Source organism: Streptomyces sp. NPDC002324 (genome assembly GCF_053593335.1).
This window is the reverse complement of the sequence record NZ_JBSFCF010000023.1, coordinates 112579-154940: the sequence shown is the minus strand read 5'-3', so window position 1 is coordinate 154940 and position 42362 is coordinate 112579. Positions and strand designations below refer to the sequence as shown.

General features: G+C 73.1%; 39 protein-coding genes and 2 pseudogenes (1 of these 41 running past the window's edge). 21 read left to right on the top strand and 20 right to left on the bottom strand.

All coding sequences use genetic code 11. The features are described from left to right. Positions 1–65: 65 nt before the first annotated feature. Both ACWCRJ_RS27555 and ACWCRJ_RS27550 read right to left on the bottom strand, forming a co-directional pair. Complete coding sequence (locus tag ACWCRJ_RS27555) at positions 66–596, bottom strand: DUF4232 domain-containing protein (RefSeq protein WP_450941823.1); 531 nt, start codon at positions 594–596, stop codon at positions 66–68. A gap of 124 nt (positions 597–720) precedes the next feature. Further along, positions 721–2373, bottom strand: a complete 1653-nt coding sequence (locus tag ACWCRJ_RS27550; protein ID WP_450941822.1) for an alpha/beta hydrolase — start codon at positions 2371–2373, stop codon at positions 721–723. 325 nt (positions 2374–2698) lie between these two features. On the opposite strand from ACWCRJ_RS27550, the gene ACWCRJ_RS27545 reads away from it, so the two are divergent. After that, positions 2699–3550, top strand: a complete 852-nt coding sequence (locus tag ACWCRJ_RS27545) for a GNAT family N-acetyltransferase (RefSeq protein WP_450941821.1) — start codon at positions 2699–2701, stop codon at positions 3548–3550. Here ACWCRJ_RS27545 and ACWCRJ_RS27540 read toward each other — a convergent pair. Beyond that, positions 3528–4700 (bottom strand): acyltransferase family protein, encoded by a 1173-nt coding sequence (locus ACWCRJ_RS27540; RefSeq protein WP_450941820.1) that lies wholly within the window; start codon positions 4698–4700, stop codon positions 3528–3530. The two genes, ACWCRJ_RS27545 and ACWCRJ_RS27540, sit on opposite strands and share 23 nt — an antisense overlap. 79 nt (positions 4701–4779) lie before the next feature. Continuing rightward, complete coding sequence (locus ACWCRJ_RS27535; protein WP_450941819.1) at positions 4780–5337, bottom strand: nucleoside deaminase; 558 nt, start codon at positions 5335–5337, stop codon at positions 4780–4782. Between the two features lie 216 nt (positions 5338–5553). Between ACWCRJ_RS27535 and ACWCRJ_RS27530 the strand changes: the two genes are divergently transcribed. After that, positions 5554–6348 (top strand): GNAT family N-acetyltransferase, encoded by a 795-nt coding sequence (locus tag ACWCRJ_RS27530; RefSeq protein ID WP_450941818.1) that lies wholly within the window; start codon positions 5554–5556, stop codon positions 6346–6348. Between the two features lie 30 nt (positions 6349–6378). Here the strand turns inward: ACWCRJ_RS27530 and ACWCRJ_RS27525 are convergent, their stop codons facing one another. The 4 genes and pseudogenes from ACWCRJ_RS27525 to ACWCRJ_RS27510 form a co-directional block, all read right to left on the bottom strand. After that, positions 6379–7257 (bottom strand): GNAT family N-acetyltransferase, encoded by an 879-nt coding sequence (locus ACWCRJ_RS27525; RefSeq protein ID WP_450941817.1) that lies wholly within the window; start codon positions 7255–7257, stop codon positions 6379–6381. 247 nt (positions 7258–7504) lie between these two features. Then, positions 7505–8755: an aminoglycoside phosphotransferase family protein gene (locus ACWCRJ_RS27520; RefSeq protein ID WP_450941816.1), complete on the bottom strand. Its 1251-nt coding sequence runs from the start codon at positions 8753–8755 to the stop codon at positions 7505–7507. Between the two features lie 144 nt (positions 8756–8899). Further along, entirely contained in the window at positions 8900–9355 is a 456-nt protein-coding gene (locus tag ACWCRJ_RS27515; protein WP_450941815.1) for an SPW repeat protein, read from the bottom strand. 412 nt (positions 9356–9767) lie between these two features. Beyond that, positions 9768–10031, bottom strand: a pseudogene (locus tag ACWCRJ_RS27510) (sigma factor); the annotation flags it as partial. A gap of 148 nt (positions 10032–10179) precedes the next feature. Here ACWCRJ_RS27510 and ACWCRJ_RS27505 point away from each other — a divergent pair. After that, entirely contained in the window at positions 10180–11262 is a 1083-nt protein-coding gene (locus ACWCRJ_RS27505; protein WP_450941814.1) for a MerR family transcriptional regulator, read from the top strand. Here the strand turns inward: ACWCRJ_RS27505 and ACWCRJ_RS27500 are convergent. Beyond that, positions 11196–12557: a cryptochrome/photolyase family protein gene (locus ACWCRJ_RS27500; protein WP_450941813.1), complete on the bottom strand. Its 1362-nt coding sequence runs from the start codon at positions 12555–12557 to the stop codon at positions 11196–11198. The genes ACWCRJ_RS27505 and ACWCRJ_RS27500 overlap by 67 nt on opposite strands. 108 nt (positions 12558–12665) lie before the next feature. Continuing rightward, positions 12666–14195, bottom strand: coding sequence for an SDR family oxidoreductase (locus ACWCRJ_RS27495; RefSeq protein ID WP_450941812.1), 1530 nt, complete (start codon positions 14193–14195; stop codon positions 12666–12668). A gap of 124 nt (positions 14196–14319) precedes the next feature. On the opposite strand from ACWCRJ_RS27495, the gene ACWCRJ_RS27490 reads away from it, so the two are divergent. The 5 genes from ACWCRJ_RS27490 to ACWCRJ_RS27470 all read left to right on the top strand — a co-directional run bounded on the left by ACWCRJ_RS27490 (position 14320) and on the right by ACWCRJ_RS27470 (position 19546). Beyond that, on the top strand, positions 14320–14826 hold the full coding sequence (locus ACWCRJ_RS27490) for a MarR family winged helix-turn-helix transcriptional regulator (protein ID WP_450941811.1): 507 nt from the start codon (positions 14320–14322) through the stop codon (positions 14824–14826). Positions 14827–14986: 160 nt separating this feature from the next. After that, entirely contained in the window at positions 14987–17077 is a 2091-nt protein-coding gene (locus ACWCRJ_RS27485) for an MMPL family transporter (RefSeq protein ID WP_450941810.1), read from the top strand. Between the two features lie 269 nt (positions 17078–17346). Beyond that, complete coding sequence (locus tag ACWCRJ_RS27480; RefSeq protein ID WP_351096744.1) at positions 17347–17430, top strand: putative leader peptide; 84 nt, start codon at positions 17347–17349, stop codon at positions 17428–17430. Positions 17431–17754: 324 nt separating this feature from the next. Continuing rightward, positions 17755–18309 (top strand): NADPH-dependent FMN reductase, encoded by a 555-nt coding sequence (gene ssuE / locus ACWCRJ_RS27475; protein ID WP_450941809.1) that lies wholly within the window; start codon positions 17755–17757, stop codon positions 18307–18309. Between the two features lie 85 nt (positions 18310–18394). Beyond that, positions 18395–19546, top strand: a complete 1152-nt coding sequence (locus ACWCRJ_RS27470; protein ID WP_450941808.1) for an LLM class flavin-dependent oxidoreductase — start codon at positions 18395–18397, stop codon at positions 19544–19546. A gap of 10 nt (positions 19547–19556) precedes the next feature. Here ACWCRJ_RS27470 and ACWCRJ_RS27465 read toward each other — a convergent pair whose 3' ends face one another. Together ACWCRJ_RS27465 and ACWCRJ_RS27460 are read right to left on the bottom strand one after the other, a co-directional pair. Further along, complete coding sequence (locus tag ACWCRJ_RS27465; RefSeq protein WP_450941807.1) at positions 19557–20057, bottom strand: GNAT family N-acetyltransferase; 501 nt, start codon at positions 20055–20057, stop codon at positions 19557–19559. 56 nt (positions 20058–20113) lie between these two features. Beyond that, complete coding sequence (locus ACWCRJ_RS27460) at positions 20114–21157, bottom strand: acyl-CoA dehydrogenase family protein (protein WP_450941806.1); 1044 nt, start codon at positions 21155–21157, stop codon at positions 20114–20116. Positions 21158–21447: 290 nt separating this feature from the next. Here ACWCRJ_RS27460 and ACWCRJ_RS27455 point away from each other — a divergent pair, with 290 nt between their 5' ends. The 4 genes from ACWCRJ_RS27455 to ACWCRJ_RS27440 all read left to right on the top strand — a co-directional run bounded on the left by ACWCRJ_RS27455 (position 21448) and on the right by ACWCRJ_RS27440 (position 25484). Continuing rightward, entirely contained in the window at positions 21448–22335 is an 888-nt protein-coding gene (locus tag ACWCRJ_RS27455) for a glycoside hydrolase family 19 protein (protein WP_450941805.1), read from the top strand. Between the two features lie 193 nt (positions 22336–22528). After that, positions 22529–23737: a hypothetical protein gene (locus ACWCRJ_RS27450; protein ID WP_450941804.1), complete on the top strand. Its 1209-nt coding sequence runs from the start codon at positions 22529–22531 to the stop codon at positions 23735–23737. 198 nt (positions 23738–23935) lie between these two features. Further along, on the top strand, positions 23936–24331 hold the full coding sequence (locus ACWCRJ_RS27445) for a VOC family protein (RefSeq protein ID WP_450941803.1): 396 nt from the start codon (positions 23936–23938) through the stop codon (positions 24329–24331). Between the two features lie 88 nt (positions 24332–24419). Next, positions 24420–25484, top strand: coding sequence for an adenosine deaminase (locus ACWCRJ_RS27440; RefSeq protein ID WP_450941802.1), 1065 nt, complete (start codon positions 24420–24422; stop codon positions 25482–25484). Between the two features lie 49 nt (positions 25485–25533). On the opposite strand, the gene ACWCRJ_RS27435 is transcribed toward ACWCRJ_RS27440, so the two are convergent. Continuing rightward, entirely contained in the window at positions 25534–26049 is a 516-nt protein-coding gene (locus tag ACWCRJ_RS27435; RefSeq protein ID WP_450941801.1) for a mycothiol transferase, read from the bottom strand. Between the two features lie 105 nt (positions 26050–26154). Continuing rightward, positions 26155–26775 (bottom strand): hypothetical protein, encoded by a 621-nt coding sequence (locus ACWCRJ_RS27430; protein WP_450941800.1) that lies wholly within the window; start codon positions 26773–26775, stop codon positions 26155–26157. A 245-nt stretch (positions 26776–27020) separates the two neighbouring features. Here ACWCRJ_RS27430 and ACWCRJ_RS27425 point away from each other — a divergent pair, with 245 nt between their 5' ends. Further along, on the top strand, positions 27021–28715 hold the full coding sequence (locus tag ACWCRJ_RS27425; protein WP_450941799.1) for a helix-turn-helix domain-containing protein: 1695 nt from the start codon (positions 27021–27023) through the stop codon (positions 28713–28715). Here the strand turns inward: ACWCRJ_RS27425 and ACWCRJ_RS27420 are convergent. Next, positions 28705–29610, bottom strand: coding sequence for a LysR family transcriptional regulator (locus ACWCRJ_RS27420; RefSeq protein ID WP_450941798.1), 906 nt, complete (start codon positions 29608–29610; stop codon positions 28705–28707). The two genes, ACWCRJ_RS27425 and ACWCRJ_RS27420, sit on opposite strands and share 11 nt — an antisense overlap. Before the next feature lie 125 nt (positions 29611–29735). Here ACWCRJ_RS27420 and mgrA point away from each other — a divergent pair, with 125 nt between their 5' ends. Continuing rightward, on the top strand, positions 29736–30734 hold the full coding sequence (gene mgrA / locus ACWCRJ_RS27415) for an L-glyceraldehyde 3-phosphate reductase (RefSeq protein WP_450941833.1): 999 nt from the start codon (positions 29736–29738) through the stop codon (positions 30732–30734). A 66-nt stretch (positions 30735–30800) separates the two neighbouring features. Here mgrA and ACWCRJ_RS27410 read toward each other — a convergent pair. Together ACWCRJ_RS27410 and ACWCRJ_RS27405 are read right to left on the bottom strand one after the other, a co-directional pair. Continuing rightward, positions 30801–30968, bottom strand: a pseudogene (locus ACWCRJ_RS27410) (DUF1905 domain-containing protein); the annotation flags it as partial. Between the two features lie 119 nt (positions 30969–31087). Then, positions 31088–31477: a nuclear transport factor 2 family protein gene (locus tag ACWCRJ_RS27405; RefSeq protein WP_450941797.1), complete on the bottom strand. Its 390-nt coding sequence runs from the start codon at positions 31475–31477 to the stop codon at positions 31088–31090. A 425-nt stretch (positions 31478–31902) separates the two neighbouring features. Between ACWCRJ_RS27405 and ACWCRJ_RS27400 the strand changes: the two genes are divergently transcribed. The 4 genes from ACWCRJ_RS27400 to ACWCRJ_RS27385 all read left to right on the top strand — a co-directional run bounded on the left by ACWCRJ_RS27400 (position 31903) and on the right by ACWCRJ_RS27385 (position 36401). Continuing rightward, complete coding sequence (locus ACWCRJ_RS27400; RefSeq protein WP_450941796.1) at positions 31903–32313, top strand: hypothetical protein; 411 nt, start codon at positions 31903–31905, stop codon at positions 32311–32313. A gap of 107 nt (positions 32314–32420) precedes the next feature. Next, positions 32421–34748, top strand: a complete 2328-nt coding sequence (locus tag ACWCRJ_RS27395) for an FHA domain-containing protein (protein WP_450941795.1) — start codon at positions 32421–32423, stop codon at positions 34746–34748. 5 nt (positions 34749–34753) lie between these two features. Beyond that, complete coding sequence (locus ACWCRJ_RS27390; RefSeq protein ID WP_450941794.1) at positions 34754–35404, top strand: hypothetical protein; 651 nt, start codon at positions 34754–34756, stop codon at positions 35402–35404. After that, a complete protein-coding gene (locus ACWCRJ_RS27385; RefSeq protein WP_450941793.1) occupies positions 35397–36401 on the top strand; it encodes a serine/threonine-protein kinase in 1005 nt (334 codons plus the stop codon). The genes ACWCRJ_RS27390 and ACWCRJ_RS27385 overlap by 8 nt, the downstream gene beginning before the upstream one ends. Here the strand turns inward: ACWCRJ_RS27385 and ACWCRJ_RS27380 are convergent. Beyond that, positions 36373–36837 carry an RpiB/LacA/LacB family sugar-phosphate isomerase gene (locus ACWCRJ_RS27380; RefSeq protein WP_450941792.1) on the bottom strand — a complete coding sequence of 155 codons (465 nt, stop codon included), beginning with the start codon at positions 36835–36837 and terminating at the stop codon, positions 36373–36375. The genes ACWCRJ_RS27385 and ACWCRJ_RS27380 overlap by 29 nt on opposite strands. A gap of 49 nt (positions 36838–36886) precedes the next feature. Here ACWCRJ_RS27380 and ACWCRJ_RS27375 point away from each other — a divergent pair, with 49 nt between their 5' ends. Next, complete coding sequence (locus ACWCRJ_RS27375; protein ID WP_450941791.1) at positions 36887–37378, top strand: SRPBCC family protein; 492 nt, start codon at positions 36887–36889, stop codon at positions 37376–37378. A gap of 13 nt (positions 37379–37391) precedes the next feature. On the opposite strand, the gene ACWCRJ_RS27370 is transcribed toward ACWCRJ_RS27375, so the two are convergent. Then, positions 37392–38066, bottom strand: coding sequence for a hypothetical protein (locus ACWCRJ_RS27370; protein WP_450941790.1), 675 nt, complete (start codon positions 38064–38066; stop codon positions 37392–37394). Between the two features lie 182 nt (positions 38067–38248). On the opposite strand from ACWCRJ_RS27370, the gene ACWCRJ_RS27365 reads away from it, so the two are divergent. Next, positions 38249–38740 (top strand): hypothetical protein, encoded by a 492-nt coding sequence (locus ACWCRJ_RS27365; protein ID WP_450941832.1) that lies wholly within the window; start codon positions 38249–38251, stop codon positions 38738–38740. A 196-nt stretch (positions 38741–38936) separates the two neighbouring features. On the opposite strand, the gene ACWCRJ_RS27360 is transcribed toward ACWCRJ_RS27365, so the two are convergent. Continuing rightward, positions 38937–40499, bottom strand: coding sequence for an amidohydrolase (locus ACWCRJ_RS27360; protein ID WP_450941789.1), 1563 nt, complete (start codon positions 40497–40499; stop codon positions 38937–38939). 230 nt (positions 40500–40729) lie between these two features. On the opposite strand from ACWCRJ_RS27360, the gene ACWCRJ_RS27355 reads away from it, so the two are divergent. After that, positions 40730–42362, top strand: the 5' portion of a protein-coding gene (locus ACWCRJ_RS27355; protein WP_450941788.1) for an ABC transporter transmembrane domain-containing protein. 137 nt of this gene lie beyond the right edge of the window; only the first 1633 of its 1770 coding nucleotides appear in the window; its start codon is at positions 40730–40732; its stop codon lies off the right edge, out of view.

Here is a 42362-nt window from a genome sequence, read left to right as displayed (position 1 = left end):
GGGCGGCGCCCCCGCCCCGGGCCCCCCCCGACGGGCTCGTCGGTGCGGTGCGGCAGTCGCGTGGGTCAGCCGACTTCCTTCTCCAGTGCCTTGTCGGCGGCGGCCTTGGACGGCTTCCACCAGGTGGTCACCGGCTCCCAGACCCTGACCTTCTTGGTCGCGCCCAGCTGCTTCAGGGTGAACGTACGGCCGTTGAGGTTGGGGTTGGCCGACACCGTGATCGTGTCGACGCGACGCGCCTCCGGGTCCTTGAGATCGGCGATCGTGCGGACGGCCGCGTAGACCGTCTTGCCCGCGCCGACCTTGTACGGGCCGCTCTCGCCCGACGGCACCGGCTGGGCCGCCCCGTCGAGGTCGCCGAAGGTGACCACGGGCAGGCGGTCGATGGTGCAGGTGCGGGTGCCGGTGTTCTTGACGCTGATGTGCACGATCCGCGCGTCCTTCGACTGCTTGGCTGCCAGCTTGAGGACCTTCGACTTGCAGGCCGGGGTCTTCGCGGCGGGCTGGGCGGCCAGCCCCTGCGGAGCGGCGGCGATGAGCAGCGCGGCGCCGGCGGTCGCCACGGTGGAGACGGTGAGCAAGGAACGAATACGCATCGGTGGAATCCCCCAGTTTTGGTCACGTACGGGTACGGCACGCGCAAACGTGACGTCTGCCCAGTGTGACGTCCGGGGTGGGCGCTCGGTTGTACCGGACCGGCGCGTGTTACACGCCCGATGCTCAATCGTCGGCTCCGCATGAACCTGCGTCGTCCGGCAGCGTCCCGTACAGCAGGAAGTCGTCGACCTTCTCGTGCACGCACTTCGACGATCCGTACCCGGTGTGCCCCTTGCCCTTGTTGTCGAGCACGACGGCCGAGGAGCCGAGCCGCTTCGCCGTCTCGACGGTCCAGCGGTAGGGGGTGGCCGGGTCCCCCCGGGTGCCGACGAGCAGGATCTTCGGGGTGTCGACGTCCCGTACCTTCTCGCGGATGAAGTCGGTCCCCGCGGGGCGGCCGTAGCACATCAGCACCTGGGTCAGCCGGTACGCGCCGAAGACGGGGGAGGCGTCCTCGTAGGCCGCCCGCAGTTCCGCCAGGTTGTCGGTGATCTCCCTGGCGGTGGGTCGGTCGGGGTCGTCGGCGCAGTTGATCGCCATGAGCGCGGCCGGGTAGTTGTCCAGCGGCACCTTCTCGGCGTCGACGAGTCCGGCGTGCGGTGCCGGTGTGCCGGACGCGGTGGGTTCGGTGGGCTCGTGCGGGCGGGCCGGTACCGCCGCGGAGGACGGCGCCGACCGGTACGGGGTGGTGTGCGGGGCGAAACCGCCGCCCGAGAGGGCGATGACACCCCGGGTGTCGCCGTCGTGGACGAGCATGTTGAGCGCCTGAGTGAGCAGGGGCCACAGCTGTTCGCTGTAGAGGGCGTGACCGATGGCGCCCACCAGGTCCTGGCCCGTGAAGTCCGCCCCGAAGTCCGACGGGACCGGGGACTCGTCCAGTGATTCGACCAGTGCGACGACCTGCTCACGGGCCGAGCGGGAATCCTGCCCGAACGGGCACGTCAGCTGCTCGGTGCACGCGTCGAGGTAGTCCTCCAGCGCGGTCTGCTGGCCCGCCGCGCCCACCAGCCCCTGCTCGGTCAGCGGCTCGGTGAGGGTGTCCACCCCGTCGAGGACCATGCGGCCCACCTTGTCGGGGAACCGCGCCGCGTAGACCGCGCCCAGCCGGGTCCCGTAGGAGAAGCCGAGGTAGTTGAGCTTCTCGTCGCCGAGGGCGGCGCGCATCACGTCCAGGTCGCGGGAGGCGTCGACGGTGCCGATGTGCGGCAGCACGGGGCCGGAGTTCTTCCGGCACGCGGCGGCGGCCCGCCGCAGCCGCGTGAGCGCGGCCTGCGGGTGGTCGGCGTCGCTCCCGTCGTCGGTCGCCTCCAGCGCCTCCTCGGTGCCGTCGCCGCAGCTGACGGGGGAGGAGCGGCCCACCCCGCGCGGGTCGAAGGAGACGAGGTCGTAGCCGTTGGTGAGATCCATGAAGTCCGCGCCGCTGTAGGCGAGTTCGGGAACGCCCGGGCCGCCGGGTCCGCCGAAGTTCAGCAGCAGGGAGCCGCGCGGGTCGCCGGTGCCCCGGTAGCGGGCCACCGCCAGGTCGAGGGTGCCGGCCGTGGGCCGGGCGTAGTCGAGCGGCACGGTGATCTTGCCGCACCGCAGATCCCTGGGCACCTCCATGCCCTCGCACTTCGACCACTTGATCTTCTGGCGGTAGAAGCGGGTCAGGTCGGCCCGCTCGTCGTCCTGCTTCTTCTCGGCGCTCGCCACCGTGGCCGGCAGCGCGGCCCCCAGCAGGGCCAGCACCGCGACCGCGGCTCCGGCGAGCGGGCGCCGTCTGTGCGTGGACCGCATGCGTGCCTCCAGGGACACCCGGCCGGGCGGCCGGGGACAACCCCCGGATCACCATAGGCGGCCCCTCGCGGGCACGCCTCCCAGCGGGCGGGGCGGCCGCGAGCGCCGTATCCTGCGCCGCTCCCGGCCCCGTACGGCGGCCGGGGGCGGGTCGCTCGTCCGTGTGAAGGGGGCCGCCGGGCGGGCCCGTCGCCCGGCGGGATCGGCCGTTTCCGGCGTCGCGGGCGTGCTCGGGCTTCGGCGAGGATGCTGTGCGGGGCGGGCCGACCACCGCACCCCCGGCCGCCCGGCGGCCGGGCGTCCGCGTCAGCGAAGGAGCGCAGAGATGACCTCCGCGGGGCATCAGGACCTCGTCGTCACCCGGGCCACGCTCGACGACTGGGCGGTGGTCGCCCGATGGGCGGGCGAGGAGGGCTGGAACCCGGGGCTCTCCGACCCCGCGTGCTTCTTCGCGCAGGACCCCGAGGGCTTCTTCATCGGCCGGATCGACGGCGAACCCGTCTCGTCCGTCTCCGTCGTCACCTACGGCGACCACCACGCCTTCCTCGGCTTCTACCTGGTCCGCCCGGACCTGCGCGGCCGGGGCCACGGCCTCACCACCTGGAAGGCCGCACTCGCCCACGCCGGCGACCGCACGGTCGGCCTCGACGGAGTGGTCGCGCAGCAGGACAACTACCGCCTGTCCGGCTTCGAGCCCGCCCACCGCACCTTCCGGTACGCGGGCGTGATCCCCGGGGCGGCCGGCCTGCCCGACGGCATGCGGCCGGTCCGGGACGCCGCGTCGCTGGCCGCCTACGACAGTGCCTGCCACCCGGCCGACCGCCCCCGCTTCCTTCAGCGGTGGCTGACCGCCGACGGACACCGCGCCCTCGCGCGGGTCGTCGACGGGCGGCTCGCCGGCTACGGCGTCATCCGCCCGGGCCGGGACGCCCTGCGGATCGGCCCCCTGTTCGCCGACACCGCCGCCGACGCCCGCGCGCTCCTGACCGGGCTCGCCACCGAGGCGGCGGGCCGTGAACTGGCCATCGACGTGCCGGAGCCGCACACGGCCGCCGTCGCGCTGGTGGAGGAGTACGGGCTGACACCGTCCTTCGAGACGGCCCGTATGTACACCGGCCCGATCCGGCCGTACGCGGCGGAGCGCGTCTTCGGGGTCACGACTCTCGAACTCGGCTAGGCGACGTGGGGGACGGGGCGGCGTCCCCCGCTCCGGCCCGGGCCGGAGCGTTCTCGGCCCGGGCCGGCGGGGCGGCGTCGCCCTTCTTGAACGCCCACTCCATGCGTGGCTCGACGACACAGCGGAACACGGCGCGTACGGGCGCGATGCACAGCAGGGTGATGCCGCCGACCGCGAGGGCCGTCACGGCCAGCTGCCCGAGCGGGGTGTGCGGCCACTCCACGGCGTACCAGTCCCGGAACCGCGCCCACTTGATCACGAAGCCGTGCAGCAGGTAGCCGTACATCGTGCCGGCGCCCAGCGTCGTGAACCACAGGTGCCGGCGCGGCACCCAGGCCAGGAAGCAGGCCGTCAGCAGCACCGCCAGAGCGAACAGGGCGGGCGTGGTCAGCAGGCCCGTCCAGCGGGACACCCCCTGGCCGGTGACACTGCCCCGGTGATAGAACCAGCCCGCGTCGAACCACGGCGCCACCCGGTACGCGGCCGCGAACGCCCCGAGGCCCACCGGGAGCAGACACAGCCGCACCCGGCGGGTGCGCAGCAGCTCGAAGTGCTCGGCCCGCAGCGTCAGCCCGAGGACGAAGAACGGCAGGAACCCCAGCACACGCTGGATGGAGACGTCACCGCCGAGATCCGGTGAGACCGCCGCCAGCATCGCCAGACCCAGCGCGACGGGCAGCGGATGGCGCAGCATCAGCCACAGGGGCGTGGTCAGCCGCCAGATGAACAGGGCGACCAGGAACCACATCACGTACCAGGGATCCAGCAGGCTCAGCGGATAGCCCGGATCGTCCTGCGCCCACCGGTAGAACAGGGTGTACGCCGTCTCGAACACGACGTACGGCAGCACCACCCCCGTCATCAGCCGCTTCAGCCGGCCCGGCGCCATGTCGAAGCTCCGCGAGAAGTACCCGGAGATCAGGGCGAAGGCCGGCATGTGGAACGCGTAGACGGTCAGATACGCGGCCGTCACGGTCCGGCTGCCGTACGTCAGCGGCTCCCACGCGTGCCCGCAGGCCACCAGGACGATGGTCAGGTACTTCGCGTTGTCGAAGTACGGGTCCCGCGAAGCCTGCCTCGGCCGTGACCTCGCGCCCTCGGGCTGGGCCGACGGGCCCGGGGCGGTGTGCGGCACCACGTCTTCGGACATCGGTGAAGGTCTCCGGGCGACGACGACGGAACCCGGACCGCCTGCCCCGTCCCGCCCGTCCCAGTCCTCCTTCCGTCTTTCAGTCCCCGTTCGGCCCGTCCCCGTCCGGCCTCTCGTCCCCGTCCCGCCCGTCCCCGTCCTCCGCGGCGACCGCGCCGCCCGTCCCTGCGTGGAACCGGCGGTGCAGGGCCCGCACCTCCCCGGCCAGCTCCGGCACCGGCCCCTCGACCGTCACCCCGGGCGCGATCTCCCGCACCGGCAGCGTCCGCACCGGTGGCGCGGGCACCCCCAACTCGTCCATCCAGATGCCGAGTTGCTCGGACGAGGCGACGTACACGATGCGGCCGAGGCCCACCCAGGCGTGGGCGGCGGCGCACATCGGGCAGTGCTCGCCCGAGGTGTACACGGTCGCCGCCGCGCGCTCCTCGACGGTGAGCCGTGCCGCCGACCAGCGGGCCAGCTCGAACTCCGGGTGACGGGTGCGGTCGCCACCGGCCACCCGGTTGTGGTCCTCGGCCAGCACGGTGCCGTCACCGCCGACCAGGACCGAACCGAACGGTTCGTCACCGCTCTCCAGTGCCTCGGCCGCGAGCGCGACACAGCGTCGCAGGTACACCAGTTCGGATTCCTTCACCATGGTCGTCCACGCCCTCCTCGAACCGCTCGGCCACCCGTCGGGACGTGCACCTTACGTCGTGTGCCCGATCCCCGACCGCTCGCGCGCGAGCGGCACCCGTGCGGCCGCGCCGGGCGCCCCGGCAGGTGGCGCGGGCACGGGTCCGTATCGCTCCCGATGCGAAGAAGCGGGTGAATTCCGTTGCCAGGGCGAACGACTGGTGATGGAGTGAGCGGTATGGATCACGCTGCTGTGCTGGCACTGTTCGACCGGGACATGCGGGAGGGCGCCCGCCCCGACGGGCCCGGAGCCCGGATCGAGCGCGTGGGCGGGGTGGTGCGCCAGGTCGGGTTCGAGAACGGCTGGAGCGGTGTCGTCTGGTCCGACCTCGACGAGGCGCGGGCGGACGCGGCGATCACCGAACAGATCCGGTACTTCTCCAGCCTCGGCCGCGACTTCGAATGGAAGCTGTACGGCCACGATCTCCCGGTCGACCTGGGCCGGCGCCTGCGCGACGCCGGGTTCACGGCCGCTCCGGAGGAGACGCTGATGATCGCGGAGATCGCCGACCTGAGCCTCGACATCGAGCCGCCCGAGGGCGTACGGCTGCTCCCGGTCACCGACAGCGCGGGGGTGGACCTGGTGGCCGACGTCCACGAGAGGGCGTTCGGCACGGACAGCACCCGGATGCGCCACCAGCTGCTGGCCCAGCTCACCGGGGACCCCGAGTCGGTCGTGGCCGTCGTGGCCCTCGTCGGCGACGAACCCGTGAGCGCCGCGCGGATGGAACTGGTCCCCGGCACGCGCTTCGCCGGCCTGTGGGGCGGCGGTACCGTAGAGGGCTGGCGGGGCCGCGGTGTCTACCGGGCCCTGGTCGCCCACCGCGCCCGCGTCGCCGCCGACCGCGGCTACCGCTACGTGCAGGTCGACGCGCTCGCCACCAGCCGTCCGATCCTGGCCCGCCTGGGCTTCGAGCCGCTCACGACCACCACGCCGTACGAGTACGCGGTCGGGAGCACGGCAGCCGCCTGACCCTCCGGGAGGCGGTCGGCGCCGACCACGTCACAGGTCGAGCTGGTACTCGATGGACGTGTGCGTGGGCCGGTAGCCGAGCGCGTCGTTGACCCGGCGCATCGGGGCGTTCTCCTCGGCGGTGTCGGTGAGCAGCGCCAGGTCGGGGGCCAGGCGGTGGGCATGGAGGACGGCCTGCGCCTTCATCCGGAGCCCCAGCGCGTGACCCCGGTGCCCGGGCAGCACGGCCGTGCCGTAGTGCTGCCCCTCGCGCTCGCCGCCGCCCGGCAGGACGAGTTCCGAGAAGCCCACGACGGTGCCGCTCGACGTGTGCACCGCGGCCACGGTGTACAGCGAGTCGCCGCGCTTCGCGATCGCCTCGGCGGCGGCGACCACGCGCTCCACGTCCCAGACCACCGTCCCGTAGTCGGTGTCGCCCATCGGCATGTCGTCCATCGCGCGGCGTGACGCGGCGTAGCTCAGCGCGAGGTTCTCCGGTACGACGCCCGTCCAGCTGGTCAAGTGGTAGCCGGGACAGGGACGTTCGAGGATCCGCGTGACGTGGTCGGGGTCGATCGCGGCGAGTTCGAGCCGGGCGTACACCAGGGTCAGCACCCGGCGGAATCCGCGTGCCGCCAGGAACGCGTCGCCCGGGGAGCCTTGTCGGGCCTGGGCGACGAGAGCGCGGCGGCCGTCGGCGCGTGCGGAGCCGACCGCCGCGTCGAGGAGCGCCGTGCCGACACCCTGCCGCCGCTCGGCCGGGTGCACGGCGCAGTCCAGCTCGGCCAGATGCTTCTGCCCCTCCTTGGTGAACAGCCGCAGGAAGGCGGATCCGCGGGGGACGCCGTCCGCCTCGGACGCCAGCCAGGCGAGGCGGCGGCTGGACGGGGTGGTGGCGGGGTCGACGAGGGGCGTGACGCGCGGGGGCAAGCGGGCTCCGGGGCTGGTCGGCGGGTGGATGACGAGGCCCGGCGACGCTAGCCGCCGGGCGGCACGCCCCGCAACGCGATTCCGGGCGCGCCCGGCGCCGCCGCTGCCACCACCCGTCCGGCCGCCGCACCCTGCCACCACCCCTCCGGCCGCCGCACCCTGCCCCCGGTCGCGGGTGACCGCCCGCCCGTGGCGGCGGGGACGGCGTGCGGTTCCGCCGCCTGGCATGCGGTCGGCCCCCCGCTCGTCACGCGAGCGGCTCCCCGGCATGGTCCCTCCGGTCGGCCGCCTGCGCGAAGTCGGGGCTCGGGTGTGCGGCGCACCGCAGCGCCCGTCGGATGACCGACGTCGGGTCCCCCTCGTGGTACGGCCGCTCGGACGCTTCGATGCCGTCGAGGAACTCCTGGTAGCGCAGGGCGTACGAGAGGTGCGCCAGGGGCTCGGCCAGGGCGAGTGCGCGGACGGGGTCGCTGGAGGGGGCGTGGGCCCGCCAGGCGTCGGCCCAGACACGGACGGCCGTCGGGCGTACCGCCTCGGGGAGGAAGTCGTGCAGGCGCAGACAGTCCAGCACGGGGTTGCCCCAGTGGGAGTCGGCGAAGTCGACGACGACGGGCGGCCGGCCGTCGCTGCGCCAGTTGCCCGGATGGAAGTCCGCGTGGACGAGCGTGTCGGGCAGCCCGCATTCGGCGAGCCGGTCCCAGCGGTGCGTCAGCTCCCGTGCCCCGTCCCGCTCCTCGTCGGTGAGGCCCAACTCTGCTCGTCCGTCGAGTAGTTCGCGCACCAGATCGCCGAGGGGCCGGTCCCGCCGGTCGCGAAGTCCTGGAGGACGTCGGCCGGCCAGGGCCGCCTGGGCGGCGACGAACCGGCGGACCCCGGCCGCGACCATGGCGTCGTCGGCCGTCCAGCAGTCCTCGCCCGGGATGTGCTCCAGCAGCACGCGCCGCTCGCCCACGGCGAGGACCTTAGGCACGAGATCCGTGTCCACCCCGGCGAACGCGCCGATGACCGCGGCCTCGTCGGAGGCGAAGGGCGGTGTCGCCTTGAGCCAGACCGGCCCTCGGGTGGTGGGCAGCCGGAAGAGTCCCGCCAGGTTCCACGTCCGCCGCTGTTCGACCGGCCCCGTCACCGGCCGCCCCTGCGCGGCGAGTGCGCGCGCGGCCCAGTCCAGCAGTTCCCGCAGCCCGTCGGCCCGCGCCCAGGGTGAGCGCAGGGCGTCCTCCGTCCGCAACAGGCCCTGGTCCAGGGGGCGTTGGCGCAGGGGCCCGGTGCGTGGGCGCCCCGACGCCTCCACGTGGTACGTCACATGCCCGTCTCGGCCGCTCTCGCCGCCGTCCACCTCCAGCAGCCGCAGCACGAACACCGGGACCCCGAGGATGTGCTCCAGTCGCTCCACGACGGGCTCGACCTCGGCCCACCACGGAACGTCGACGGGAAATGGACCGGTGACACCCAGGAAGTCCGCACCCGAGGTCACCCATGCGCTGAAGGTTCGACTCACGGCGACAGTCTGGGGGCCTCGGTCGAAGACGGGCCAGCGAATAACCGTGCGCGGGCCGGGCCGGGCCGGGCTGGGCCGAACCGGGGCCGGCGGCCGGCCCGCCTGAGCGGGTCGGCCGCCGTCACCCCTCGCGGGCGTCCGGTTCTACACCTGCGGCGTGCGGCCCGCACGCGTGGTGCCCTTGGCCGCGGCGCCTGCGCACATCAGCCCCAGCAGCAGTGCCAGGCAGCCGATGATGATGTTGTTGACCACGACACCGGCGTCCGGGCTGTCGCCGACGATCCACGCCGCGACGATCATCCAGACACCCAGCGCGCACATGGCCCAGCTCAGGCCGTACATTCTCTCCGGTGCCGCGGTGAAGCCGAGAGCCAGCAGACCGATGGCGATGCCCACGATGAGGTTGTGGGACGCGAGCGCCGGCTGGCTCGTCGTGTAGTGGAGTATCCACGGGGACACGGCGCAGTACAGACCGAGGAGGAACACCGGTCCGTCCACGAGCGCCACATCGCGGCCTCCGAGCATGCCGGCGAACCGGGCCTGCATTTCGGGTGCGTCGGGGTGGCTGGTGATGTCACTCCTGTGTGAGACGTTGGCCATGACTCGAACTCCCTTGAACTCTGCAGGCCTGACCGCGTCCGGTGGGGTGTGCGGTAAGCGCCGCATATGTTCATTCTGCGCTTATTTTCCCTTTATGTGTAGTCGTCGGAGCCGAGGAAGTGCAGGGAGCGGACCTGCCCCCGAGAAGCGCCGACCGCTCCTCGGAGGCGGGTCCTGGCGGGGGCCGCGCCCTCGACCGGAAGCGCCCCGGCCGTCCGGCCCTCGCGCCTGCTTCTTCGTCGGCCGGGCGGCAGTCGGATGCACCCGGCAGCATGAAACGTTTGTGCGTCGAATACCTGGACGGCCGAGCGGGTTCAGAATCCACTCGCGCCCTTCGGACGGCTGTGCAGCCGGCGCAGCGCCCGCCGGGTGTGACTCCTTGTCGCGCCGGGGCAGACCCGTGCGTTCCGTTGTCGGCGATCCGGCGCCGGGCGATCCCGACGTCCAGGCAACCAACGCGCCGCGCTCGGGCCGGTAGCCGGGCCGGCCGCTCCACACGCCCAGGAACACCTGCTGCGTGACGTCCTCGGCCTCGCCGGTGGCGCCGAGGCTGCGCCGGGCGAGCGCGTGGACCAGAGCGGACCAGCGGTGGTATGCGGCCGCCAGGCAGTCGTCGTCGCCCGCCACCGGGCCCCCGCGCCGGTTCCTCGTCCGCGGGTACGGCGGCGTCACCCACAGGACTCGAAGGCCCCCCACAGGACTCAGATGACTCGCAGGACTCCTGCGGGCGGCTCCGCACGCCGGGCGGTGCGCATGCCGCCGTCGTGCGAGCCCGCGAGGCAGGACTTCACCTCGCATCGCTTGTGCATCATATGATCGCCCCCATGGGTGCGTACGGGGAGGAGAGCCCCGCCGATCCGGGCCTGACCAGCGGTGCCCTGGCACGGCGGCTGGGCGTGTCCCCCACGACGCTGCGGTCCTGGGACCGCCGCTACGGCATCGGGCCCGCGGTCCGCGCGGACGGACGGCACCGGCGCTGGAGCCCGCGGGACGTGGCGGTGGTGGAGGAGATGTGCCGGCTGACGTCCGCCGGGCTGCCACCCGGCGAGGCGGCGCGCGCGGCACGCGCGGGGGCGGGGACCCCGAAGGCGAGAGACGCGGAGGACGGGCGCGCGGGAGCCCGGGTGCCGGACGGGGATCCGCCGCGGCGGCAGCCCGCGTCCGGCCGGCCGTCCCCGGGAGAAGGCACCCGCGAGGAGTGCCGGGGCCTCGCCCGCGCCGCCGTGCGCCTCGACGCCCCGGCGGTGGAGGACCTGTTGGCCGCGGCCGTCGAGCGGCACGGGCTGACGGCCGCCTGGCAGGACGTGATGGTGCCGACGCTGCACGCGGTGGGCCGGAAGTGGGCGTCGTCCGGTGACCGTTACGTCGAGGTGGAGCACCTGCTGTCCTGGCACGTCTCCACCGCCCTGCGCCGCCATACCCGGGCGCCCGCACCTCGCCACGACGCCACCGCCCCGGGCCCGGTCGTCCTGGCCTGCGTGCCCGGCGAACAGCACAGCCTGCCGCTGGAGGCGCTCGGTGCGGCGCTCGGCGAACTGGGCCTGCCCGCCAGGATGTTCGGCTCGGCCGTCCCCGCCGAGGCGCTCACCTCGGCGGTCGAGCGGCTCGGCCCGGCGGCCGTGGTCCTGTGGGCCCAGGCCCGCTCCACGGCGAGCCCGCCCCTGGCCCACCATGTCGCCGCCATGCGCTGGGGCGTCAAGGGCGCCCGCCGCCGGCCGCTCGTCGTGCTCGGGGGCCCCGGCTGGCACGGGCGCCCCACCTCGGGGACGCTCAGGCCGTCCTCGCTCGAAGAGGCGGTGGAGGCACTGTCCGGTCTGTACGGACGGGCGGCCCGGCCGGATCAGGAACTGCGCCCCCGCAGGAACCGCTCCCGTCCCTCCGACAGCTCGACGATCGGCTCCGGATAGTCGAGCGCGGCACGGTCCAGTCCCTGCAGCTTCCAGGGTTCGTGCACCGCCGGTGCCGCGAGGTCCGCCAACTCCGGTACCCAGCGCCGTACGTACTCTCCGTCCGGGTCGTACCGCTTCGCCTGGGTGACCGGGTTGAGGACCCTGTTGGGGCGGGTGTCGGTGCCGGTGCCGGCCATCCACTGCCAGTTGAGCTGGTTGTTGGCCAGGTCGCCGTCGACCAGGAGGTCCAGGAAGTGCCGGGCGCCGACGCGCCAGTCGAGGTACAGGGTCTTGGTGAGGAAGCTCGCCGTCAGGAGCCGGCCCCGGTTGTGCATCCAGCCCTCGTGCCGGAGCTGGCGCATGGCCGCGTCGACCACCGGATAGCCGGTGCGACCCGCCCGCCACGCCTCGACCTCGTCCGGCGCGGTCCGCCAACGGTCGTGCTTGGCACGGTAGTCCACGGTCGCCGCCGCCGGTCGCGCGGCCAGTACCTGGCGGTTGAAGTCCCGCCACGCCAGCTGCCGTACGAACGCCTCGGCGCCCGGACCGCCCACCCGGCGGGAGCGGTGCACGAGTTCGACGGGGGAGAGGGTGCCGAAGTGCAGATGCGGCGAGAGCCGGGAGGTCGCGTCGCCCGCCAGGTCGTCGTGCCGGTCCTCGTACGCCTCGATGCCCGACCGCAGCCAGGCCGAGAACCGGGCGCGGCCCTCCGTCTCGCCGCCCGCCGCCAGGCCGGGCGAGAGGCCGGACAGCCCTGTGCGGGACGGAAGTTCCTCGGAACCGACGCCGTCCGGCACGTGCACCGTCCGCGGCGCGGTCAACGGGTCCCGCAGCCGCCGCCGGGACCAGTGGGAGAAGTACGGCGTGAAGACCGCGAAGTGGTCCGAGGAGGTCGGCAGCACCGCGCCGGGGTCCACGGCGGTCGTCACCGTGTCGTGGACGTGCAGGCGTACGCCCTCGGCCTCCAGCGCGCGCCGCAGCCGTTCCTCGCGACGGTGGGCGTACGCGCTGACGTCGGCCGCGAGGTGCACCTCGTCGGCGTCCGCCTCGCCGGCCACCTTGCACACCTCCTCCACCAGGTCCCCGGAGCGCACCACGAGCCGGCCGCCCCGCTCCCGCAGCCCCGCGTCCAGGTCGCGCAGACAGTCGGCGAGGAACGCCAGCCGGTTGGGTGCGGCGAACCCGGCGCGGTCCACGGCCCGGTCGCGCACGAACAGCGGGACCACCTGCCGCGATCCGTCGAGGGCGGCGCGCAGCGGCGGATGGTCGTGCAGCCGCAGATCGCAGGTGAACAGGACGACCGAGACGTTCATGACGGGCTCCGGGGAGAGGGACGAGGGAGAGGGGAGGAGGGGCTTCGGCTGCTTCCGGCCCTGGGCACCCGGCGGATGCACGGGCCGGGCGCGGGCGTAGGGCGCACATCAGGACAGGGGCGCCCCCTCCCGCTCCCGGGCGGTGGCGTCCGCCACCGCCGCCCGCGCGATGTTGCGGGCCATGCCGCCGAACACGACGGAGTGGAAGGGCGCCACGCTCCACCAGTACGCGTGACCGAGCAGGCCGTGGGGATGGAACAGGGCCCGCTGACGGAACAGGGTGCGTCCCGTGTCGTCGGTGTCCGCGTGCATCTCCAGCCACGCCAGACCCGGCAGCCGCATCTCCGCCCGCAGCCGCAGCAGCCGCCCCGGCTGGATCTCCTCGACGCGCCAGAAGTCCAGCGAGTCCCCCACCCGCAGGCGTGCGGCGTCCCGGCGGCCCCGGCGCAGACCCACCCCGCCCGCGAGCCGGTCCAGCCACCCGCGTACGGCCCAGGCGAGAGGGAAGGAGTACCACCCGTTGTCACCGCCGATGCCCTCGATGACCCGCCACAGCGACGCGCGCGGGGCATCCACGCCCAGCTCGCGGTGGTCGGTGTAGAGGCTGCCGCCGGCCCAGTCGGGATCGGTGGGCAGCGGGTCGCTGGGCGCTCCGGGCAGGGAGGCCGACGACCAGCGGGTGGCGACCTCAGCCTCGCGCACCTTCCGCAGGGCGAGCCGTACGGCCTCGTCGAAACCGACCGGGTGACCGGGCGGATCCGGCACGTACCGGGCGATGTCGTGCTCGCGGCAGACCACCTCGTGCCGCAGCGACTCGGTGAGCGGCCGGGCGAGCGAGGCCGGTACGGGTGTCACCAGCCCGACCCAGTGGCTGGACAGCCCCGGGGAGAGCACCGGCACCGACAGGATGAGCCGGTGCGGCAGCCTCGCGACGACGGCGTAGCGCCGCATCATCTCGCGGTACGTCAGGACGTCCGGGCCACCGATGTCGAAGGTCCGGCTGACGTCGTCCGGCAGCCGGGCACAGCCGACGAGCGCGCGCAGCACGTCCCGGACGGCGACGGGCTGGATGCGGGTGTGCACCCAGCTGGGGGTGACCATCACCGGCAGCCGCTCGGTGAGATAGCGCAGCATCTCGAAGGAGGCCGACCCCGAGCCGATGACGACCGCCGCCCGCAGCACGGCGGTGGGCACACCGCAGTCCATCAGGATCCGGCCGACCTCGGCGCGTGAGCGCAGATGAGGCGAGAGTTCCCGCTCCGGTACGTCGTACGGGGTGAGGCCGCCCAGGTACACGAGCCGGCGCACCCCGGCGGTCCGGGCGCTCTCTCCGAAGATCCGCGCCGCCCGCCGGTCCGTCTCCTCGAAGTCCTTGCCGGTCCCCAGCGCGTGCACCAGGTAGTAGACGATGTCGACGCCCCGCATCGCCCGGGCCAGGGACTCCGCGTCGGTGACGTCGCCGCGGACCAGCTCGACGGCGTCGGCCCACGGGTGGTCGCGCAGCCGTTCCGGTGAGCGGGCCAGACAGCGCACCCGTAGGCCCGCCTCCAGCAGCTCGGGGACGAGCCGCCCGCCGATGTACCCGGTCGCGCCGGTCACCAGGCAGAGCGGTCCACTGTCGCGTGCGTCTCCCGTCATGGGCTCCTCGGTTCCTCGCGTCGGCGTCCCCCCGTCATCCCTTCCACCGCGAGAGCGGTCGTGGATGCGCCGGAGGGGTGCCGCCGCGCGATCGGGTGATCGGTACGACGGCTACGCTGACCGCGTGGCCACTGTGAACGACCCCGGGCGCCGGGCGGGTGGGGACGGGTCCGGCCGCCCCGCGGCGGCGACCGACCTGCACGCCTTCGCCGTCGCGCTGCGCCGGATGAACGGCGAGATCAACCGGCTGGTGCACGCGTTCGCGGGCGATCACGGGCTGCACGCGACGGACGTCCAGGCCCTCGCGGCGATCCTGGACGCGGACGCCCCCATGACACCGAAACGCCTGCGTGAACACCTCGGCCTCACCTCCGGTGCCGTCACCGCCTGCGTGGACCGGCTGGAGCGCGCCGGACACGTCCGCCGGGTCCGGGAGAGCGCCGACCGCCGAGTGGTCCACCTGTACTACGCGGCCGACGCGCGCTCGGTCGCCCGTACCTATTTCCGGCCCCTCGCGGAGGCGACCGAGGCAGCCCGCTCGCGGTTCACCGGGGACGAACTGGTCGTGGTGCTGCGCTTCCTCGCCGCGATGAACGAGGAGCTGGGCGCCGGCCCCGACCCCGCCCGCTGACCGGGCGGGGCACGGTGCATCCAGGGGCCGGGTGCGGGCGGAAGAACGGGTGCTGTCTATGATCGCCGCCGTAACAAGTTCAATGATTGAGATTGTTTTTCATTGAGTTAGTTGTCCCGTCGACTGTCGGCGACCCGTCCGCCCCGGAGCCTGGAGCACCATGTCCACCACCCCTCGACGCGCCCGCCGGCTCGTTCCCCTCCTGCTGATCGCCGTCTGGCTCGTCGTCGGAGGAGTCCTCGGCCCCTACGCCGGACGCCTCGGCGAGGTCGCCACCAACGACCAGGCCGCGTTCCTGCCGCGCAGTGCGGAATCCACCGAGGTCATCGCCGCGCAGCGGGCCTTCCGGCAGGACGAGACGCTCGTGGCGATCGTCGTGTGGACCGGCGAGGGCCTGGCCGAGCGGCGCGCCGCGGCCGACCGGGCGCTGGCCTCCCTCGACGGCACGCCCGGCGTGACGGGACAGGTCTCGCCCGCCCTGCTCTCCGAGGACCGGGCGGCACTGCGCGGTGTCGTCCCGCTGCGGCCCGACCTCGGCGACGCCCTGCCCGGCACCCTGGAACGGATCCGGGCCGCGGCGGAACGCGTTCCCGGCACCACCGTCCAGCTGGCGGGCCCCGCCGCCAGTCAGGCGGACCTCACCGACGCGTTCGCCGGGATCGACGGCCTGCTGCTCGCCGTCGCGCTCCTGACCGTGCTGGTGATCCTGCTCCTCGTCTACCGCGGCGTGCTGCTCCCGCTGGTGATCATCCTGGGCGCGGTGTTCGCCCTCGGCCTCGCCTGCGCGGTCGTGTACGCGCTCGCCGACCAGGGCATGGTCCGCGTCGACGGCCAGGTCCAGGGCATCCTGTCGATCCTCGTCATCGGCGCGGCCACCGACTACGCCCTCCTGCTCACCGCCCGGTTCCGGGAGGAACTCGGCGCGCACACCGACCGGTTCGCCGCCATGCGGGCCGCCCTGCGGCAGTCCTGGGGCGCCATCGTGGCCAGCGCCGCGACCGTCGCCCTCGGCCTGCTCGCCCTGCTGCTCAGCGACCTCACCAACAACCGTGCGCTCGGCCCGGTCGGCGCCATCGGCATCGGCTGCGCCGTCCTCGCCACGCTCACGTTCCTGCCCGCCGTCCTCGTTGCGCTCGGCCGCGCCGCCTACTGGCCCGCCCAGCCGGGCGGTCCGTCGGCCACCCCGCGCGCCGGTGAGGGCGTGTGGCGGCGGGTCGCGGGCCTCGTCGACCGGGCGCCGCGCCGGGTGTGGGCGCTGACCCTGGCCGCGCTGCTGGCCGGGGCCGCCTTCGCGCCCACGCTCACCTCCAGGGGCGTCCCCCTGGACGAGACCTTCGTCAACGACGCGCCCTCCGTCGCCGCCCAGAAGACCCTCGGCGCCCACTTCCCCGGCGGCTCGGGCAACCCCGCCGTCGTCGTCGCGGACGCCGGCCGGCTGGAGCGGGTGCTCGCCGCGGCCCGTGCCACCGACGGCGTCGCGACGGCGGCCGCCGTCGACCGGACCGGCCGACCCGGCGGCGAGCCCCTGGTCGTCGACGGGCGGGTACGGGTCGACGTCACGCTGGACGCCGCCGCGGACAGCGAGGCCGCGAAGCGGACGGTGGCCCGCCTGCGGACCGCCCTGCACGCCGTGCCCGGTGCCGAGGCCCTCGTCGGCGGCTACACCGCACAGCAGTACGACACCCTGCGCACCGCCGAACGCGACCGCACGCTGATCGTCCCCGTCGTCCTCGCCCTCATCCTGCTCATCCTGACGGGCCTGCTGCGCTCCCTGCTGCTGCCCGTCCTGCTGGTCGCCACGGTCGCCCTGAACTTCCTCGCCACACTGGGCGTCGCCGCGCTCGTCTTCCAGCACGTCCTCGGGTTCACCGGCACCGACCCCTCCGTGCCGCTCTACGGGTTCGTCTTCCTGGTCGCGCTGGGCGTCGACTACAACATCTTCCTGATGTCCCGGGTCCGCGAGGAGTCACTGCTGCACGGCACGCGCCAGGGTGTGCTGCGCGGTCTGGTCGGTACGGGCGGGGTCATCACCTCCGCGGGCGTGGTGCTCGCCGCGACCTTCGCCGCGCTGGGCGTCATCCCGCTCGCCTTCCTCGCCCAGATCGCCTTCATCGTGGCCTTCGGCGTCCTCCTCGACACCCTCGTGGTGCGTTCGCTCCTGGTGCCGGCGCTGGTACGGGACCTCGGCGAGCGCGCATGGTGGCCGGGGAACGTGGGGTCCGGCGAGACGACGGCACACGGTGACCGATGACCAGCGACCGATGACCGATGACCGATGACAAATGACCGATGACCGATGGGGTGCCCGGGCCGAATCGTGCCGGGCATCCCACGGCCGGTGATGCACCGGTGTTGTGCGATGCGGCTGTTCCGTCGGCGACGCGCTGCCGAATGCGCGCCGCTTTCCGGCCCGTTCGAGCGTTTCCCTGACGCGCTGTCGTGAAATGCGATGGTCCGCGATACGAGACCCCATCGGGTTCTTCTTGACGGTCGTCGTCGACGGCTGTCACGATCGACTCCATGAAGATGCGACTGGACCTCACGCGGCGACGCCATGTCGACCTCGCGCGCGTCTCCAGCGCCTCCTGTCGCTCCGCGGCCTGATCACCTCTTCCGATCCGCCGCGCATTTCCGCTTTCCGCGCCTGAATTCACCCTGCCCGCGCACTCCTTGAAGCGAACGCGCTCCTTCACAGGCGTCCCGCGCACCCCCTGATTCCGAATTCGGCGTGCCCGGAAACATTCCGCGGCATTCCGCGACCGGGACCGAGCGGAGCAACGGCTTCGACCATGCCCCGGCCGGGTCCGAGCCGTTCACGTCGGGCCAGGCGCGCGCAGGCCAACCGCCCCGACCCACCCGGTACTTCAGACCACCTCCTTGCGGGGCGCCCGTCCGCTCGGGCTCCCCGTGCTCCCAGAAAGAGGGCCCATGGCCACCGTCCTGTCCGTCTCCGGCAGCCCGTCCGTCTCCTCCCGCACGGCGAAGCTCGTGCGCCACCTCGACGCGCGTCTGGTCGCCCAGGGCCACGAGGTCGTCCCGCTCGACATCCGCACGATCCCGGCCGAGGCCCTGCTCGGAGCGGACTTCAGGCATCCGGCCATCGTCGAGGCCACCGAACTCTTCGAGCGGGCCGACGGGATCGTCATCGGCACCCCCGTCTACAAGGCCGCCTACTCCGGAGTCCTCAAGGCCCTGCTCGACCTGCTCCCGCAGTACGCCCTCACCGGCAAGACCGTGCTGCCCCTGGCCACCGGCGGCACCACCGCCCATGTCCTCGCCATCGACTACGCGCTGCGGCCGGTGCTCAGCTCCATGGGAGCCCGGCACATCGTCCCCGGCTGGTTCACCCTCGACAAGGACATCGCCGTGGCGGAGGACGGCAGGGTCACGGTCGCCCCGGCCACGGCCGAGGCCCTCGACCAGGTCGTCGACCAGTTCCTCACCGCCCTCGGCCCGGCGCCGGTACTGGCCGCCGCGAGCTGACACGTGACGCGGCGCCGGACCGGACCCGGCCGGACGGCGACCGGGACGACCTGCAGCCGCGGACACCCCTGATCGGAGACCCCACGTGTCCCTCACCTTCCACTGGTTCCTGCCCACCAACGGCGACAGCCGCCACGTCGTCGGCGGCGGCCACGGCACCCCCGCCACCGCCTCCGGCCGGGACCGGCCGCCGACGGTCGCCTACCTGGGCCAGATCGCCCGCGCCGCCGAGGACCTGGGATTCGTCGGCGCGCTCACCCCCACCGGTGCCTGGTGCGAGGACGCCTGGCTGACCACCGCGATGGTCAGTCAGCACACCGAACGCCTGAAGTTCCTGGTGGCCTTCCGCCCCGGCTTCGTCTCGCCCACCCTCGCCGCCCAGATGTCCTCCACCTTCCAGCGGCACACCGGCGGACGGCTCCTCCTCAACGTCGTCACCGGCGGCGAGAGCCATGAGCAGCGCGCCTACGGCGACTTCCTCGACAAGGACGCCCGGTACCGTCGTACCGGCGAATTCCTGCACGTCGTCAGGGAGTTGTGGGAGGGCGCGACCGTCGACCTCGACGGCGAGCACCTCCGGGTCGAGGACGCGAGGCTGGCCCGGCTGCCCGACCCGGTGCCCGAGGTGTACTTCGGCGGCTCCTCGCCCGTCGCCGGGGAGATCGCCGCCCGGTACGCCGATGTCTACCTCACCTGGGGCGAACCGCCGGCCAGGGTGGCCGAGAAGATCGCCTGGATCAAGGGGCTGGCGGAGAAGGAGGGCCGCACCCTGCGCTTTGGGATCCGGCTGCACGTCATCACCCGCGACACCGCCGCGCAGGCATGGGCGGAGGCGAACCGGCTGCTCGACGGCTTCGACGCCGAGACCGTACGGTCCGTGCAGGCCGGACTCGCCCGCAGCGAGTCGGAGGGCCAGCAGCGCATGCTCGCCCTGCACGGTGGCAGCCGCGACGGCCTGGAGATCCACCCCAACCTCTGGGCCGGCGTCGGCCTGGTGCGCGGCGGCGCGGGCACCGCGCTGGTCGGCAGCCACGACGAGGTCGCCGACCGCGTCAAGGAGTACCACGCCCTCGGCATCGACGAGTTCGTCCTCTCCGGCCACCCCCACCTGGAGGAGGCGTACTGGTTCGGCGAGGGCGTCCTCCCGCGCCTCGCCGCCCAGGGCCTGTGGCAGCACCCCTTCACCCGGCCACCGGCCGCCTCGGCACAGGTGCCGTTCGCGAGCCGGCCGGCGTGAGCCGCGACGCTCACACCGCGCGTTCCATGCACACCAGTCGCTCCCGCTCGTCCCACGACTCGGTGACGTGGAAGCCGAGTCGCCCGTAGAGGGCGATGGCCCCGGTCCGCCACTGCCACACCGACAGCCCTACGGTGTCCGCGCCGAGGTCGGCGGCATGCGCGAGGGCGGCGTCGAGGAGGGCGGTGGCAGCGCCCCGGCCCCGGAACGCCGGGTCCGTCCACAGTCTCTTGATCTCCGACCGTCCGCCGGTGGGGGCGGTCACCACCACGCAGCCCACCGCGGTGTCGCCGTCCAGTGCCAGCAGCACGACATCGCCGGCGAACGCGGATCCCGGGTCGGTGATCTCCGCCCGGTAGCGGTCCGGCAGCTCCGCCGCATCGGTGACAGGGGCGCCCTTCTCTGCCTCCGTCCGCAGGTGGTAGGCGGCCAGCAGCGGGGCCGGGCCGCCCCCGGTGGAGGCGGTGCGGCCCGGCCACCGGACGACGGAGACAGCGCGCTGATCGGTCATGACGCCAGCATCACATGGCACCGGCCGGGCCTCGCACGAGCCCGGGGCGCCCGGGGTCAGTAGGCGGCCGACAGGGAGCCGAGGTGGGCCCGGCGCACCTCGGCGGTCTGGCCCTGCACGAGCAGGAACAGGGCCTCGCGGGCCAGGCGTTGCGCCCGGTTGTCCAGGTCGAGGGCGCGTCCGCCGCCGGCGACGACCGCGGCGGTCGTCGCCGTGCGCATCAGGTCGAACGCCTTGGTCTTCAGGGCGAGCCGCTCCTCCATGTGCTCGTGGGGCGCCGGATGGTCGGCGAGGGCGTACGCCTGCCGCCGCACCTTGTCCACCCTGAGGCGCAGCCCCTTGGTCAGGGGATCGTCCTGGTCCAGCAGGGCGAGGGCGGACTCGGCGACCCCGAACACCGCCGGTGAGGCGTTGGTGGGCTTGGGGCGGTCGCCGGCGGCCCAGGACTCGTACGGGGCGTGCAGGGCCACCGCGTCGTCGGGGATCCACAGCCCGTCGAGGTGGAGCGAGACCGTACGGGCGGCCGTGAGCGCCGCGAGCCGCAGGGGCGCGGAGGCCTTCAGCCCGGACTGCTCCCTGGCCTCGGTGAAGGCGAACACCACCTCGTCCGCGTCCGTCACCCCGGCCAGCAGCATCACGTCGTTGAGGCCCCACCCCGTGTACCAGGGCACCGTGCCGTGGAACAGCCAGCCACCGCGCTTCGGCACCGCCCGGACCGGTACCTGCGGGTACCTGCGCAGATGTGCGTACGCGACGCCGGACAGCAGTTCGCCGCCGGCCAGCTTCCCCAGCAGGCGTTCACGCGCGGGGAGTTCGCTCCGCATCAGGGTCAGCACGGGCGTGTGGTGCTGGGTCTGCACGAACCACGTGGAGCAGCAGGCCCCCGCGAGGATCTCGGCGGTCTCCCGCGCCACGGAGGGGGGAGCGCCCGACCCGCCGTACGCCACCGGCGCGCTCACCCCGAGCAGCCCCGAGCGTTTGATCGCCTCGACGCTGTCGGCGGGCACCCCCTCCTGGTCGACGCGCTCCGCCCGAGGCGCGAGCACCTCGGCGGCGAGTCGGCGCGCCTGGACGACGAGGGGGTGTGGTGACGTGGTCATGGAGTGATTCTCCCCGGCTCCTGCCCCAAAGATCACATCATCGGGGCCGGAGCATCATTCTCTTTCCCCGGCCGGCCTTCTCGCGGCGCACCTGACCTGCCGTCATACGAGTTGACTGGTCTACACCCTTGACTGGTACAGACCAACGCGGTTGAGTGTGCCCCACATCCCCCACCGCGGCCGTTCCACGCCGTGACCGGCCCCGTCGGCGCGTGCGCGCGAGGTCCCGCCCCCTTGTGCCTTCGGGTTCTCGCCCGGGTGCGGCCGTGCTCCACGAAGGAGTTGGTCCCGTGTCGAGGCGCCGTATCTCCGCCGTACTGACCGCGCTGGTCATCGGCGGATCCACACCGTTGTCGCTGCCCGCCCAGAGCGCGTCCGCGGCTCCCTGTTCCAGCTACGCGAGCTGGGTGGCCGGCAGGCCCTACGTCACCGGCGACATCGTGCGCTACACCGACGGCAAGGCGTACGTGGCCGAGCACGACAACCCGGGGTACGACCCCACCATCAGTACCTGGTACTGGGAGCCGTACGCCTGTGACAACGGGCCCGGCAACCCCTCCGGATTCGTGGTGAGCGAGGCGCAGTTCAACCAGATGTTCCCCAACCGGAACTCGTTCTACTCGTACAGCGGGCTGCGGGCGGCCATGAGCGCCTACCCGGCCTTCGCCACCACCGGCAGCGACACCGTCAGGAGGCAGGAGGCCGCCGCCTTCCTGGCCAACGTCAATCACGAGACCGGCGGTCTCGTCCACATCGTCGAGCAGAACACCGCCAACTACCCCACCTACTGCGACTGGAGTCAGTCCTACGGCTGCCCGGCGGGGCAGGCGGCCTACTACGGGCGAGGTCCCATCCAGCTCAGCTGGAACTTCAACTACAAGGCGGCCGGTGACGCGCTCGGCCTGAACCTCCTGGGCAACCCCTGGCTGGTGCAGAACGACTCGACCGTCGCCTGGAAGACCGCCCTGTGGTACTGGAACACCCAGCGGGGCCCCGGCTCGATGACCGGCCACAACGCGATGGTCACCGGTGCGGGCTTCGGGCACACGATCCGCAGCATCAACGGCTCGCTGGAGTGCGACGGCAAGAACCCGGCGCAGGTGCAGAGCCGGGTGAGCGCGTACCAGCGGTTCGTCCAGATCCTCGGCACCTCGGCGGGCGGCAACCTGTACTGCTGAGGCCCACACCGATCTGATCCAGGGTGTCATGCACCTGACTTTCCCGCAGGGCCCCGCCGGTCACGGCCGGGCCCCGCGACCCCCTGCCGCATCCGTGCGCCGGGGCGAGGCGTCGGGGCAAAGCGGCGTCAACAGGTTCATATAGGCTGCCTGTTCTGTCCCTGCCGTTCGTCACCACCCGGGAGAGTCATCCGTGAGCGTAGCCACCGCCCACTCCGCATCGGCCGTACCGCCCTCCGACGAGACCCCCGCCGCGCCGGAGGCCGCCGAGGCGATCCCGGCACAGGACGAGGGTTTCTGGGTCGAGCCCGTCGCGGCCGAGGGGCCGGCGTCCGAGGATGCGTCCGGTGCCGGGGTGCCGGCGCAGCCGTCCGGGGCGCGGGCGCCCGAGGAGGACACCTCCGCCGACGCCGTGGATGAGCGGGTCGCCCGTGACGCCCGGGAGTTCGGGGTGTACGCACGCACCGGCGGCTGGGCGTTCGCGCTGAAGGTGGCGCGCAGCGTGCGGCCCGGCGGGGAGACGGCGGGTGAGACGGCGAAGGTGTCGGCGAAGCGGTTCGCCGAACTGGCCGAGTGCTCACCGGAGCGGGTCATGCGGTACTACAAGGCGTGGGACCGGGCGGCCGACGACGGCATGGTCCCGCACTTCGAGGCGCTCGCCCCCGGCGCGGAGATCGACCTCCCGGACTCCGACGTGTGGCTGTCGTACTACAGCTCCCGTTCCAGCGCGACCTCCGACCGCGGCACCGCCATCACGGCGGCGGCCGAGGCCGAGGGCATCCGCCCGACCAAGGCGCTGGAGGTCGCCGAGAACCCCACCGCGCTGCGCGCCGCGATCCTCGCCGACCCGTCCACCGCGCAGGCGGCCCGCACCGCGCTCCTCGACCGTCTGAAGGAGGACCCCTCCCTCCAGACGGAACTGGCCCGCGACATCGCCCGCACCGACGAACTCAAGAAGGCCGTCGCCAGCGAGACCCAGGCGGCCAGCCGTATCGGGTACGTCCGGCAGATCGTGGAGAACGGGCAGGTCAAGACCCCGGCCGGCCAGGTGATCGACGCCACCGCCGAGCTGCGTGCCGAGGCTGAGCGGCACCTGTCCCTCATCGACGAGCTGGACGACGACGAGGACACCGGCGAGTGGGCGACGGAGGCGTACGACACCGTCAAGGAACTCGTCGTCCAGACCGTCGAGGCGGACCCCGAACTGCGGGTCCAGGAGCGCCGGACGAAGTTCTACAGCAGCCTCCAGAAGGCGACGAAGGTCTTCGAGGAGCTGACCCTCGACGACGCCGTCGACCTCGACGCCATCTACGAGGACGACATGCTCCAGCGCCTGGAGGACCTCCAGCAGGCCCTCAGCACCTGCATCGCCGCCCTGCGCAAGGCGTCGCCGGGCGAGTGATCCCGGGTTCCGGCCCTGCCGGGTGATCAGGGCTTCCGGCCCGCCGGGCCCCGAGGCCCCCTGCGCGGCAGGGGGCCTCGGTCGTGCCGCGCGGCGCCTCCGCGGCCGTACCGCGAAAATGCTATTTGCCGTCCGGTGCGTGTTACGTATAACCTCCCGGGAACCCCGAGCCACCCCGAGCCACCCCGAGAGGCCCCGATGAGACGCATTGCCCTGGTCACCCTCGTGGTCGACGACTACGACGAGGCCATCCGCTTCTACACCGAGGCGCTCGGCTTCCGGCTCGTCGAGGACGAACCGAGACCGGGCGGGAGCCGCTGGGTCGTCGTGGAGCCGGGGAGTGAGGGGCAGGGCGGCGGACTGCTGCTCGCGAAGGCCAAGGACGAGGCCCAGCGCGGCCGGATCGGCGACCAGACCGGCGGACGCGTGGGGTTCTTCCTGCACACCGACGACTTCGCCCGCGACCACGCCCGGATGCGGGCCGCCGGTGTCACGTTCCTGGAGGAACCGCGCCATGAGCCGTACGGCTCCGTCGCCGTCTTCGAGGACCTGTACGGCAACCGCTGGGACCTTCTCCAGCCCGCCGCCGACTGACCCGGGCCGCCCGAACCGTCCCGCCGACCGAGCCCCTCGGTCACCGCCCCCGCCCCACCGCCGCACCACCTGCCGAGGAACGAACGCCATGACCGCGCCCCGCATCGACGCCGACACCATCCGCCGCCTCCCCAAGGTCGTCCTGCACGACCACCTCGACGGCGGTCTGCGCCCCGCCACGCTCGTGGAACTCGCCGCGCAGGTCGGTCACACCCTCCCGGAGACCGACCCGGAGGCGCTCGCCGCCTGGTTCTACGAGGCCGCCAACTCCGGTGACCTGGTGCGCTACATAGCCACCTTCGAGCACACCCTCGCCGTGCTGCAGACCCGTGAGGGACTGCTGCGCGCCGCCGAGGAGTACGTGCTCGACCTGGCCGCCGACGGTGTCGTCTACGGCGAGGTGCGCTACGCCCCCGAGCTGAACACGACGGGCGGGCTCACCATGAGCGAGGTCGTCGAGACCGTCCAGGAGGGCCTGGCCGCGGGCATGGCCAAGGCGGCGGCCCAGGGCACCCCGGTCCGCGTCGGCACGATCCTGTGCGGGATGCGCATGTTCGACCGGGTCCGCGAGGCCGCCGACCTGGCGGTGGTCTTCCGGGACGCCGGCGTCGTCGGCTTCGACATCGCGGGCGCCGAGGACGGCTTCCCGCCCGCAGACCACCTGGCCGCCTTCGAGCACCTGCGCGGCGAGAGCGTCCCCTTCACCATCCACGCCGGCGAGGCCCACGGACTGCCCAGCATCCACCAGGCCCTCCAGGTCTGCGGCGCCCAGCGCATCGGCCACGGCGTCCGCATCACCGAGGACATCGTCGACGGCAAGCTCGGCCGCCTCTCCTCCTGGGTCCGCGACCGCCGGATCGCCCTGGAGATGTGCCCCACCTCCAACCTCCAGACCGGCGCCGCCGACTCCATCGCCGGGCACCCGATCACGGCGCTGAAGGACCTCGGCTTCCGCGTCACCCTCAACACGGACAACCGTCTGGTCTCGGGCACCACCATGACCCGGGAGATGACCCTGCTCGTCGACGAGGCCGGCTGGACCCTCGACGACCTGCGCACGGTCACCGTCAACGCCCTCAAGAGCGCCTTCGTCCCGTTCGACGAGCGCAACGCCCTCATCGAGGACGTCGTCCTGCCGGGCTACGCCTCCTAGAGGCCTCCGGAGGTCCCCGGACATCCCCGGAGGTCCTCCGGGCGGTCTCCTAGCCGCCCTCGCGCCGGACCAGCCCCCGCACGTACGCCGCCTGGCCGACATGCTGAAGGTCGTCGGCCAGGACACTGACCAGGCGTACGCCGAGGGTGACGGCCGGTGTCCACCGCTCGTCCACGATCCGGTCGAGGGCATCGGCATCGACGCCGCGCACGAACTCCCCCGTCTGTTCGTGCACGGCGTCGAAGTATCCGGTGAGCAGGTCACCCGAGCCGACCCGTACCTGCGCCACCTGCGCCGGGCTGTGCCCGTAGCCCGTGTCCCGGACCGGCAGGGCCAGCCCGAAACGCTTCTCCCAGCCCTGGGACAGCCAGACCTGCTCCCGTCCGGCGGCGTCGGCCACGTGGTCGTCCTGGATCCGGGTGAGGTGCCACACCAGCCAGCCGACGGAGTTGGCGACGGGGGCGGGCCGGGCGTGGAGGTCGGCCGGGGACAGTCCGTCCACGACGGCGTGGACCTCCTCCCGGATCCGGCCGAACGCGTCGATGAGAACGTCCTTCACATCCATACGTCCACCATCGAGCATCCGGGCCGCGCCCGCACCGCCCCGTGCTTCGCGGTGCCGTGGCCGGTGACCTTCCACCGCACGGGGACGGCGCGTGTGCGGTGGTGCTCAGTAGAGCTTGGCGACGGCGGTGGTGGTCGTCTTCTTGAACGCCTTGACCGGCGCGTCCTTGAAGCCGCCCATCTGGCCCCAGTCCACGACGGTGACGGTCCGGCCGTCCCGGCCCACCGACAGCAGCCGGATGTCCATGGCCCCCCAGGACGTGACGGTGGCGACGCCGTGGACGTGGGCGCCCTCCTCGACGGGCAGCTTCCCGAGGTCCCGGTACTCGGCCGCGACGTCCGGGTCGGAGGAGTCGCCGACACAGTCCCGGAAGTCCTTGTTCAGGCGGGTGGCGAGCGCCTTGGCCTTGCCGGCGCTGCCGGCGACGACGACGAGCTGCCTGGCACTGGTCTCCAGGTCCGTCCGGAAGGAGCGGTGGTTGACGTCGTAGGCCAGGAGCGCGTCGCCCAGGCAGTACCGCAGTTCCTCGGGGACACCGTCCTCGATCTTGCCCGCCGTCCACGAGGACGAGGGGTGCGGCGGGAGCTGGGACGCCGACAGATACTTCGGTGCGCCGCTCGCCTGCGCCGCGGCCGCCGGGAAGGCGCCGGCGGCGAGTGCGGAGCCGGCGGTGAGACCCGCGACGACGAGTGCGGTGAGCGTGTTCGCTCGGGTGCGCTTGGGCATGGGTGTCCCCCGTGAACATGTACCTCGACGGGTACGTGGATGTGGGTGTGGTGCCGCTGCGCCGACGACGCCGGCTGGTCCGTCCGGCCCTGGTCGGTGCGACACCAAGAGCATCGGCCGTCACGGGGTGCGGGCGCAACGGCCGACGAACGATCGGCGCCCGTGGAACCATCCCAGCCCTTCTGACGTGCACGTATGGGGAGTGCCTGGGATACCGCCCGGGCCGGGGAGAGCACGGGGGAACAGTGTCGGCAGCACGGGACGACGTCCAGGCGTTCGCGGCGTCGCTCACGCGTCTCAAGGAACGCACGGACCGCAGCTACGGGCAGCTCGCCCGGCGCCTCAACATGAACACCTCCACGCTGCACCGCTACTGCGCGGGTGACACCGTGCCGCTCGACTTCGCACCCGTGGAGCGCTTCGCCGTCCTGTGCGGGGCGACGGGGGAGGAGCGGCTGGAACTCCACCGGCTGTGGCTGTCGGCGATGGCGACACGGCAGCGGGTGCGAGGGGCCGGGGCGGACGCTGCCGGGGCCGGGGCGGCGGGGCCGGAGGTGGCCCAGAGGGAGGCGGCTGAGCCCGGAACGGCCGCGCCGGGAACGGCCGCACCGGAGGTCGGCGCGCCGACGCCGGAAGCAGGCGCGCCGGTCGAGCCGGCAGGGGTGGCCGAGGGCGCCGGGGGGTCGGTCGAGGCCGTCGGGCCGTCGCGAGCTGGCGGGACCGGCTCTGCCGCTGGTCCTTCCGCGGCCGGCGGGGCGTCCGGGCCCGTCCAGCCGTCCACAGCCGACGGGGCGTCCGAGCCCGCCGATACATCCGATACGTCCGATCCGGTCGAGCCTTCCGAATCCGCCGGGCCGTCCGAGGCCGTGGAGTCGCCCGCTTCCGCGCAGGCGGCCGACCCGGGACGGTCCGACACCCCCGCCGCGGCAGGGCGGACGTCCCGGACCCGGGAGGGAGCCTCGCCGACTCCGCCGGACGTGCTCTCGGCCTCGGCCCCCGCCCCGGCCCGCCGCCCCTGGCACCGTCGTCGACGTACGCTCGTCAGCGGGGCCGTCGTCGCGGTGCTCCTCGCCACTCTGGGCGGCATCGCCGCCCTGCCGTCCGGGCGTGCCCCGGCGGACAGCGCCGCCCCGGGCGGCGGCCCGACACCTGCGCGTACGACCTCGGGTGCCCAGCGCCCGTCGACCGCGCCCACGAGCCCGTCCCCTTCGCCGGAGGACACCAAGAGCCCTTCCGGCACGGCCTCGCCCACCCCCACCGAGCCGCGAAGCAGTCCCACGAAGGGCGGCGAGACCGGTAAGGTGCGGCCCCCGGCCGGCGGGGTGCCGCTGACCTGGACGGCCGACTCACAGGTCTGGAATCTCGGCTGCGGGCACGACTACGTCATCGGCAAGCCGCCGAAGGAGGTGCCCCCGCCCCCGCCGCCGCAGGACGCGGGCGCCTGGGCGGCGACGCAGGGGGCCGTGCACGGACGGAACACGATCGTGGACATCACCGTGCAGGGGCGGAAGTCCGCGGCCGTCGTCCTGACGGCGTTGCGGGTACGCGTCGTCGGACGCACCGCTCCGGCCGGGGGCAACGCCTACGCGATGGACCAGGGCTGCGGAGGCCGGGTAAGTCCCCGGTACTTCGACGTCGACCTGGACAAGAACCGGCCGATCGCCCGTCCGGTCGACGGTGCCGACCTGGACATCCCGCTGCCCGCCGTGCGGTTTCCGTACAGCGTGTCCGCCGATGATCCGGAGGTCCTGATGGTCAGCGCCGAGACGGAGACCTGCGACTGCCAGTGGTACCTGGAACTGGAGTGGTCCTCCGAGGGCCGTACCGGCACGGTCCGGATCGACGACGGCGGCCGGCCGTTCCGCACGACCGCGATCAAGGGACTGCCGCGCTACACGTACGCCACCGAGAACCACCGGTGGGCGCCCCTCACTGACTGATCCGGGCACAGTCGACCGGCGGGTCCAGCAGCTCCAGCAGGGCCCGCGCCGCCGGACTCGTGGCCTGCGGGGGCGGCAGCAGGGCCACCGTCTCGTACACGCTCTCGCCGGTGCCCTTGACGGGCAGGGCGACGAGCGAGTCGCGTTTGTGGCGGAAGTGGCGCGGGACGACGGCGACGCCGAGGTTCTCGTCGACGAGGTCCAGGAGGCTGTGCACGTCGTTGACCTCCAGGGCGACGGACCGGCGGACACCCGCGGCGGCGAACACCGTGTCGGTGGCGCGGCGCGGGCCCCAGTCCGGGTGGAAGTCGACGAAGACCTCGCCGCCCAGCTCCTCCGGGGTCACGGCGGCGCCTACGGCCGCGAGGCGGTGACCGGGATGGCACAGGACGGTCATCGGCTCGCTGGACAGCGGGACGACACGCAGCTGGTCGGTGTCCTCCTGCGCCGTCCGCACGGCGAACGCCAGATCCAGGCGCCCGCTCGCCACCTCCTCCGCGAGGGCGCCCGAGCCCGCCTGCCGCAGACAGATCTCCACATCCGGGTGCAGCCGCCGGAAGGAGGCGAGCAGCCCCGCCACATGCAGCCCGGCCACACACTGTTCCGACCCGAGAGCGAGCATGCCCCGCAGGACGCCCTGCACGGCGGCCACCGCCTCCCGGGCCGACCGCACCTGCGCCAGGATCCGCTCCGCCTCGGTCAGCAGTGCCCGCCCGGCCGGGGTGAGCGTCACCCGGCGGGTCGTCCGGACGAACAGCGGCGTCTGCAGCTCGCGCTCCAGGGACCGTACGGAGGCGGACAGACCCGACTGGGAGACCAGCAGCCTCTCGGCCGCCCGGGTGAAGTGCTCCTCCTCGGCCACCGCGACGAAATGCTGGAGGTGACGGAGTTCCATGACTGAGAAGCGTAGACGCTGAATCCCATCGGATTCTTCTGTTGGACCAATGCCCCCAGGTCGCGAAAGAGTGGACCCCGGTTCTCAGGGACTCCGCTCCCACCGTGCCGACCTCTGGAGTCGCGTTGTACACCGCACACCCCGACCGCTACGCGGACATGCCCTACCGGCGCACCGGACGCAGCGGTCTGAAACTTCCCGCGCTGTCGCTCGGCCTGTGGCACAACTTCGGCCCCGACCGTTCCGTGGAGACGCAGCGCGCGATCCTGCGCCGCGCCTTCGACCTGGGCGTCACCCACTTCGACCTGGCCAACAACTACGGCCCGCCGCCCGGCTCCGCCGAGTCCGCCCTCGGCGAGGCCCTGCGGTCCGACTTCGCCCCGTACCGCGACGAGCTGGTCATCTCCACCAAGGCGGGCTACCTGATGTGGCCCGGACCGTACGGCGAGTGGGGCTCCCGCAAGTACGTGCTCTCCTCGCTGGACCAGAGCCTGAAGCGCATGGGCCTGGACCACGTCGACATCTTCTACTCGCACCGCCCCGACCCGGAGACTCCGCTGGAGGAGACGATGGGCGCGCTGCACACGGCGGTCCAGCAGGGCAAGGCGTTGTACGTCGGCGTGTCGAACTACTCGGCCGAGCAGACCCGGGAGGCCGCCCGCATCCTGGGCGAGCTGGGCACCCCGCTCCTCATCCACCAGCCCCGCTACTCGATGCTCGACCGGCGCCCGGAGAGCGAGGGCCTGCTCGACGCCCTCGACGAGCTCCAGGTCGGCTCCATCGTCTTCTCCCCGCTGGAGCAGGGGCTGCTGACCTCCCGCTACCTCGACGGCATCCCGGAGGACTCCCGCGCGGCGAGCGACAGCCCGTTCCTGCGGTCCGACGCCGTCACCGAGGACCTGGTGGGCAGGCTGCGCGCGCTGGACGAGGTCGCCAAGTCCCGCGGCCAGACGCTGGCGCAGCTCGCTCTTGCCTGGACGCTGCGCGGCGGCCGGGTCACCTCCGCCCTCGTCGGCGCGAGCAGCGCGCGGCAGATCGAGGACAGCGTCGGTGCCATCGCCAACCTCGACTTCGAGGCGGACGAGCTGGCTCGTATCGACGCGATCATCGAGGGCAAGGGCTGACCTCGGGCCCCGGTCGGCCGTCGATCCGCTCCTCCGGCCGGACGGTCACCGACCGGCCCGCCTCCGGGCCATGAAGGAGCCGCGGAAGGGGTGCCCGTCGATGGTGCCGCGGACCTTCACCAGGCCGCGAGTACCGAAGAAGGCGGCGGACCGGGGCCATGCGAGGCAGGTCCGGCCGCCTTCGGCGGGGCTTCTGCGCAGCTCCGCCGTGCACTGCTCGTCGAGCGTGCTCATGATGTCGTCCTGCGCCTTCGGTGGTCCGCTACGAAGAGAAGACCACCGGAGGCGGAGGAACTCGTCGCGGGGCGGTGAACGACACCGGTGCCCGGGGGAAACGACGCCGATCCCGGGAGCTACGCCGCCGGCACCCGGTCCAGGAAGCCGTACACGCTCCGGATGCGGTCCTGCGCGTCGAGCGTGATCACGTCGAACCCGGCGACCGGCGCCCCGCCGCCCGCCTCGTCCACCAGCTCCCAGGCGAAGCGGGCGGTGTCGTGGTGTCCGTCCACGGCCGTGGTCAGGTGGAAGGCGAGGCCGGGGAACCGTTCGCGGGCCGCCGTGATCAGGGCGGCGATCTCCTCGTGGCCGCGCACGTCGGCCAGCGGATCGGTGTAACCGCCGTCGGCGGCCCAGGCGGCGGTGACCGCCCGTGCCCGTTCCTCCTCGGCGTCCGCGTTCCAGGCCTCGAAGTAGCGGGCGACGGCGGTCTCGTAGCGGTCCGGGCTCTCTTGATTCGCGGGCATGATCGTTGAACCCTCCATCGGGGATCTGCGTAGGAAACGGTGACCGGATCCGCGGCCGTCCGCGGCCTCCTCGTGATCCGGCACCGCACACGATGCCCGGACGTGCCGCGGGGTGTCGATTACCTCGGAGGTCATCCCGAGGAAGGCCCGGTCGGAGGGCCCTTGGCATCGTTTCGGCCACGCGCGCGCTCGCATATGCCAAGAGACTGGCCGAATTGGCATGGTGACAGAGTGTCAACCGTGGCGATACTCGACTGACAGGGCGATTGAGTCATGAACGAACGCGCACCCGTGCGTGTGCGTCGCGTCACTGTGCGTGACTCCCGGGTCGCCGGATGTGTACGACCAGCAAATCTGTGAGGCGAGAGCAAGTCCGCGCGGCGAGCGAGGTCGGGCGGAACGGCATGCGATCGGGGGAGCGAAGCGTGCACGACGAATTCCTGTGCCATGTCACCGCGTACGGGTGGTGCGGCGGCCAGCGTGTCGGCGTGCCCCTCGGAACCTACCGCGCCCCCACGTTGGCGCTGGCGCTGTGGTGGATGCGCGACCGCGCGTTATGGATCGCCGAACGCCTCGACCCGCGCCCCGAGAACCCGAACTTCCCCCCGAACGCGGTCGTTCCGGTCGCCGACACCGTGCCGGACGTACCTGCCCTGCTGCGGGCCTGGTCCACCGACGAAGCGCAACAGGGCCTGGTGGCGGACGAGTTGGCGGCCGGGAACCTGGTCCGGATCGCGACCAACGACGACACCACGGAGTACGAACTGCTCGCGGAGTCCGTCGACGCCGTGCGCATGCAGCGCATCGCCCAGCGCATCGCCGCTCCCGCCGCCTGACCCCGGGACCGCCCGGCGATCACGCCCCGGAGTCGCGGTCACCGCCGTCACCCGGCCTCGCTGCGGCGACCGGGCGCATATCCGGGTGAATCGGTAGAATTTTCTGCATGGCAGAGCGGTCCATCGCACCGACCGCGCCCGAACTCGTGCTGGAAACCGAGTCGGGCTCCACGGTGATGACTCCGAACCACGCGTACCACGTGGGGCGCGACCCGCTCAGTGACGTCGTCCTCGACGACGACCGGGTCTCGTGGCACCACGCCGTGCTGCGGGCCGAGGCCGGTCACTGGACGATCGAGGACGAGCACAGCACCAACGGCACGTACGCCGACGGCCACCGCGTCCGCGAGTGGGACGTCGGCCCCGGCACCGTCATCCACTTCGGGAGCCTGCCCGACGGCCCCCGAGCGGTGCTCTCCGGGCTCGCCCCCGAGCGCCTCTCCGGCATCTTCCGACCCGCCTCCACCGGTACGTTCCGCCGGCCCACCAGTGTCCGGCCACTGCCCGAGCGGACCGTCCGCATCGGCCGCGCCTCCGACAACGACCTGGTCATCGACGACCTCATCGTCTCCCGTCGGCACGCGGAACTGCGGGCGCGGCCGGAGGGCACGTACGAGATCGTCGACGTCGGCAGCCACAACGGCACGTTTCTCAACGGCGCGCCCGTCGACCGGGCCCCGGTCACCCCCGGTGACATCGTCGGCATCGGACACTCCGCGTTCTGCCTGGTCGGCGACCAACTGCAGGAGTACGTCGACACCGGCGAGGTCTCCCTCGATGTCCAGGAACTCACCGTGGCCGTCGACCGTGGCCGCAGGACGCTCCTGGACAAGGTCTCGTTTCCGGTCGGCGAGAAATGTCTCCTGGCCGTCGTCGGCCCCAGCGGCGCCGGCAAGTCCACCCTCCTGAACGCCCTGACCGGGCAGCGCCCGGCCGACAGCGGCACGGTCCTCTACGACGGCCGCGACCTCTACCGCGACTACGCCGAACTGCGCCAGCGCATCGGCCTGGTCCCGCAGGACGACATCCTGCACGCGCAGCTGACCGTCCGCAGGGCCCTGTCGTACGCCGCCGAACTCCGCTTCCCGCAGGACACCGCGAAGGCCGAGCGACAGGCCCGGGTCGACGAGGTGATCCGCGAACTGGGCCTCGAACAGCGGGCCGGCCAGCCCATCCACAGCCTCTCCGGCGGCCAGCGCAAACGGGTCAGCGTCGCCCTGGAACTGCTGACCAAGCCCTCCCTGCTGTTCCTCGACGAACCGACCTCCGGTCTCGACCCGGGCATGGACCGCTCGGTGATGCACATGCTGCGCGGCCTCGCCGACGACGGCCGCACGGTCATCGTCGTCACCCACAGCGTCCTCAGCCTCGACGTCTGCGACCGGCTCCTCGTCCTCGCACCCGGCGGCAAGGTCGCCTACTACGGGCCGCCGGACGACACCCTCGCCTTCTTCGGGTTCGAACAGTGGCCGGAGGCCTTCGAGGCCTTCGAACGGGACCAGGAGCGGGACTGGGCGGGGGAGTACCGGGACTCGCCCTTCCAGCGCCAGTACGTCACCGCCTCCATGGGCCGGCCGTATCTGCCCGACGCCCCCGAGCCGGTCGCCGTGGCGCCACCGCCCAAACCGCAGAGCTGGGGCGCCCAACTGGGCACGCTGGTGCGCCGGTACGCGGCCGCGCTCGGCGCCGACCGAACCTTCCTCGCCATCATGATCGCGCTGCCGTTCGTGATGGGCGCGATGGCGAGGGCACTCGCGGGGAGCACGCTGGACCGGGAGACCGCCATGAACGCGCTGCTCATTCTGTGTGTGGGCGGGGTGCTGACGGGCGCGGCGAACGCCGTGCGCGAGCTGGTCAAGGAGCGGGTGATCTACCGGCGTGAACGTGCCGTCGGGCTGTCCAGATCCGCGTACCTGATGTCCAAGGTCGTCGTCCTCGGCACGATCACCGTCCTCCAGGCGGTCGTCCTCACCCTGGTCGCCCTGCTCGGAGTCGACCTGGGCGCCCCCGGCGGCGAAGGGGTGCTGATGCCGCCCCTGGTCGAGATCACGGTCGCCGTGGCGCTGCTGGCCTTCACCGCGATGATGCTCGGCCTGGTGGTCTCCGCGCTGGTGCGCAAGGAGGAGGTCACCATGCCGCTGCTGGTGCTCCTCGCCATCGTCCAGGTCGTGTTCTGCGGTGCGCTGCTGGACGTCAACGGCACGATCGTCCTCGAACAGCTGGCGTGGCTGGTGCCGTCGCGGTGGGCGTTCGCCGCGATGGCCGGCACGATCGACCTCGAACGGATCGTCCCCGACACGACGGACCCGCTGTTCGCACACTCGGCGGGCGTGTGGCTGCTCGACCTGGGGATGCTCGTCGTCCTGTCGCTGCTCTGCGGCTGGCTCGTCGCCCGGCTGCTGCGCCGCCGTGAACCCGCGGTGATGCGGAAGTAGCCGCGATGACGACCCCCGGTTTCCTTCCCACCCATGTCGTCCCGCCGGGCGGGCTGCCCGCCTGGGAACTCCCCGATCCCTCCCGCCCCACCGCGGCCCTCGACGCGCTGCTGCCCGTCCAGCTCCTGGAGCGGCGCGGCGACTGGGGTCACGCCCTGTGCGCCAACGGCTGGTCCGCCTGGATCGACGCCCGTCTCCTCGTCGCCGTACCCCAGGACCCGCCCGCGGCCGGTGCGGACGCCACCCGCACCGCCGACCCGCGTCCACTGCTGGCCCGGGCCGAGGAGGCCCTGTCGCGCTACCGGACCGAGGCGGAGGCGCTGGCCGCGGGGCATCGCGACGGGGAGGCCTTCCGCGACGGTACGAAGGGGCTGCGGATCGGCGTGGTCGTCGACGGCGAGTCGCTGTGGCTGTTCGATGCCGCGCACGAGCGGTGGGTGTACTGCGACGGGACCCGGCTGAGCACCTTCGCCGTGGGCGACACCCCGCGCACCACCCCGGCCGCCCCGCACCCCCCGCCCACCGCCGCTCCTGCCCCCGAGGCGACGCGCGTCGTCGCGGAACCCGGTCCCGGGCCGGCGCGGGGCCGCGCGACCGACCGGCCGCACGATCACGAACCCACCCGGCTGGTTCCGCCGGTGACGCGCGATGAGTGAGACACAGCCGTACGCCGGGCGCCCCTCCGAGCTGGTCGGACGGCAGATCGCCAGCTACCGCATCGAACGTGAGATCGGCCGGGGCGGTATGGCCGTCGTCTACCAGGCGCTGGACCTGCGCCTGGAACGGACGGTCGCGCTGAAGCTGCTCGCCCCGGAACTGGCCCGCAACGACACCTTCCGGCGCCGTTTCACACACGAGTCACGGGTGGCCGCCGCGATCGACCACCCGCACATCGTGCCGGTCTTCGAGGCGGGCGAGACGGACGGGGTCCTCTACATCGCCATGCGGTACGTCGCGGGCAGCGATCTGCGGCATCTGCTGGACCGGGAGGGCCCGTTGCCGGTCAGGACCGCCACCCGGATCGCCGCCCAGGTCGCCTCCGCGCTCGACGCGGCGCACGACCACGGGCTGGTGCACCGGGACGTGAAGCCCGGCAACATCCTGGTCGCGCAGGGCACCGACAGCGACCATCCCGAGCACGTCTACCTCACCGACTTCGGTCTGACGAAGAAGTCCCTGTCCCTGACCGGGTTCACCAGCGTCGGCCAGTTCGTGGGCACCCTGGACTACGTGGCCCCGGAGCAGATCTCCGGCAAGCCCGTCGACGGCCGCTGCGACGTCTATAGCCTCGCCTGCGTCGTCCACGAGACGCTCGCCGGCCGGCCGCCGTTCCAACGGGACGACGACATGGCCCTGTTGTGGGCCCACCAGTACGACGAGCCGCCCCCGCTGACGGCCGGGCGCCCCGATCTGCCGCCGGCCGTGGACGGGGTGCTGGCGACGGCGCTGGCCAAGTCCCCGGACGACCGGTACGACTCCTGTCTGTCCTTCGTGGCCGCGCTCCGGGCCGCCGACGCCGCAGGCGGCTTCCCGGCAGGGCACGCGCCGACCCGGTCGGTCGCGCCGAAGGCGTCCGGGCCGCCCGAGGCCCCGCCGCAACCGCCGTCGTGGGCCGCGCCCGTCTTCATCCGCTCCGGCCGGTATCCCGGCTGAGGTCGAGACGCTCGACGAGGGCCACGTTCTCCCGGTCGCCGGCGCCCTGTCCGGCCTCGGCGGCGAACCAGGCGTCGAGGATCTCCCTCAGCAGCGGCTCGGAGGTCAGCCGCAGCCCGATCGCCAGGACGTTGGCGTCGTTCCAGCGCCGGGCACCGTCGGCCGTGTAGGCGTCCGCGCACAGGGCGGCCCGTACGCCGGGCACCTTGTTCGCGGCGATGGACGCGCCGGTGCCCGTCCAGCAGCACACGACGGCCTGGTCCGCCCTCCCGGCGGCGACGTCGCGCGCCGCCGCCTCCGAGCAGGCCGCCCATCTGGAGTCGTCCCCCACACGCAGCGCGCCATGGGTCAGCACCTCATGGCCCCGGTCGCGCAACTCCGTGAGAAGGAGGCGGGCGACGGGCTCGTCCATGTCCGAGGAGACGGAGATCCGCATGCCCCCGAGGCTACCCGGCGCCCTGACCCCGGCCCAGGGAGGAAACGGCATGACCCTCGAACCGACCGGGCAGCTCGTGCCCACGCCGTCCGGACACGACCTCGTCCTCACCCGCACCTACGCCGCCCCCGCGCGCGACGTCTGGGCGAGCGTCACCGAGCCCGAGCGCACCGCCCGTTGGTTCGGCCCGTGGCGCGGCGAGGCCGCGCCGGGCCGCACCGTCGAGGTGCGGATGGCGTTCGAGGAGTCGGCGCCCTGGTGCCCGATCCGGATCGAAGCATGCGAGCCGCCGCACCGTCTCGCCGTCTCGGTGGAGGACGAGGCAGGCTCCTGGTCGCTGGAGCTGCTGCTGACCGAGACGGAAGGTGCCACCGAACTTTGTCTGATCCGCCATCTCGCCTCCCCGGAGGCCGTCGGCTCGATCGGCCCCGGCTGGGAGTACTACCTGGACATGCTCACCGCCGCACGCCGCGACGGTCCCCAGCCCGACTTCGAGGACTGCTACCCGGCGCAGAAGGCGTACTACGAGGCCCTGGCCTGAGACGTCGTCGGCGTCATCGGTCCCGCTGCTCCAGCGGCCGGACGGTGATCGACCACGGGCCGTCGGAGCGGGCGTGGATGAGGCAGGGGCCGGTGAGGGACGCCTCGCCGTGCCAGGGGCCCACGTGGTTGGCCAGTTCGCCGAGGAAGGCGGTGCCGTCCGGTTCGAAGGTGTCGACGAGGAAGTAGCCGCCGTCCTCGGAGCGCGGATCGCCCTCGTACCGGAGGGTGGCGATCCCCGGGCCGCCGGTGTGGCGCAGTACGTCCGAGGCGGGACGCACGGTGTGGCCCTCGCAGGGGAGCGCGCTCGACACCGGGCTCACGTCGACCGTCCACGGTCCGTCCGCCTGGATCCGCAGTGCCCGCACCGGCCGGTCGTCGGCGTTCACCAGGGCACGGCACGAGAAGGGCCCGTCGGTGTAGACGAGTTGGCTCTGGGAGTGCAGCCGCCCGTCCAGCGCGTCCACGACGAAGTGCCCGGCCCCCGTGTGCGTGATGTCGAGGATGACCGGGCCCCTCCCGGTGGTCAGCTGGGTGACCTGGTCGCCGTCGCCGCCGATCCGCTGGAGCGCCGGCCCGCCCGCGGTGAGCAGCGGGGGTGCCTGCCGAGGTGGTTCGCCGCTCTTGCGGGCCCGGTCGACAGCGGTGCCACGACTGTCTGTTGTCCGGCACGCTCGCGCTGAAACCACTTCATCTCGCGCCCCCCTGACGACGTCTGCGCACAGTATTGGGCGTCCGACTCTCGGCGTATACAACTTCGGTGACTTCCCGTGCGGCCTGTGAGCCCCGACCGCGCTTGGCGGAGGGCCTGGGGGGCGTGGTGGGGGAAATCCGGGTGCGCTCGTGTGCGAGCCGAGGCCAGCATGGCCGGGTGTCCGAGCTGCGGTGGGATGACGTGAAGGGCTTCTTCGACCTTGAATGGGAGGGGTATCTGCCGGATGTGTGGGTCACGGGAACCGCGGTCCAGGACTGGCAGACGGTCCTCGATCTGATCGTTTCGAGTGGCTGGCGGAGTGAGTACTCCGAAGGCGGGGTGGTCATGTCGCTGCCGCGGGCCGAAGAGGTGTTCTCGCGGCCCGCTGATGCCGAGTGCGCGGATCTGTGGGTCTGGCCGGTGCCGGATGTCCTGGCGATCTTCCGGTTGGAGTCGGCCGACGAGATCGGTTTCGACGTGGACCTGCGGGAGTTGCGGGGGCAGGAACGGCTGGAACTGCTGAGCGGACTTCTCTGTGCGATCGGGCGCCGACTGGGCAAGCCGGTGGTGCTGATGTCCGAGGGCTACCGGGACCCGTGTCGTCCGGTACTGGGGTTCGACGTCGCGTCCGACCGGGTGGTGTTGCTGGCAGAACCACGGATCGGCTGACGTGTCGCGGGGGCCGACGATCCGAGAGCCGGACAAGGCGACGGGGCACACACTGCCCTGGCATGCCGCGCCGACGCGGTCGTACGGGTCGGCGGCGGCGCCGCCGACCCCCGAACCGGCTGTCCGTCAGGTGGCCGCCGTCCGCTCTGGCCCGGACCGACGGGCCGCGATCCCGTTGCCCATGCCCCTCGCCCCGTCAGTAGGCGTCCTCACCCTCGACGAACGTCCGCACCACCTCGATCTCCCCGATGCGTGACACCTCCACCCGGCGGGGATCGTCGCCCAGCACCACGAGGTCGGCCCGCTTGCCGGGGGTGAGGGTGCCGGCGTCGCTCTCCCAGTGGCAGGCGCGTGCCGCCTCGATCGTGTACGCGCGCAGGGCCTCCTCGACGGTGACCGCCTCGTCCGCGCCGATGAGACGGCCGGACTCCGAGGCCCGCTCCACCATGAAGCGGATCGCCCGCAGCGGGGCGCCGTCCGCGACCGGGCGGTCCGAGCTGCCGGCGACCCGGACGCCGTGGTCGAGGAAACCCCGGCCCCGGTACAGCCAGCCGGCCCGGTCCTCGCCCATGATCGTGGCGTAGTCGTCGCCGTAGTGGCGCAGGAAGCTCGGCTGGATGACGACGGTGACGCCGAGCGCGGCCAGGCGGGGGAGTTGGTCGGGTCGGACCAGGCCCGCGTGCTCGACGCGGTGGCGTGCCTCCGGGCGGGGACTCAGCTTCTGTGCCATCTCCAGCGCATCCAGGGCCACGTCGAGGGCCCGGTCGCCGATCGCGTGCACCGCGAGCTGCCAGCCGGCGCGGTGGCCCTCGACGATCATGCTCTCCAGCACCCCGGGCTCGTGCATGAGCTGCCCCGAACCGCCGGTGCCCAGATAGGGGCTGGTGAGCGCCGCCGTACGGGCCATCATGCCGCCGTCGGTGAAGATCTTGAGCGCGCCCAGGGAGAGCGCGCCGTCCCCGAAGCCCGTGCGCAGACCGAGGTCGATCGCCCGGCTCGTGGTGTCCTCGGCGGCCGCGCCGACCGGCCGCAGCGCGTCGGCGGCCACCATCAGCCGTACCCGCACCGGCAGTCGGCCCGACTCGTGGGCCAGCTGGTAGGCGGCGCCCTCGATGGGGCTGTGCCCGAAGAGCCGGGCCCCGACCCCCGCCTCGGCGCACCCCGTGATGCCCTCGGAGCGGCAGACGCGCGCCGCGTGCTCGATCGCCGAGGCCAGCTCGGTGAGCGAGTGCGGCGGCCGGGTCGCGAGCGCGGCCCCCATGGCGCCCTCCGCGAGGAAACCGTCGGGCCGCGCGACCTCCGCGGGCAGACCGTTCAGCACTGCCGAGTTGACCAGGCAGGCGTGTCCGGACAGGTGGCCCAGGGACACCCTGCGCCCGGCGCTGACGGCGTCCAGATCCATCGCCGTCAGCGGGCGGTCGAGGGTGCGCTGGTCGTAGCCGCCGAGATCCACCCAGCCGCCGACGGGGGCGGCGGCGACCGCGGCCGCCACCACGCGGAGCACGTCGTCGGCGCGACGGCTCGGCGCGACACTGGGCGCCGCAGCCTTCAGGCCCGTCCACGCCAGGTGCACATGGGCGTCGATGAAGCCGGGGAGCAGCGTGGCACCGTCCAGGTCCAGCGTGCGCCGCGCCGGGAGCCCCGCCACGTCCTCGTCCAGGCCGACGATCCGCCCCCGCCAGATCCCCAGTTCCCGGGCGGCCGGGCGGTCCGGGTCCATCGTGATGATGCGGGCGTTGGTGATCCTGGTGCTGAGCACGGACAGGTCCTTCCGGTCGGGGCGGTCGCCCGGTTCGCGGTCTCGTATCGGTGAACTGGCTTGCGAAGTAAGCGGGTTGGCGTGTCAGTCGGATGGCGCCCCCGGCCTCGGGGAAGCTCGGTCAGGTCTCGAAGACGTCTCGGGGCTGGTCACGGGAAGGCAAATGTAGTTAGCCTTACCTAAGTTTCTTGTACTTCTTCTGTGTAGGTGAAACCGGTCCGGAGGGACACGTGAGAAAGGCGGACCCGCCGGGACGGAACGTCCTGTGGCGCGCGGTCGGCGGACAGCGTCGGGATGTCCTGGTGGGCGCGGTCCTCGGAATGGGCCACCAGACGGGCGAGGCCCTGGTGCCGGTGCTCATCGGACTGGCCATCGAACGCGGAGTCGTGGACGGCGACGTCCCCGGACTGCTGCTGTGGCTCGTCGTCCTGGCCGTCGTGTACGTCGGACTCTCCTTCAGCTTCCGCTTCAGCGCGAGGGCGGGCGAGCGCGCCGCCGTCACGGCCGCCCACCACCTCAGGGCCGAACTCGTCGGCCGCGTCCTCGCTCCCGAGGGCGGCGCGGAGGAGGGGCGGCTGCCGGGCGAGCTGACGAACATCGCCACCGAGGACGCCAAACGGGTCGGTGCCGTCGCCATGGCCCTCATTGTCGCCTTCGCGGCCACCGCGGGTCTCGTGGTCGGCGCGGTCGCGCTGCTGCGGGTCTCCCTCGCCCTGGGCCTGCTCGTCCTCCTCGGCACCCCGCTGCTGCTGTGGCTGGGACACCTGCTGAGCAAGCCCCTGGAACGGCGCAGCGAGACCGAACAGGAACGTGCCGCGCAGGCATCCGGCGTCGCCGCCGACCTGGTGGCCGGGCTGCGCGTCCTCAAGGGCATCGGCGCCGAGCGGGCGGCTGTCTCCCGCTACCGGCGCGTCAGCCAGGACTCCCTCGCCGCGACCCTGCGCGCCGCCCGCGCCGAGGCCTGGCAGAACGGCGTCGTCACCGTCCTCACCGGCGCCTTCATCGCCCTGGTCGCCCTCGTCGGCGGACGCCTCGCCGCCCGCGGTGACATCGGCCTCGGCGAACTCGTCTCCTCCGTCGGGCTCGCCCTGTTCCTCGTCGGCCCGCTCGGCGAGTTCGCCTGGGTCAACGCCGAACTGGCCCAGGGCCGCGCCTCCGCCGCCCGGATCGCCGAGGTGCTCGACGCCCCCGGTGACGTGTCCGACGCCCCCTCCGCCGACGCCCCCTCCGCCGACGGCCTCCCCGCGGACGGCGTCGAGGGACGGCTGACGCTGCGCGCCCTCACGTACGGCACCCTGCGCGGCCTCGACCTCGACATCGCCCCCGGCGAGATTGTCGGCATCGCCACCACCGACCCCGCCGACGCCGCCGCCCTGCTCCGCGTCCTCGGCCGCCGCGCCGACCCCGACGAGGGCGCCGTGGAACTCGACGGCACGGCACTGACCGCGCTGGGCCTGGCCGGCGTACGCGCGGCGATCCTCGTCGCCGAGCACGACGCGGACCTGTTCGAGGGGACGGTCCTCGACAACGTCACGGCGGCGGTCGGCGCCCCCGCACCGGCCCTACCGGCGACGAATCCATCGGCGCGCGCCTGCGCCGTCCCACCCGGCATCACCGCCGTGATGGTGGCCTCCGGCACCGACGAGGTCGCCCGCGCGCTGCCCCACGGCGTGGACACGCCCGTCACCGCACGCGGCCGTTCGCTCTCCGGTGGCCAGCGTCAGCGCGTCGCCCTGGCCCGCGCCCTGGCCGCCGACGCGCCCGTCCTCGTCGTGCACGAGCCCGCGACCGCCGTCGACGCCGTCACCGAGTCCCGGATCGCCGCCGGGATCAGGGACGTCCGCGGCGCACGCACCACGCTCC

Excerpts from the sequence above, each read along its gene's own strand:
- ACWCRJ_RS27375 (WP_450941791.1), top strand. The coding sequence starts at position 36,887 with ATGACCCTCGAACCGACCGGGCAGCTCGTGCCCACGCCGTCCGGACAC.
- ACWCRJ_RS27530 (WP_450941818.1), top strand. The coding sequence starts at position 5,554 with ATGGATCACGCTGCTGTGCTGGCACTGTTCGACCGGGACATGCGGGAG.
- ACWCRJ_RS27545 (WP_450941821.1), top strand. The coding sequence starts at position 2,699 with ATGACCTCCGCGGGGCATCAGGACCTCGTCGTCACCCGGGCCACGCTC.
- ACWCRJ_RS27390 (WP_450941794.1), top strand. The coding sequence starts at position 34,754 with ATGACGACCCCCGGTTTCCTTCCCACCCATGTCGTCCCGCCGGGCGGG.
- ACWCRJ_RS27555 (WP_450941823.1), bottom strand. The coding sequence starts at position 596 with ATGCGTATTCGTTCCTTGCTCACCGTCTCCACCGTGGCGACCGCCGGC.
- ACWCRJ_RS27465 (WP_450941807.1), bottom strand. The coding sequence starts at position 20,057 with ATGACCGATCAGCGCGCTGTCTCCGTCGTCCGGTGGCCGGGCCGCACC.
- ACWCRJ_RS27435 (WP_450941801.1), bottom strand. The coding sequence starts at position 26,049 with ATGGATGTGAAGGACGTTCTCATCGACGCGTTCGGCCGGATCCGGGAG.
- ACWCRJ_RS27515 (WP_450941815.1), bottom strand. The coding sequence starts at position 9,355 with ATGGCCAACGTCTCACACAGGAGTGACATCACCAGCCACCCCGACGCA.
- ACWCRJ_RS27440 (WP_450941802.1), top strand. The coding sequence starts at position 24,420 with ATGACCGCGCCCCGCATCGACGCCGACACCATCCGCCGCCTCCCCAAG.
- ACWCRJ_RS27405 (WP_450941797.1), bottom strand. The coding sequence starts at position 31,477 with ATGCCCGCGAATCAAGAGAGCCCGGACCGCTACGAGACCGCCGTCGCC.
- ACWCRJ_RS27485 (WP_450941810.1), top strand. The coding sequence starts at position 14,987 with ATGTCCACCACCCCTCGACGCGCCCGCCGGCTCGTTCCCCTCCTGCTG.
- ACWCRJ_RS27500 (WP_450941813.1), bottom strand. The coding sequence starts at position 12,557 with ATGAACGTCTCGGTCGTCCTGTTCACCTGCGATCTGCGGCTGCACGAC.
- ACWCRJ_RS27550 (WP_450941822.1), bottom strand. The coding sequence starts at position 2,373 with ATGCGGTCCACGCACAGACGGCGCCCGCTCGCCGGAGCCGCGGTCGCG.
- ACWCRJ_RS27495 (WP_450941812.1), bottom strand. The coding sequence starts at position 14,195 with ATGACGGGAGACGCACGCGACAGTGGACCGCTCTGCCTGGTGACCGGC.
- ACWCRJ_RS27420 (WP_450941798.1), bottom strand. The coding sequence starts at position 29,610 with ATGGAACTCCGTCACCTCCAGCATTTCGTCGCGGTGGCCGAGGAGGAG.
- ACWCRJ_RS27395 (WP_450941795.1), top strand. The coding sequence starts at position 32,421 with ATGGCAGAGCGGTCCATCGCACCGACCGCGCCCGAACTCGTGCTGGAA.
- ACWCRJ_RS27480 (WP_351096744.1), top strand. The coding sequence starts at position 17,347 with ATGAAGATGCGACTGGACCTCACGCGGCGACGCCATGTCGACCTCGCG.
- ACWCRJ_RS27385 (WP_450941793.1), top strand. The coding sequence starts at position 35,397 with ATGAGTGAGACACAGCCGTACGCCGGGCGCCCCTCCGAGCTGGTCGGA.
- ACWCRJ_RS27430 (WP_450941800.1), bottom strand. The coding sequence starts at position 26,775 with ATGCCCAAGCGCACCCGAGCGAACACGCTCACCGCACTCGTCGTCGCG.
- ACWCRJ_RS27535 (WP_450941819.1), bottom strand. The coding sequence starts at position 5,337 with ATGGTGAAGGAATCCGAACTGGTGTACCTGCGACGCTGTGTCGCGCTC.
- ACWCRJ_RS27460 (WP_450941806.1), bottom strand. The coding sequence starts at position 21,157 with ATGACCACGTCACCACACCCCCTCGTCGTCCAGGCGCGCCGACTCGCC.
- ACWCRJ_RS27445 (WP_450941803.1), top strand. The coding sequence starts at position 23,936 with ATGAGACGCATTGCCCTGGTCACCCTCGTGGTCGACGACTACGACGAG.
- ACWCRJ_RS27505 (WP_450941814.1), top strand. The coding sequence starts at position 10,180 with ATGGGTGCGTACGGGGAGGAGAGCCCCGCCGATCCGGGCCTGACCAGC.
- ssuE (WP_450941809.1), top strand. The coding sequence starts at position 17,755 with ATGGCCACCGTCCTGTCCGTCTCCGGCAGCCCGTCCGTCTCCTCCCGC.
- ACWCRJ_RS27380 (WP_450941792.1), bottom strand. The coding sequence starts at position 36,837 with ATGCGGATCTCCGTCTCCTCGGACATGGACGAGCCCGTCGCCCGCCTC.
- ACWCRJ_RS27540 (WP_450941820.1), bottom strand. The coding sequence starts at position 4,700 with ATGTCCGAAGACGTGGTGCCGCACACCGCCCCGGGCCCGTCGGCCCAG.